56 protein-coding genes, 2 tRNA genes and 1 pseudogene (2 of these 59 only partly in view) are annotated in these 56,754 nt (G+C 74.0%); 29 read left to right on the plus strand and 30 right to left on the minus strand.

Annotated features, from left to right (window positions below; genetic code table 11):
• On the minus strand, window positions 1-522 hold the 5' portion of the coding sequence (locus tag AB1207_RS00785) for an aldo/keto reductase (RefSeq protein ID WP_367635870.1). The gene continues 375 nt to the left of window position 1, outside the view; the window shows 522 of its 897 coding nt (coding positions 1-522); it begins with the start codon at window positions 520-522; its stop codon lies off the left edge, out of view.
• 75 nt (window positions 523-597) lie between these two features.
• Here AB1207_RS00785 and AB1207_RS00790 point away from each other — a divergent pair, with 75 nt between their 5' ends.
• On the plus strand, window positions 598-1,527 hold the full coding sequence (locus tag AB1207_RS00790) for a LysR family transcriptional regulator (RefSeq protein WP_367635871.1): 930 nt from the start codon (window positions 598-600) through the stop codon (window positions 1,525-1,527).
• Here AB1207_RS00790 and AB1207_RS00795 read toward each other — a convergent pair.
• From AB1207_RS00795 to AB1207_RS00825, 7 genes are all read right to left on the minus strand, one after another.
• Complete coding sequence (locus AB1207_RS00795; RefSeq protein ID WP_367635872.1) at window positions 1,470-2,243, minus strand: trans-aconitate 2-methyltransferase; 774 nt, start codon at window positions 2,241-2,243, stop codon at window positions 1,470-1,472. The two genes, AB1207_RS00790 and AB1207_RS00795, sit on opposite strands and share 58 nt — an antisense overlap.
• Before the next feature lie 10 nt (window positions 2,244-2,253).
• Complete coding sequence (locus AB1207_RS00800; RefSeq protein ID WP_367636138.1) at window positions 2,254-3,531, minus strand: enolase C-terminal domain-like protein; 1,278 nt, start codon at window positions 3,529-3,531, stop codon at window positions 2,254-2,256.
• A 69-nt stretch (window positions 3,532-3,600) separates the two neighbouring features.
• A complete protein-coding gene (kdgD, locus tag AB1207_RS00805) occupies window positions 3,601-4,524 on the minus strand; it encodes a 5-dehydro-4-deoxyglucarate dehydratase (RefSeq protein ID WP_367635873.1) in 924 nt (307 codons plus the stop codon).
• Window positions 4,525-4,606: 82 nt separating this feature from the next.
• Complete coding sequence (locus AB1207_RS00810; RefSeq protein WP_367635874.1) at window positions 4,607-5,560, minus strand: alpha/beta fold hydrolase; 954 nt, start codon at window positions 5,558-5,560, stop codon at window positions 4,607-4,609.
• An 86-nt stretch (window positions 5,561-5,646) separates the two neighbouring features.
• Window positions 5,647-6,933 (minus strand): glucarate dehydratase family protein, encoded by a 1,287-nt coding sequence (locus tag AB1207_RS00815; protein WP_367635875.1) that lies wholly within the window; start codon window positions 6,931-6,933, stop codon window positions 5,647-5,649.
• Window positions 6,934-7,006: 73 nt separating this feature from the next.
• Window positions 7,007-8,239 carry a type II toxin-antitoxin system HipA family toxin gene (locus AB1207_RS00820; protein WP_367635876.1) on the minus strand — a complete coding sequence of 411 codons (1,233 nt, stop codon included), beginning with the start codon at window positions 8,237-8,239 and terminating at the stop codon, window positions 7,007-7,009.
• Window positions 8,236-8,469 (minus strand): helix-turn-helix domain-containing protein, encoded by a 234-nt coding sequence (locus tag AB1207_RS00825; protein WP_367635877.1) that lies wholly within the window; start codon window positions 8,467-8,469, stop codon window positions 8,236-8,238. The genes AB1207_RS00820 and AB1207_RS00825 overlap by 4 nt, the downstream gene beginning before the upstream one ends.
• 229 nt (window positions 8,470-8,698) lie before the next feature.
• Here AB1207_RS00825 and leuA point away from each other — a divergent pair, with 229 nt between their 5' ends.
• The 5 genes from leuA (at window position 8,699) to AB1207_RS00850 (ending at window position 14,083) form a co-directional block, all read left to right on the plus strand.
• Window positions 8,699-10,426: a 2-isopropylmalate synthase gene (leuA, locus tag AB1207_RS00830; RefSeq protein WP_367635878.1), complete on the plus strand. Its 1,728-nt coding sequence runs from the start codon at window positions 8,699-8,701 to the stop codon at window positions 10,424-10,426.
• A gap of 117 nt (window positions 10,427-10,543) precedes the next feature.
• Complete coding sequence (locus tag AB1207_RS00835; RefSeq protein ID WP_367635879.1) at window positions 10,544-12,106, plus strand: diguanylate cyclase; 1,563 nt, start codon at window positions 10,544-10,546, stop codon at window positions 12,104-12,106.
• Between the two features lie 35 nt (window positions 12,107-12,141).
• Window positions 12,142-12,942 (plus strand): DNA repair protein RecO, encoded by an 801-nt coding sequence (gene recO / locus AB1207_RS00840; protein WP_367635880.1) that lies wholly within the window; start codon window positions 12,142-12,144, stop codon window positions 12,940-12,942.
• A complete protein-coding gene (locus AB1207_RS00845; protein WP_367635881.1) occupies window positions 12,939-13,319 on the plus strand; it encodes a serine hydrolase in 381 nt (126 codons plus the stop codon). The genes recO and AB1207_RS00845 overlap by 4 nt, the downstream gene beginning before the upstream one ends.
• Window positions 13,316-14,083, plus strand: a complete 768-nt coding sequence (locus tag AB1207_RS00850; RefSeq protein WP_367635882.1) for a serine hydrolase domain-containing protein — start codon at window positions 13,316-13,318, stop codon at window positions 14,081-14,083. Before AB1207_RS00845 ends, AB1207_RS00850 begins: the two co-directional genes overlap by 4 nt.
• 3 nt (window positions 14,084-14,086) lie before the next feature.
• Here the strand turns inward: AB1207_RS00850 and AB1207_RS00855 are convergent, their stop codons facing one another.
• Window positions 14,087-14,677 (minus strand): histidine phosphatase family protein, encoded by a 591-nt coding sequence (locus tag AB1207_RS00855; RefSeq protein WP_367635883.1) that lies wholly within the window; start codon window positions 14,675-14,677, stop codon window positions 14,087-14,089.
• A 39-nt stretch (window positions 14,678-14,716) separates the two neighbouring features.
• On the opposite strand from AB1207_RS00855, the gene AB1207_RS00860 reads away from it, so the two are divergent.
• The gene (locus AB1207_RS00860) at window positions 14,717-15,595 is read left to right on the plus strand and encodes an isoprenyl transferase (RefSeq protein ID WP_367636139.1); all 879 of its coding nucleotides are present in this window, start codon (window positions 14,717-14,719) and stop codon (window positions 15,593-15,595) included.
• Window positions 15,596-15,623: 28 nt separating this feature from the next.
• On the opposite strand, the gene ppc is transcribed toward AB1207_RS00860, so the two are convergent.
• A complete protein-coding gene (gene ppc, locus AB1207_RS00865; protein WP_367635884.1) occupies window positions 15,624-18,470 on the minus strand; it encodes a phosphoenolpyruvate carboxylase in 2,847 nt (948 codons plus the stop codon).
• 150 nt (window positions 18,471-18,620) lie between these two features.
• Window positions 18,621-18,899, minus strand: coding sequence for an HU family DNA-binding protein (locus AB1207_RS00870; protein ID WP_366172103.1), 279 nt, complete (start codon window positions 18,897-18,899; stop codon window positions 18,621-18,623).
• A gap of 150 nt (window positions 18,900-19,049) precedes the next feature.
• On the opposite strand from AB1207_RS00870, the gene AB1207_RS00875 reads away from it, so the two are divergent.
• Entirely contained in the window at window positions 19,050-20,120 is a 1,071-nt protein-coding gene (locus AB1207_RS00875) for a GTP-binding protein (RefSeq protein WP_367635885.1), read from the plus strand.
• Window positions 20,121-20,254: 134 nt separating this feature from the next.
• Here the strand turns inward: AB1207_RS00875 and AB1207_RS00880 are convergent, their stop codons facing one another.
• Window positions 20,255-20,656, minus strand: coding sequence for a Fur family transcriptional regulator (locus tag AB1207_RS00880; protein ID WP_367635886.1), 402 nt, complete (start codon window positions 20,654-20,656; stop codon window positions 20,255-20,257).
• Between the two features lie 191 nt (window positions 20,657-20,847).
• Between AB1207_RS00880 and AB1207_RS00885 the strand changes: the two genes are divergently transcribed.
• The 6 genes from AB1207_RS00885 to AB1207_RS00910 all read left to right on the plus strand — a co-directional run bounded on the left by AB1207_RS00885 (window position 20,848) and on the right by AB1207_RS00910 (window position 26,963).
• Window positions 20,848-22,230: a glycine--tRNA ligase gene (locus AB1207_RS00885; RefSeq protein ID WP_367635887.1), complete on the plus strand. Its 1,383-nt coding sequence runs from the start codon at window positions 20,848-20,850 to the stop codon at window positions 22,228-22,230.
• Between the two features lie 8 nt (window positions 22,231-22,238).
• Entirely contained in the window at window positions 22,239-23,414 is a 1,176-nt protein-coding gene (locus AB1207_RS00890; protein ID WP_367635888.1) for a benzoate/H(+) symporter BenE family transporter, read from the plus strand.
• A gap of 69 nt (window positions 23,415-23,483) precedes the next feature.
• A complete protein-coding gene (locus tag AB1207_RS00895; protein ID WP_367635889.1) occupies window positions 23,484-24,434 on the plus strand; it encodes an ABC transporter ATP-binding protein in 951 nt (316 codons plus the stop codon).
• Entirely contained in the window at window positions 24,431-25,198 is a 768-nt protein-coding gene (locus AB1207_RS00900; RefSeq protein WP_367635890.1) for an ABC transporter permease, read from the plus strand. Before AB1207_RS00895 ends, AB1207_RS00900 begins: the two co-directional genes overlap by 4 nt.
• 47 nt (window positions 25,199-25,245) lie before the next feature.
• Window positions 25,246-26,361 carry a sensor histidine kinase gene (locus AB1207_RS00905; RefSeq protein ID WP_367635891.1) on the plus strand — a complete coding sequence of 372 codons (1,116 nt, stop codon included), beginning with the start codon at window positions 25,246-25,248 and terminating at the stop codon, window positions 26,359-26,361.
• Complete coding sequence (locus AB1207_RS00910) at window positions 26,358-26,963, plus strand: response regulator transcription factor (RefSeq protein WP_367635892.1); 606 nt, start codon at window positions 26,358-26,360, stop codon at window positions 26,961-26,963. The genes AB1207_RS00905 and AB1207_RS00910 overlap by 4 nt, the downstream gene beginning before the upstream one ends.
• Window positions 26,964-27,074: 111 nt before the next feature.
• On the opposite strand, the gene AB1207_RS00915 is transcribed toward AB1207_RS00910, so the two are convergent.
• Window positions 27,075-28,040, minus strand: a complete 966-nt coding sequence (locus AB1207_RS00915; protein ID WP_367635893.1) for a hypothetical protein — start codon at window positions 28,038-28,040, stop codon at window positions 27,075-27,077.
• Window positions 28,041-28,265: 225 nt separating this feature from the next.
• Between AB1207_RS00915 and dusB the strand changes: the two genes are divergently transcribed.
• On the plus strand, window positions 28,266-29,432 hold the full coding sequence (gene dusB / locus AB1207_RS00920; protein ID WP_367635894.1) for a tRNA dihydrouridine synthase DusB: 1,167 nt from the start codon (window positions 28,266-28,268) through the stop codon (window positions 29,430-29,432).
• Window positions 29,429-30,703, plus strand: a complete 1,275-nt coding sequence (locus AB1207_RS00925; RefSeq protein WP_367635895.1) for a deoxyguanosinetriphosphate triphosphohydrolase — start codon at window positions 29,429-29,431, stop codon at window positions 30,701-30,703. The genes dusB and AB1207_RS00925 overlap by 4 nt, the downstream gene beginning before the upstream one ends.
• On the opposite strand, the gene AB1207_RS00930 is transcribed toward AB1207_RS00925, so the two are convergent.
• The 3 genes from AB1207_RS00930 to AB1207_RS00940 all read right to left on the minus strand — a co-directional run bounded on the left by AB1207_RS00930 (window position 30,689) and on the right by AB1207_RS00940 (window position 33,172).
• On the minus strand, window positions 30,689-31,189 hold the full coding sequence (locus AB1207_RS00930; RefSeq protein ID WP_367635896.1) for a hypothetical protein: 501 nt from the start codon (window positions 31,187-31,189) through the stop codon (window positions 30,689-30,691). The two genes, AB1207_RS00925 and AB1207_RS00930, sit on opposite strands and share 15 nt — an antisense overlap.
• A gap of 85 nt (window positions 31,190-31,274) precedes the next feature.
• Window positions 31,275-31,862 carry a CoA-binding protein gene (locus AB1207_RS00935; protein WP_437178837.1) on the minus strand — a complete coding sequence of 196 codons (588 nt, stop codon included), beginning with the start codon at window positions 31,860-31,862 and terminating at the stop codon, window positions 31,275-31,277.
• Window positions 31,859-33,172, minus strand: coding sequence for an O-acetylhomoserine aminocarboxypropyltransferase/cysteine synthase family protein (locus tag AB1207_RS00940; protein WP_367635897.1), 1,314 nt, complete (start codon window positions 33,170-33,172; stop codon window positions 31,859-31,861). Before AB1207_RS00940 ends, AB1207_RS00935 begins: the two co-directional genes overlap by 4 nt.
• Window positions 33,173-33,233: 61 nt before the next feature.
• On the opposite strand from AB1207_RS00940, the gene dnaG reads away from it, so the two are divergent.
• From dnaG to AB1207_RS00965, 5 genes are all read left to right on the plus strand, one after another.
• On the plus strand, window positions 33,234-35,120 hold the full coding sequence (gene dnaG, locus AB1207_RS00945) for a DNA primase (RefSeq protein WP_367635898.1): 1,887 nt from the start codon (window positions 33,234-33,236) through the stop codon (window positions 35,118-35,120).
• Between the two features lie 101 nt (window positions 35,121-35,221).
• Window positions 35,222-35,294, plus strand: a tRNA-Asn gene (locus AB1207_RS00950).
• Window positions 35,295-35,418: 124 nt separating this feature from the next.
• Window positions 35,419-36,096: a HemK2/MTQ2 family protein methyltransferase gene (locus AB1207_RS00955; RefSeq protein WP_367635899.1), complete on the plus strand. Its 678-nt coding sequence runs from the start codon at window positions 35,419-35,421 to the stop codon at window positions 36,094-36,096.
• A complete protein-coding gene (locus AB1207_RS00960) occupies window positions 36,086-36,304 on the plus strand; it encodes a CDGSH iron-sulfur domain-containing protein (RefSeq protein WP_367635900.1) in 219 nt (72 codons plus the stop codon). Before AB1207_RS00955 ends, AB1207_RS00960 begins: the two co-directional genes overlap by 11 nt.
• Window positions 36,301-37,350, plus strand: coding sequence for an iron-containing redox enzyme family protein (locus AB1207_RS00965; RefSeq protein WP_367635901.1), 1,050 nt, complete (start codon window positions 36,301-36,303; stop codon window positions 37,348-37,350). The genes AB1207_RS00960 and AB1207_RS00965 overlap by 4 nt, the downstream gene beginning before the upstream one ends.
• An 84-nt stretch (window positions 37,351-37,434) precedes the next feature.
• Here AB1207_RS00965 and AB1207_RS00970 read toward each other — a convergent pair.
• A pseudogene (locus AB1207_RS00970) lies at window positions 37,435-37,551 on the minus strand (cyclic-phosphate processing receiver domain-containing protein); the annotation flags it as partial.
• Window positions 37,552-37,715: 164 nt separating this feature from the next.
• Here AB1207_RS00970 and AB1207_RS00975 point away from each other — a divergent pair.
• A tRNA-Ile gene (locus tag AB1207_RS00975) sits at window positions 37,716-37,789 on the plus strand.
• Window positions 37,790-38,204: 415 nt separating this feature from the next.
• On the opposite strand, the gene AB1207_RS00980 is transcribed toward AB1207_RS00975, so the two are convergent.
• The 3 genes from AB1207_RS00980 to ilvA all read right to left on the minus strand — a co-directional run bounded on the left by AB1207_RS00980 (window position 38,205) and on the right by ilvA (window position 40,065).
• Entirely contained in the window at window positions 38,205-38,357 is a 153-nt protein-coding gene (locus tag AB1207_RS00980; RefSeq protein ID WP_367635902.1) for a hypothetical protein, read from the minus strand.
• A gap of 74 nt (window positions 38,358-38,431) precedes the next feature.
• On the minus strand, window positions 38,432-38,710 hold the full coding sequence (locus tag AB1207_RS00985) for a thioredoxin family protein (protein ID WP_367635903.1): 279 nt from the start codon (window positions 38,708-38,710) through the stop codon (window positions 38,432-38,434).
• 38 nt (window positions 38,711-38,748) lie between these two features.
• A complete protein-coding gene (gene ilvA, locus AB1207_RS00990) occupies window positions 38,749-40,065 on the minus strand; it encodes a threonine ammonia-lyase IlvA (RefSeq protein ID WP_367635904.1) in 1,317 nt (438 codons plus the stop codon).
• A gap of 213 nt (window positions 40,066-40,278) precedes the next feature.
• Here ilvA and efeU point away from each other — a divergent pair, with 213 nt between their 5' ends.
• From efeU to efeB, 3 genes are read left to right on the plus strand one after another with little or no spacing between them, the layout of a single operon-like run.
• Window positions 40,279-41,109, plus strand: a complete 831-nt coding sequence (gene efeU / locus AB1207_RS00995) for an iron uptake transporter permease EfeU (RefSeq protein ID WP_367635905.1) — start codon at window positions 40,279-40,281, stop codon at window positions 41,107-41,109.
• Window positions 41,110-41,135: 26 nt separating this feature from the next.
• Window positions 41,136-42,287 (plus strand): iron uptake system protein EfeO, encoded by a 1,152-nt coding sequence (gene efeO / locus AB1207_RS01000; protein ID WP_367635906.1) that lies wholly within the window; start codon window positions 41,136-41,138, stop codon window positions 42,285-42,287.
• A gap of 10 nt (window positions 42,288-42,297) precedes the next feature.
• On the plus strand, window positions 42,298-43,557 hold the full coding sequence (gene efeB / locus AB1207_RS01005) for an iron uptake transporter deferrochelatase/peroxidase subunit (RefSeq protein WP_367635907.1): 1,260 nt from the start codon (window positions 42,298-42,300) through the stop codon (window positions 43,555-43,557).
• A 131-nt stretch (window positions 43,558-43,688) separates the two neighbouring features.
• Here efeB and AB1207_RS01010 read toward each other — a convergent pair whose 3' ends face one another.
• Complete coding sequence (locus AB1207_RS01010) at window positions 43,689-44,342, minus strand: hypothetical protein (RefSeq protein ID WP_367635908.1); 654 nt, start codon at window positions 44,340-44,342, stop codon at window positions 43,689-43,691.
• A 33-nt stretch (window positions 44,343-44,375) separates the two neighbouring features.
• Window positions 44,376-44,801, minus strand: coding sequence for a hypothetical protein (locus AB1207_RS01015; protein WP_367635909.1), 426 nt, complete (start codon window positions 44,799-44,801; stop codon window positions 44,376-44,378).
• Window positions 44,802-45,049: 248 nt separating this feature from the next.
• Here AB1207_RS01015 and AB1207_RS01020 point away from each other — a divergent pair, with 248 nt between their 5' ends.
• Window positions 45,050-45,556, plus strand: a complete 507-nt coding sequence (locus AB1207_RS01020; RefSeq protein ID WP_367635910.1) for a DUF3145 domain-containing protein — start codon at window positions 45,050-45,052, stop codon at window positions 45,554-45,556.
• Window positions 45,557-45,621: 65 nt separating this feature from the next.
• On the opposite strand, the gene fabF is transcribed toward AB1207_RS01020, so the two are convergent.
• From fabF to AB1207_RS01045, 5 genes are all read right to left on the minus strand, one after another.
• On the minus strand, window positions 45,622-46,902 hold the full coding sequence (gene fabF, locus AB1207_RS01025; RefSeq protein ID WP_367635911.1) for a beta-ketoacyl-ACP synthase II: 1,281 nt from the start codon (window positions 46,900-46,902) through the stop codon (window positions 45,622-45,624).
• Between the two features lie 98 nt (window positions 46,903-47,000).
• The gene (locus AB1207_RS01030) at window positions 47,001-47,246 is read right to left on the minus strand and encodes an acyl carrier protein (protein WP_366172058.1); all 246 of its coding nucleotides are present in this window, start codon (window positions 47,244-47,246) and stop codon (window positions 47,001-47,003) included.
• Between the two features lie 87 nt (window positions 47,247-47,333).
• A complete protein-coding gene (locus AB1207_RS01035; protein WP_367635912.1) occupies window positions 47,334-48,380 on the minus strand; it encodes a beta-ketoacyl-ACP synthase III in 1,047 nt (348 codons plus the stop codon).
• Window positions 48,377-49,342: an ACP S-malonyltransferase gene (locus tag AB1207_RS01040; protein ID WP_367635913.1), complete on the minus strand. Its 966-nt coding sequence runs from the start codon at window positions 49,340-49,342 to the stop codon at window positions 48,377-48,379. Before AB1207_RS01040 ends, AB1207_RS01035 begins: the two co-directional genes overlap by 4 nt.
• A 145-nt stretch (window positions 49,343-49,487) precedes the next feature.
• Window positions 49,488-50,702 (minus strand): PucR family transcriptional regulator, encoded by a 1,215-nt coding sequence (locus AB1207_RS01045; protein ID WP_367635914.1) that lies wholly within the window; start codon window positions 50,700-50,702, stop codon window positions 49,488-49,490.
• A 150-nt stretch (window positions 50,703-50,852) separates the two neighbouring features.
• Here AB1207_RS01045 and AB1207_RS01050 point away from each other — a divergent pair, with 150 nt between their 5' ends.
• Window positions 50,853-51,530 carry a hypothetical protein gene (locus tag AB1207_RS01050; protein ID WP_367635915.1) on the plus strand — a complete coding sequence of 226 codons (678 nt, stop codon included), beginning with the start codon at window positions 50,853-50,855 and terminating at the stop codon, window positions 51,528-51,530.
• A 20-nt stretch (window positions 51,531-51,550) separates the two neighbouring features.
• On the opposite strand, the gene AB1207_RS01055 is transcribed toward AB1207_RS01050, so the two are convergent.
• From AB1207_RS01055 to fdhD, 3 genes are all read right to left on the minus strand, one after another.
• Entirely contained in the window at window positions 51,551-51,988 is a 438-nt protein-coding gene (locus AB1207_RS01055) for a hypothetical protein (protein ID WP_367635916.1), read from the minus strand.
• Window position 51,989: 1 nt separating this feature from the next.
• A complete protein-coding gene (gene aceE, locus AB1207_RS01060) occupies window positions 51,990-54,743 on the minus strand; it encodes a pyruvate dehydrogenase (acetyl-transferring), homodimeric type (protein WP_367635917.1) in 2,754 nt (917 codons plus the stop codon).
• 87 nt (window positions 54,744-54,830) lie between these two features.
• Window positions 54,831-55,727 (minus strand): formate dehydrogenase accessory sulfurtransferase FdhD, encoded by an 897-nt coding sequence (gene fdhD, locus AB1207_RS01065; RefSeq protein ID WP_367635918.1) that lies wholly within the window; start codon window positions 55,725-55,727, stop codon window positions 54,831-54,833.
• A 184-nt stretch (window positions 55,728-55,911) separates the two neighbouring features.
• Here fdhD and AB1207_RS01070 point away from each other — a divergent pair, with 184 nt between their 5' ends.
• Both AB1207_RS01070 and AB1207_RS01075 read left to right on the plus strand, forming a co-directional pair.
• Window positions 55,912-56,340, plus strand: a complete 429-nt coding sequence (locus tag AB1207_RS01070; RefSeq protein ID WP_367635919.1) for a DUF3052 domain-containing protein — start codon at window positions 55,912-55,914, stop codon at window positions 56,338-56,340.
• On the plus strand, window positions 56,286-56,754 hold the 5' portion of the coding sequence (locus AB1207_RS01075; protein ID WP_367635920.1) for a redoxin domain-containing protein. 53 nt of this gene lie beyond the right edge of the window; only the first 469 of its 522 coding nucleotides appear in the window; its start codon is at window positions 56,286-56,288; the stop codon falls past the right edge of the window. The genes AB1207_RS01070 and AB1207_RS01075 overlap by 55 nt, the downstream gene beginning before the upstream one ends.

Consider the following 56,754-nt stretch of genomic DNA (forward strand, 5'->3'; position numbering starts at 1 on the left):
CGCCTCCTCGATCTGGTCGACGTCGGCGTTGGAGATGCCGGCGCGGACGATGACGCCCTCGTCGAGGAGTTCGGCCAGCGCACCGACGGAGTCGGCGTACGGGACGTCCGGGTCGGGACGGTGGAACTGGTACAGGCCGATGGCCTCCACGCCGAGGCGGCGGGCCGAGGCGCGCGCGGCCTCCTTGAGGTACGCGGGGTCGCCGTTCTTCGTCCAGGAGCCGTCACCGGGGCGCAGGTGGCCGCCCTTGGTGGCGACGACGACGTCGTCGGTGGAGGAGCCGTACTCGCGCAGGGCGCGGGCGATGAGCTCCTCGTTGTGGCCGACCTCGTCCGCGTCGCGGTGGTAGGCGTCGGCGGTGTCGATGAGGGTGACGCCCGCGTCCAGCGCGGCGTGCACGGTGGCGATGGCGCGGTCGGTGTCGGGCCGGCCCTCGATGCTCAGCGGCATGGCGCCGAGGCCGATGGCGGAGACCTGTCGGGTGGTGGGGGCGCCGGGGCGCCCGAGGCTGCGCTGCTTCACGCGGCGAGCCTAGGAACCGCGGTGCCAGAAGTCCAACAACTGGGAGTCATCGGATCCATGAGTAGCATTTCTGCCATGGACCTCCGGCAGATGCAGTACGTCGTGGCGCTGGCCGACGAGCGGCAGTTCACCCGCGCCGCGGCCCTCAGCGGTGTCTCGCAGTCTGGCCTCTCCGCCGCGATCCGCACCCTGGAGGACGAGCTGGGCACCGCGCTGTTCGACCGCACCCCGCGCCTCGTGCAGCCGACGGACGCGGGCCTGGCCCTGCTGCCGTTCGCGCGGAGCATGCTCGCGCAGGCCACGGCCGCCCGCGACGCCGTCGTCCAGGCCACCCGGCGGTTGTCCGGGACGCTGCGGGTGGGGGCCGAGCAGTGCCTCGGCGTCGTCGACGTCTCGACGTTGCTGGAGCGGTTCCACCGCCGGTTCCCGCAGGTCGAGGTGCACTTCGAGCAGGCCGGCTCGCACGACCTCGTCGGCCGCGTGCGCGAGGGCGAGCTCGACCTCGCCTTCGTCGCCACCACCGAGCACCTCGGTTCCCTCGCCGCGACGGAGCTCGGCCGCGAACCCCTCGTCCTGCTCGTGAAGCCGGACCACCCGCTGGCCGGTCGCGCCGGCGTCGACTGGGCGGACCTGCCCGCCTCCGCGTTCATCGACTTCGTCCCGTCGTGGGGCGTGCGACCGCTGACCGACGCGGCCTGCGCCGCCCGCGGGGTGCACCGCCGCGTCCGGTTCTCGGTCGGCGACGTCCACGCGCTGCTCGACCTCGTGAACCGGGGCCTGGGGACCGCGATCGTCCCGCGGCACGTCGCCGCCAAACCCGAGGCGGCGGGGTTGGCCGTGCTGGCCATGCCGGCCGACGCGCCCGAGTGGGTCGTCTCGGTCGTCACGTCGGCGGGCAGTTCTCCCGCCCCGCACCTGCTGGAACTGCTGGAACTGGACCCGCCGGGTCAGCCGGGCAGCGTCGAGACCGCGAACGTTCGGCGGAACGGGAACGGCGTCCCGTAGTCGTGCGTCGGGTACGCCGTGCGCAGGAGCGACGCGTACTCGCGTTCGAACTCGGCCGCGCTCGCCGCGTCCAGCGCCTGCAGGACGGGGCGCAACCCCGTGCCGCGCACCCACTCCAGCACCGGGTCCTCGCCGGGCAGCACGTGCAGGTACTCGGTCTGCCACACGTCGGCGAGCAGTCCGGCGCCGGCGAGCAGGTCGAGGTACTCGCCGGGTGCGGCGACCGACTCCGTGCCGCGCAGGACGCCCGCCAGACGGTGCCGCCACGGCGGGGAGGCGGCGAGTTCCCGCATGAGCACGTGTGAGGGTGCGTCGAAGTTCGCGGGCACCTGGAACGCGAGCCAGGCGCCGGGGGAGAGCTGGCAGGCCCAGCGGCGCAGCAGCTCCCGGTGGGTCGGGACCCACTGCAGGACGGCGTTCGACACCACGACGTCGACGCCGGTCGCGTCGAACTCCTCGGCCGTCGCGACGGCGAACTCGACACCGGCCTCCGCGGGTGCGGCCGCGACCATCTCGGGGGAGGAGTCCACCCCGCGGACTCGGGCCTGCGGCCACCGCCGTGCCAGCTCCACCGTGAGGTTGCCCGGCCCGCAGCCGACGTCCACGACGGTGCGCGGGGCGGTCGCGCCCACGTGGGAGAGGAGGTCGTGGAAGGGCCGGGACCGGGGGGAGGCGAACCGGCCGTACTGCGCCGGGTCCCACGTCGGGGAGGTCACGGGACCGACCCTACGCACGGGTGCGGTCGAGCGCCGGGCGCTTGGGGTCGAACGTCCACCCGGGGACGAGGAACTGCATGGCCGCCGCGTCGTCGCGCGCGCCGAGCCCGTGGTCCAGGTACAGCTGGTGGGCCGCAGCGAGCCGGTCCTCGTCGAGGTCCACCCCGAGGCCGGGCGCCGACGGCACGTCGAGGAACCCGTCGCGGATCCGCAGGGGTTCGCGGGTGAGGCGTTGCCCGTCCTGCCAGATCCAGTGCGTGTCGACCGCGGTGACCCGTCCGGGCGCGGCGGCGGCGACGTGCGTCGTCATGGCGAGGGAGACGTCGAAGTGGTTGTTGGAGTGCGACCCCCACGTCAGCCCCCACGCCTCGCACAGCTGCGCGACGCGGACGGACCCGGCCATCGTCCAGAAGTGCGGGTCGGCCAGGGGGATGTCGACGGCGTGCGCCTGGACCGCGTGGGCGAGCTGCCGCCAGTCGGTGGCGACCATGTTCGTCGCCGTCGGCAGCCCGGTCGCCCGTCGGAACTCCGCCATCGTCTCCCGGCCGGAGTACCCGCCCTCGGCGCCGCACGGGTCCTCGGCGTAGGCGAGCACGTCGCGCAACCGCCGGCCCAGGGCCACGGCCTCGGCCAGCGACCACGCGCCGTTGGGGTCCAGGGTGATCCGCGCGTCCGGGAACCGCCGGGCCAGGGCCGTGACGACCTGGGCCTCCTGGCCGCCCGGCAGCACCCCGCCCTTGAGCTTGAAGTCCGCGAACCCGTAGCGGGCGTGGGCTGCCTCGGCGAGGGCGACGACGGCGCCGGCGTCCAGCGCCGGTTCGTCCCGGAGCCGCTCCCAGTCGTCCCGGGGGTGGGCCGCGCTGCGGTACGGCAGGTCCGTGGCCCGCCGGTCCCCGACGAAGAACAGGTACCCCAGGACCGGGACGCGGTCGCGCTGCCGGCCCTCGCCGAGCAGGTCGGCCACGGGCAGGCCCAGGAACTGCCCGTGCAGGTCGAGCAGCGCCGACTCCAGGGCGGTGACGACGTGGACGGTGGTGCGCAGGTCGAACGTCTGCAGCCCCCGACCGGCGACGTCCCGTGCGGCGAACGCCTGCCCGACCTCGCGCAGGAGGTTGCGGTGGTCGCCGACGATCCTGCCGCGCAGCAGGTCCGCGGACGCCTCGAGCGTCGCCCGGATCGCCTCCCCGCCGGGCACCTCGCCGACGCCCGTGCGGCCGTCGGTGTCGGTCAGCACGACGACGTTCCGCGTGAAGAACGGCGCGTGCGCCCCGGAGAGGTTGAGCAGCATCGAGTCGTGGCCGGCCACGGGCACGACACGCAGGTCGGCGACGCGGGGAGCCACGCTGGAGGTCACCGCTCAGAGCACCTTCTGGACGAGGGGGATCAGCTCGGCGAGTTCGGCCTCGGTGAGGTCGGTGAGCGGCGGCCGGACCGCCCCGGCGGTGCGGCCGGCGGCCGTCATCCCGGCCTTGACGATCGAGACGGCGTACCCCGCGCTGCGGTCGCGGATCTCGAGGTAGGGCAGGACGAACTCGGCCAGCCGCGCCTGCACGCCCGCGCGGTCCCCGGCGCGCACCCGGTCGTAGAACTCCTTCGCCCAGCGCGGTGCGAAGTTGAAGATGGCGCTGGAGTACGTCGTCGCGCCGAGGTCGAGGTACGGCAGCGCGTAGGTCTCGGCTGTGGGCAACCCGCCGACGAGCAGCAACCGGTCGCCGTGCCGGGCGTTCAGGGTGGCGAGCAGGTCGATGTCGCAGACGCCGTCCTTGAACCCGACGAGGTTGTCGAACTCGGCGACGAGGCGGTCGACCGTGCGGGCCGTGAACCGGGCGTTCGCGCGGTGGTACACGACGACCCCGAGACGCGTCGCCCGGCACACGGCGGCGACGTGCTGGTAGAGACCTTCCTGCGTCACCTCGTTGAGGTAGGGCGGCAGCACGAACACCCCGTCCGCGCCCGCCGCCTCGACCTCGCGGGCCATCGCCACGGCCGTCGCCGTCCCGTACCCGACCGGGCCCACGACGGGGCTGCGCCCGGCGTTCGCCTCGACCGTGGCGCGGACCACGGTGGACACCTCGGCCTGGGTCAGGGCCGGGAACTCCCCGGTCCCGCCCGCGGCGAACAGCCCGCTCGCACCGAACCCCGACAGGTGGGCGACGTGCTCGCGGTAGCCGTCCTCGTCGAAGGACAGGTCGGCGTGCGTGTGCGTCACGGGGAAGGACAGCAGCCCCGCGCCGAGGGTGCGGCGCAGGTCGTCGGGGGACAGGTCGCTGGGGCGGGACACGGGCGCTCCTCGGGTCGTCGGCACGGCCGAGGCTACCAGCGTTCCGCGTCAGTGGACTGTGTCCACATCCGTGGACACCGGGTCAGCGGTCGCAGACGCGCGCCACGAACTCCACGAGTTCGCGCTCGAACTCTGCGCGTGTCGGGGGTTCGTTGTGCACCTCGTGCCGCACGCCGGGGAACACCCGGGTGCGGACGTCGGGGTGCCCGCTGCGGTGCAGCCGGTTCGCGACGTGGTACGCGCCCTCGCCGTAGTTCGCCACGGGGTCCTGGTCCCCGGCGACCACGAGCACCGGCAGGTCCGCCGGGACGGCCGCGTACCAGTCGTCCCCGCTCACCCGGTCGTACAGGTCGGCGAACCCCTGCAGGAACCGGTTGCTCAGCGGAGCCCCGAAGTTGTTGAGCGGGTCACGTCCGTGGTCGGCCACGACGTCCTCGTCGAGGGCGACCCACGCGGTCGGGCCGGCGCCCTCGCCGAACCGTTCGAGGAACCCCGCGAAGAACTGGCCCACGAGTTCCGGCGGCGACGGCTGTGCCGCCTGCTCGCCCTCGGCCAGGGCCCGCAGGGCCTGCCGGTCGATGCCGGACTCGAAACCCCGCATCTGCGCGACGATGCCGCCGAGGGCCAGGCCGCTGAGCCGTGCCGCGGGGTCGACGGCCACGGCCCGCGCGATGAGCGAACCCCAGCTGTGCCCGAACAGGACGTACGGCAGGTCCGGGACCGCCGGCAGGAGTTCCCGGGCGTGCCGCTGGAGCGTCAGCTCGTCCTCGACGACGACGCGGGCGGCGTCCGCGCCGGCGTCGGCCCACGTGCCCTGCAGGACCGCGGTGCGGCCGTGGCCGGCGTGGTCGTCGGCGACGACGGCGAACCCCGCGTCGAGCAGCGTCGAGGTCAGGTGCAGGTACCGGCGCGAGTGCTCCCCGAGGCCGTGGACGACCTGGACCACCCCGCGCACCGTCCCCGGCGGGCGGTACAACCACCCCTGGACGGTGTCGCGGCCGTTGGCCGAACGGAACTCGATCTCGTGCAGGGACATGCGGTCCGCCTCCCAGTCGTCGCGCCGGGGTCCTCGGTGACCGCCGGGCCCGCCGAACCTACACGCGCCGGGTCAGGGTGGAACCGTCACCAGGCTGCGCGGTGCGGGACGAACCCCGGGTCGACCGTCCGCATGTACGTCGTGTCGTCGCGGGCGCGCAGCCCGCACCGCTCGAACTGCTCGTGCAGCCGCGCGAGCGCGTCCCGGTCCAGTTCCACCCCCAGTCCGGGCCCCGTGGGCACCCGGACGGCGCCGCCGGAGAACTCCAGGACGCCGGGCACCACGACGTCCTCGTCGGCGCGCTTCCACGGCCAGTGCGTGTCGCACGCGTAGTCGAGGTTCGGCGTGGCGGCCGCGAGGTGGGTCATGGCCGCCAGGCTGATCCCGAGGTGGGAGTTGGAGTGCATCGACAGGCCCAGGCCGAACACCTCGCAGATCCGGCCGAGGTCCTGCGTCCGGCGCAGCCCGCCCCAGTAGTGGTGGTCGGACAGGACGACCTGGACGGCGTCCTGCGCCACGGCGGGCGGCAGGTCCTCGAAGGCGACGACGCACATGTTGGTGGCCAGCGGCATCCGGCCCTCGAGCCGCCGCGACACCTCCGCCATCCCGGGGATGCCGGGCGTGGGGTCCTCCAGGTACTCCAGCACCCCGTCGAGTTCCTCGGCCACCCGCACGGACGTGTCCGGTGTCCACGCCCCGTTCGGGTCCAACCGCAGGGGGAGGTCGGGGAACTCGGCGCGCAGCGCGCGGACGGCCTCGACCTCCTCCTGGGGAGGGAACACCCCGCCCTTGAGCTTGACGGCCGTGAACCCGTGCTCGTCGACCATGCGCCGCACCTGGGTCACGATCCCGGCCGGGTCGAGGGCGGCGCCCCACCCGTCCTCCTCGCCGCCGGGGTGGGCGGCCCACTTGTAGAACGCGTAGGCGCTGTAGGCGACCTCGTCGCGCACGGCGCCGCCGAGCAGGTCGCTCACGGGGCGGCCGGTGAGCTTGCCCTGCGCGTCCAGGCAGGCCACCTCGAACGGGCTGAGCACGCGGTCGGCGGCGTCCTGCACGACCTGGCCCAGCAGGTCGCCGGCCCGGGACGCAGCCCCGCCCAGCGACGCGGCGACGGCACGGCCCACGGCGTGCAGGTCGAAGACGTCGACGCCGAGCAGGTGGGGGACCGCGCGGTGCAGCCGCTGCAGGTGCTCGGTGTCGCCGTAGCTCTCGCCGAGGCCGACGACGCCGTCGCCCGTGCGGACCTCCACGACGCTGCGCAGCGCGAACGGCTCGTGGACGCCGACGTTGTTGAGCAGGGCGGGGTCGTGGAAGGCGACGGGCGTGATGGTCACGTCCAGGACCGGGCTCGTGGAGCGGGTGCTGCCGGGCATGTCTGTCCTCCAGCGCGAGGTGCGGGTGTCCAGCATTGTGGGCTGCGTCCACGTCCGCGGACAAGGGACGTCATCACGCCAGCAGGCGTTCGAGGTGCTCCCGCACCCAGACGATCGCCGCCTCCGACGCGGGGTGGACGCCGTCCGCGGCGTCGCGCACCTCGCCGAGCCACGCGCGGAACCGCTCGACGACGTCCTCGACCGTCGCCCGTGCCGGTCGGGCCGGCATCCGCCACGACCGCGCCTCCGCGACGAGGTCGTCGAGCCCGACCCCGGCGAGGGAGAACCGCCCGTTCACGCTGAGCGCCAGCCGGTCCCGACCGAGCTGGGCGTGCGGGGAGACGTCGTACACCGGGGCGAGGTCGACCCGGCCGTCCGGGCGGTGGGTGACCGCGACGTTCTTGGCGTGTCCGTCGGTGTTGCCCAGCAGGACGTTGAGCGTCGCCCAGCGCAGCAGTCCGGTCCGGTCTCCGCCGTTGTCTGCGAGTGCGCCGGCCAGTGCGCGGAGGTTCGCGGCCGGCCGGTGCCACCCGAACTTCGCCTCGATCTCGTCGCTCGTCAGACCGAGGACCGCTGCGCCGTCCTCCTGGTGCGACCGGGACACCTGACCCGTCGCGGGGTGGACGTGCCGGTCGAAGCGGGGGACCACGAGAGCGGGGAACCCGTCGAACTCGACGACGCGGGACACGGCGCTGCGCAACCCCACCGCCTCCGCCGCCCGCGAGCTCAGCGCCTCGTCGTGCAGCAGCGCAGGCCGGTCGGGGAGTTCGGGTTTGAGGATGTGGGTGCTGGCCGACCCGGCGCGGGGGACGTGCCACCGCTCGCCGACGAGGGTCAGCGCCGTCTTGGGCTGCACCCCGGGCAGGGAGGAGTCACCGTCGCCGAGCCGCTCGTCGTCACGCGCACGTTCCAGGTGCCGTCGGACGGCGACGTCGTCGGCCAGGGGGTCGAGCCACCCCGGTGCCGGGGGTGAGCCGGCGGCGGTGAACCGTGCCGCGCCGGCGACGTCACCCCCGACGACAGCCAGCAGGCCCAGGACGTCGTCGCTGGAGGTACCCGCGCGCCGGGCCAGCTGTGACCGGGGGCTCGTCGAGACCTCCGGCAGCAGGCCGCCGAGGTAGGCCCGGACCAGCGCGGACGGGGGTCGGACGCTGGGCGGTTGTGCGGCCAGGCGGACCGACAGGACCGGGGAGCCGGCCGGGACGTGCTCGAGGAGGTCCTCGGCCCAGCTGAGGACGAGGCGGCCGGCCTCGTCGGTGACGCCTGCGACCCTCCGCCCGTGCAGCCAGACGTCGAGGGTCGTCACGAGGGACCCTCCGCCGGGCCACTGCCGCTGAGGGTGGCTCCGAGGGCCTCGGTCAGCAGGAGCAGCCGGGACAGCGTGAGGTCGCTCTTGCCGCGCTCGAGCTCGGAGATGTACCGCTGCGAGACGCCGGTCCGTTGCGACAGCTGCGTCTGCGTCAGCCCGGCCTGCCGGCGCAGTCCGTGCAGCCAGCGACCCACCTGGGCGCCCGTGGTGAACGTGACGGTCGGCACGGTGGGTCCTCCGGGCGTATGACGATGCCAGATAGCGGCGATTATCCACCAGGGTAGTGCGACCAGCGTCGGGCGCGCTCGGGGAGCAAAGGGGTACGGTGGTGCCGTGGCTCGTCTGGAGAACCTCCTCCTTCGTCGCCGCGGCGGGGCCAGCTAGGCCGGTCTCCCCGTCGCGGGACCTCGTCGTGCGCGCCGGCCGCCACACCGCCCGCAATGAGGAGATGACGACGTGCAGAACACCCAGACGCCGAGCCCGATGCCGTTCCACAAGTACCAGCCGTTCCACGAGCAGATCACCGTCCACCTGCCCGACCGCACCTGGCCGACCAAGCGCATCACCCAGGCACCGCGCTGGTGCGCCGTCGACCTGCGCGACGGGAACCAGGCGCTCATCGACCCCATGAACTCCGAGCGCAAGCTGCGCATGTTCCAGCTGCTCGTCGCCATGGGCTACAAGGACATCGAGGTCGGGTTCCCCTCCGCCTCGCAGACCGACTTCGACTTCGTCCGGACGCTGGTCGAGAACGACCTGATCCCCGACGACGTCCGCATCCAGGTGCTGACGCAGGCGCGCGAACACCTCATCGAACGCACCTACGAGTCGCTGCGCGGCGCCAAGCAGGCGATCGTCCACCTCTACAACTCGACGTCGGTGCTGCAGCGGCGCGTCGTCTTCGGGTCCGACGAGGACGGCATCGTCGACCTGGCCCTGCAGGGCGCCCGCCTGTGCCGGAAGTTCGAGGAGACCATCCCCGAGACGACCGTCTACTACGAGTACTCCCCGGAGTCCTACACCGGCACCGAGCTGGAGTTCGCCGCGCGCATCTGCAACGCGGTCGTCGAGGTGTTCGAGCCGACGCCGGACCGCAAGGTCATCGTCAACCTGCCCGCCACCGTCGAGATGGCCACCCCCAACGTCTACGCCGACTCGATCGAGTGGATGTCGCGCCACCTGCACCACCGCGAGAACGTCATCCTGTCGCTGCATCCGCACAACGACCGCGGGACGGGCGTGGCCGCGGCCGAGCTCGGGTACCTGGCCGGGGCGGACCGCATCGAGGGGTGCCTGTTCGGCAACGGTGAGCGGACCGGGAACGTCGACCTCGTCACGCTGGGCATGAACCTGTTCAGCCAGGGCATCGACCCGCAGATCGACTTCTCCGACATCGACCACGTCCGCCGCACGGTCGAGCACTGCAACCAGCTGCCCGTCGGCGAGCGCGTCCCCTACGGCGGAGACCTCGTCTTCACGGCCTTCTCCGGCTCCCACCAGGACGCCATCAAGAAGGGCCTGGAGGCGATGGAGCGCGACGCGGCCGCCGCCGGCAAGACCGTCGACGAGATCCCGTGGGCGGTGCCGTACCTGCCGATCGACCCCAAGGACGTGGGCCGCTCCTACGAGGCCGTCATCCGCGTGAACTCCCAGTCCGGCAAGGGCGGGGTGGCGTACCTGCTGAAGGCCGAGCACCAGCTGGACCTGCCGCGCCGCCTGCAGATCGAGTTCTCCCGGGTCATCCAGGAACGCACCGACGCCCAGGGTGGCGAGGTGTCCTCGCGCCAGATCCACGAGGTGTTCACCGACGAGTACCTGCCCTCGCCCACGGGCACGCCCGAGTGGGGCCGGTTCGCCCTGCGGGGCACCCGGTCGGTGAGCGTCGTCGACGGGGCGGACACCCTGGAGGTCGACCTCTGGGACGGCGGCACCGTGAGCACGGTGCAGGGCACCGGCAACGGGCCCATCGCCGCGTTCTGCGCCGCCCTGGGTGAGCAGGGAGTCGACGTCCGCGTCCTCGACTACGCCGAGCACGCGCTGTCGGCCGGCGGGGACGCGCGCGCCGCGGCCTACGTCGAGTGCGCCGTCGACGGCCGCGTCCTGTGGGGTGTGGGCGTCGACCACAACATCACGACGGCCTCGCTCAAGGCGATCGTCTCGGCGGTCAACCGCGCCCTGCGCTGATCGGCTCCGCGCGTCCGCGCCGTCCGGGGTTCGACTCCCCCCGGACGGCGCGGACCGTTAAGATCAGTCACCACCTGTGACGCGCGGTCACCGGCGGCGACACGGGGAGGGGGCGGCGTGGGCACCGAGCTCGAACCCGTCAGCCCGTTCGGACCGTTCGACACCCTCGCCGAGTGGGCGCACAAGCTCTACCTCGACGGCTACGGCGAGCGGGCCATCGCCGCCAGCCGCGAGGCCCTGGCCTTCTGCGAGGCCGCCGGGGACGAGCGCACGGCCCGCTACCTGCAGTTCATCTGCGGCGTCGCCCTGCACCAGCTCGGCCGCGCGGCCGAGGCCAGCGAGGAGGCCGGGCACCTGCTGCGCCGCCTCGGCGCCGGCGCGGACCCCGTCTGGCGGGCCAAGGCCCTCGCGCTGCTTGCGGAGTCCCGCGTCGACCTGGGCATGACGGCCCTGGCCATGGACCACCTCGCCGAGGGCAAGCTCATCGTCTCGGCCCAGCCCATCCGCACCTACGACCACCTCTCGGCGACGATGTCCGTCGCCCTCGCGCTCAACGCGCTCGCGCTCTTCGAGCCCGCCGACGAGCTCATGGTCCAGATGCTGGCCCTCACGTTCCCGCCCGCACGGGTGCGGCTCAACGTCGCCCAGGAGGCCGCGGTCCTCCGGGTCGCCTGGGGCTCGATGCTCGAGGTCGCAGGCCGCGCCCAGGAGGCGTGGCCGCACTACACCGAGGCGCTCGCGCGGGCGGCCCGGATGCGCCAGCTCGCCGCCGAGGCCGACTACCCCGAGATGCTCGCCCGGGCCGAGGCCGTCGAGGCGTTCGTCCTGCAGCGCACCGGAGAGACCGACCTCGCCCAGGCCCGCCTGCGGCCGGCGATGGAGGCCTTCCGGCTGCGCGAGGAACTCGCCGAGACCCAGATCGCGCGCATCGCGCTGGCCATGGTCGCCTCCGACGCGGGCGACCGCGCCGCGGCCACGGACCTCCTCGCCGCCGTCCAGCGCGTCTCCTCGGCCACCCAGCTCGACGTCTGGGGGCTCACGGCGCTCGCCGTCCGGGCGCGCAACGCCGTGCTGCACGACGGGCGCAGCGAGGCCGCCGACGCGCTCGAGCTCCTGGCCCAGGTCTCGCTCACGCGGCTCTGGGAGGACCGCGAGAGCCGGTTCGAGGCGCTGCAGGACCGCATGCGCCAGCGCGAGATGGCCGAGCAGCACGAACGCCTCGGCCGGGCCTCGCTCGTGGACCCCATGACGGGCCTGGGCAACCGCCGCCGCCTGCAGCAGGTCCTCGAACGCCCCGACCAGCGCTTCAGCGCCGTCCTGCTCGACGTCGACCGGTTCCGCGCCGTCAACGACGAGCACGGCCACGAGGCCGGCGACGCGGTCCTGCGCCGCATCGCGGACCTGGTGCAGCGCAACGTGGGCGACGACGACATCGTCGTCCGCTACGGCGCCGACGAGTTCGTCGTCCTCGTGCCCGGCGGGCGCGGTGCGGAGCAGACGGCCGAGCGGCTGCTGGAGGTCGTCCGCAAGGAACCCTGGCTGGAGATCTCCCTCGGCCTGCGCGTCACCGTCTCGGCCGGGGTGGCCGGGCCGGCGTCGGCGGCCGAGGCCCTCGCGGCCGCCGACCGTGCGGTCCTCGACGCCAAGCGTTCGGGGCGCGACCGGCTCGTCACGGGCTGACGGGCTCTGTCCGAGCGTCGACCTACAGTGGTCGCGTGGCGGGCAGGAGCAGCAGGGGTTCCAGCATCGGCGGGGCGAAGAGCTACCGCGACGAGGCCGTCGTCCTGCGCACCACCAAGCTCGGCGAGGCCGACCGGATCGTGACCCTCCTCACCCGGCACCACGGCCGCGTGCGCGCCGTGGCCAAGGGCGTGCGGCGCACGTCGTCCCGCTTCGGGGCGCGGCTGGAACCCTTCACCTGCGTCGACGTGCAGCTGCACCGCGGCCGCTCGCTCGACACCGTCACCCAGGTCGACGTCCTCGCCCCCTACGGGCAGGTGCTCGCGGCCGACTACGGCCTCTACACGGTGGGGCACGCCCTGGTGGAGACGGCCGAGCGGTTCACCGAGGTCGAGCGCGAGAACGCGACCCAGCAGTACCTGCTCCTCGTCGGCGCGCTGCGGACGCTGTCGCGCCGCGAGCACGCCGCCCCGCTCGTCCTCGACGCGTTCCTGCTGCGCTCGCTCGCCGTCGCCGGGTACGCCGCGAGCTTCGCCGACTGCGCCCGCTGCGGCGAACCCGGTCCGCACACGGCGTTCAACGTCGCCGCCGGGGGAGCGGTCTGCGGCGCCTGCCGGCCGCCGGGCTCGGCCGCACCGGATCCCCGGACGCTGGACCTGCTCGCGGCGCTGCTCAGCGGGGAGTGGGCGGTCGCCGAGGACACCGAGGAACGCTGCCGCCGCGAGGGCAGCGGGCTCGTCGCCGCCTTCCTGCAGTGGCACCTCGAACGCGGCATCCGCTCGCTGCGGCACGTGGAGCGGCCCGTGGAACAGCCCGACGAGGCCACCGTCCGATGAGTTCCGGCGGTGGCAGCGGTCGGGGGGACGTGGAACGGGAGCTGGCACCGCTGCTGCAGCGCTGGGTGGACGAGGGGCTCGTGGCGGGGGCCGTCGCCCTGGTGGACCGGCCGGCGGACGGTGCCGGGGGGCCGGTGGTGGTCTGCGCCGGAGTCGCCGACGTCGCGACGGGCCGGCCGGTGACGCCGGGCACGGTGTTCCGGTGGGCATCGACCACCAAACCCCTCACGTCCGCCGCGGCGCTGACGTTCGTGCAGGACGGTGCGTTCGGCCTGGACGACGCCGTGACGCCATGGCTGCCGGAACTGGCGGAACTGCGCGTGCTGCGGACGCCCACCGCTGACTCGACGACACCGTCCCCGCCGACCGTGCCGTGACCGTCCGGGACCTGCTGACGTCGACGTGCGGCTGGGGTTTCCCGTCGTCCTTCGACGGGCCCTGGGTGCAGGCGTTGTCCCGGTGGCAGAACGGGCTGGAGGTCGCCGAGGTCCCGCCGCCGCGGGACTGGCTGGAGGGGCTGGCCACCCTCCCGCTGCGGTACCAGCCCGGCGAGCAGTTCCTGTACAACGACTCCTACGACGTCCTCGGGGTGCTGCTGGCCCGGGTCGCCGGGCGGCCGTTCCCGGACGTCGTGCGCGACCGGATCGCCACGCCGCTCGGCCTGCGGGACACCGGGTTCGCCGTCCGGGCCGACCAGCGGGACCGTGCGTGCGCGGCCTACCGGGCGACCGACGGAGGCCTCGTGGAGTTCGACGGCACCGACGGCCGGTGGAGCGCCGAACCCGCGTTCGCGTCCGGGGCGGGCGGGCTCGTCGGGACGGTGGCGGACTGGCACGCCTTCGCGCGTGAACTCCTGCACCCCGGTCGCGTGCTGAGCGCGGAGTCGGTGCGGCTCGTGACCACCGACCAGCTGGGCCCGGGCCGCGACGTGGAGGCCGGGCTGTTCCTGGACGGCGCCGGGTGGGGCTGCGGCGGGTCCGTCGACCCCGCCACCGGACGGTACGGCTGGGTCGGCGGGACGGGCACGAGCGCGCACGTCCTGCCGTCCGACGGTTCCGTGGCCGTCCTCATGACCCAGACGCTGGTCGACTCCCCGCGGCCGCCGGTGTTCCTGCAGGAGTTCTGGTCGGTCGCCTGGTAGGGCTCAGGCCCGCTGCGGCGCGCGGGCCAGCCGCCAGTCCTGCCCGGCGCCCTCGACGACGACGGACGTCGCGTTCGCCATGCGCGCCAGCTCGACACCGGCCAGGCCCTCCACCGTCGCGCGCAGCAGCGTCCCGTGGGCCACGACGACGAGCGGGACGTCGCCGTGCTCGGCGCGCAGCCGGCGCAGGGCACCTGCCCCGCGCGCGACGAGGTCCTCCCACGGTTCCTGGCCCGGCCGTTCGCCGTTCGGGTACCGGGCCGTCAGCTCGGCGAGGTTCCCGCCCTCGGCCTCGCCGAAGTGCCGCTCGACGAGGTCGTCGTGCGGCGCCAGCAACTCCAGGCCGAGGCGGTCGGCGATGATCTGCGCCGTCTCGCGGGCGCGGGACAGCGGCGAGGACGTGACCGCGGCCCAGGGGGTGTCGCCCAGCGGGTCGGCGAGCTGCTCGGCCAGGGCCCGCGCCTGTGCGCGACCGGTGTCGTTGAGCGGGATGTCCGTGCGGCCCTGGAGGCGCCCGTCGCGGTTCCAGTCGGTCTCGCCGTGGCGCACGAGGGCGGTCCGGGCAGGGGTGGGGGAGGTCACGTGGTCGGGCACGTGCCCCATGGTCCCACCTGGCACCCTGGTGCCGTGCCCGTGACCGGACCCCGACGACGCCGTTCCGCCCCGACCCCCGCGCGCGCGGCGCGACCCGTCGTCGCCCCGCCGCCGCACCCGTCGGGCGCCCGGCCGCCGCAGCTGCCGGCCGAGCTCGTGCCCAAGCACGTCGCGATCGTCATGGACGGCAACGGCCGCTGGGCGAACCAGCGGGGCCTGTCGCGCATCGAGGGCCACAAGATGGGGGAGGCGTCCCTGCTGGACGTCGTCGCTGGCGCGGTCGAGATCGGCGTCACCCACGTCTCGGCGTACGCGTTCTCGACGGAGAACTGGCGGCGCAGCCCCGAGGAGGTCAAGTTCCTCATGGGGTTCAACCGCGACGTCATCCGGCGGCGCCGGGACGTCATGGACTCCTGGGGCGTCCGCGTCCGCTGGGCCGGGCGGCGTCCCCGGCTGTGGCGCAGCGTCATCAGCGAGCTCGAGACGGCCGAGGAGATGACGCGGGAGAACACCGTCTGCACGTTGACGATGTGCGTGAACTACGGCGGCCGCGCCGAGATCGCCGACGCCGCACGGGCTCTGGCCCAGGACGTCGCGGCCGGGGTCGTGAACCCCGACCGGATCGACGAGCGCACGTTCGCCCGCTACCTCGACGAACCCGACATGCCGGACGTCGACCTGTTCTGGCGTTCGTCGGGGGAGCAGCGGACGTCGGGGTTCCTGCCGTGGCAGTCGACCTACGCCGAGATGGTGTTCTCCGACGTGCTGTGGCCCGACGTGGACCGCCGCGCCCTGTGGGCCGCGATCGAGACGTACGCGACCCGCAACCGCCGCTACGGCGGGGCGGCGGACGCCCCGGACCCGACGGACGCCGCGGACCCCACGAACGAGACGGCGGCGGTCACCCCGCAGGAGTGACCGCCGCCGCAGAGTGCCTCGGTCGGTGTCAGCCGGTGTTGCGCATCCCCGCGGCGATCCCGTTGATCGTCAGCAGGAGGGCGCGGCGCAGGGCGGGGTCGACCTCGTCGCCGCTCGCGCGGGAACGGGCGAGCAGCGTCACCTGCAGGGCGTGCAGCGGGGCGAGGTAGGCGTCGCGCAGTTCCAGGGTGCGACGCAGGACCGGGGCGGACTCGAGGAGCTCGTCCTGGCCCGTCAGCCACAGGACCTGCTCCAGCGTCGTGGCGTGCTCGGCGCGGATCGTCTCGAAGGCCCCGCGCGCGTCGGCGCCGACGAGTTCCTCGACGTAGTGCGCGGCGATGCCGAGGTCGGTCTTGGCCAGCGTCATCTGGACGTTGGAGACGAAGCTGCGGAAGAACGCCCAGTCGGCGTACATCGCGCGCAGGTCGTCCTCGTGGCCGGCCTCGCGAGCCGCGCGCAGGCCGGACCCGACCCCGAACCACCCCGGCACGTTGATGCGGCTCTGCGTCCACCCGAACACCCACGGGATCGCCCGCAGGTCCTCCAGGCCACCGGTGCCGCCGGGGCGGCGCGAGGGACGGGACCCGATGTTGAGGTTCCCGAGCTCCTCGACCGGCGTCGCGGACAGGAAGAACGGCACGAGACCGGGGTCGCGGACGAGCGCGCGGTAGGCCTGCTGGCCCGCGGCGGCCACGGCGGACATCGTCTCGTCCCACCCGTCGAGGACCTCGCGCGGCTGCAACGGCGTGCGGTGCAACGTGGACGCCTCGAGCGCGGCCGACAGGGCGACCTCGAGGTTGTGGCGGGCCAGGCGCGGCTGGACGTACTTGTCCGAGATGACCTCGCCCTGCTCGGTGACCTTGATGGGGCCGTCGAGCGTGCCGTAGGGCTGGGCCAGGATCGCCTCGCCGGTCGGACCGCCCCCGCGGCCGACGGACCCGCCGCGGCCGTGGAACAGCCGCAGGGTCACGCCGTGGCGCAGGGCCACGTCGCGCAGCGCGCGCTGGGCGCGGTGGATCTGCCAGCGGGAGGCGGCGATCCCGGCGTCCTTGGAGGAGTCGGAGTAGCCGAGCATGATCTCCTGCACGTCCCCGCGGGCGGCGACGACGCGGCGGTAGGAGGGGTCGGACAGCAGCCCCTCGAGGAGTTCCTCGGCGTTCTCGAGCTCGGTGACCGTCTCGAACAGCGGCGCGAACCCGATGCGCGCCACGTCGTTCGCACCCGGCGTCTCCGCGAGGTCGACGAGCCCGACCTCCCGGGCCAGGACGACGACGGCGAAGATGTCGTCGATCCCCTTGGTCATGGAGACGATGTACGTCTCGATGACGTCGTCGCCGTAGCGGTCCAGCGAGGTGCGGATCGTGGAGAACAGCTGCAGCACGCGGGCCGGGGTGTCGGTGAGGGTGCGGGCGGCGGAACCGATGAGGGGGCGGTGCCCCGTGAGCTCCTTCGACAGCAGCTTCGTTCGCGCCGTGCGGTCCAGGTCGGCGTACGGCGTGATGAGCTCGCCGAGACGGTCGTAGATCGCGGCGAGGGCGGTGTGGTGCTTGCCGGCGTCCTCGCGGACGTCGAGGGTGGCCAGGCCGAACCCGACGGCGCGGGCCACCCGCAGGAGGCGGGCGACGGCCCCGTCGGCGACGAGGTCACCGTCGTTGGCGCGCAACGAGTCCTGCAGCATCTGGATCTCGGCGGTGTACTCCTCGATGCCGGCGTAGTCACGGCCCGGGACGTGCTCGGCGCCGCTGTGCAGGCGGGCGCGGGTGCCCTCCAGCCGGGCCAGGACGTACGACAGCTTGAACCGGTACGGCTCCTCGCCGTTCAGGTGCTCGCGGGCGGCCCGCACCCGGGGCAGGGCCTGGGCGTCCGCCTCGAGGGAGGCCAGCAGCTCGTCGGAGAACCCGACGATCTGGGTCGAGGCCGCGAGTTCGGTCATGAGGTCGCGCGTGGCGGCGGCCAGGACGTCGAGCGCGGCGTCGTGCTGCATGCCGAGGACCTCGGCCGTCACCTCGGGGGTGACGTTCGGGTTGCCGTCGCGGTCACCGCCGACCCAGTTGCCGAAGCGCAGCGGCTGGGCCCGCTCGGGCAGTTCCAGGCCGAGTTCGGCGAGCCCGACGGCCAGGTCCTCGAGCAGGTCCGGCAGCACGGTGGAGGTGAGGTTGCGCAGGTAGTGCAGCGCCGAGCGGGCCTCGTCGGCCGGGCGCGGGCGCAGGACCCGCAGCTCGTCCGTCTGCCACAGCTCGTCGACGAGCTCGGCGAGGCGGCGCTGGCCCCGGCGGGCCTCCAGCGGGCGCTGCGAGCCGTCCTCGGACGCCTCGACGATCGTCGTGATGCGCAGCAGCAGGTCCAGCACGGACCGGCGGCTGGACTCGGTGGGGTGGGCCGTGAACACCGGGCGCAGCTGCAGCCGGCCGAGGATCTCCTGGGCCGTGCCCTGGTCCAGGTCCCCCGACCGCAGGGCCTCGCCCAGCCGCTCGAGGGTGCCGTCCAGGCCGCCGGCCGAGGCGCGGGAGAGCTCCAGGCCGCGGTGCAGCTGCTCGGAGGCGTTGGCGAGCTGGAAGTAGGCGGTGAAGGCGCGGGCGAGGTTGATCGCGGTGGCGTCGTCGACGCCGGACAGCAGCGCGGCGAGGTCGGCGACGTCGTCGGGACGGCGGGCCAGCTTCCGGACCTGCTCGACGAGGTCGAGCAGTTCGCGGCCCTCGTGCCGGGTGAGGGACTCCCCGAGGAGTTCACCGAGCTTGCGGACCGACGCCCGCAGCGCGGCGTGCCCCTCGTCGGAGGAGACCCCGTCGACCGTGAGCACGTCGCGTGACGTGCGGGTGGTCCCGGGCGGGGTCTGCAGGTCGGGCTGCAGTCCTTCGTCCGTCGGTGCGCTCATGCGACGCCTCGCCTCCCTGCCGAGTGCTCGGAGGTCGACGCTGACTCCTGTGCACGTGCTGACTGCTTCTCGCGGGGCAGTCTGGCCTGTCGCCCCCCGGAAGCGAAACCGAGGGGGTGCTCCGGCAGGGAGCCGAGGCGGCGCGGGGGCTCAGCTGCCGTTCGCGGCGGCCTTGAGCTTGGAGCCGGCGGTCAGCTTGGCGCCGTAGGAGGCGGCGATCTCCATGGTCTCGCCCGTGCGCGGGTTGCGGCCGGTGCGGGCGGCGCGCTCGACGCGCTCGACGGTGAGCAGGCCCGGCAGCTTGACGGGCTCGCCCTTGCCGACGGCCTCGACGAGGACGTCGCCGAGCGCGTTGATGACGGAGTCGGTGTCGGACTGCGTCAGGCCGGCGCGCTGGGCGACGGCGGTGACGAGCTCGGAGCGGTTCACGGGTACTCCCGGTGGGTGTCGACAACGGTGGTTGCAGGGCGACGTTACCGGGGGTCACCGCCCGTGCTCAGCACGTGGGAGGGCGTGGGGCGCGTCGGGGTGTCTGCTACCGTCGCTCTTCTTGAGAACGGATCTCATCAAGGAGTGCCCGTGGGACTGCCCGTGACCCTGCTGACCTCGATGGACCCGGTGCTGCGCGACAGCGCGACCGCTGCCGCCCTGTGGGGCGGGCCCGGGACCGTGCTGCTGCGCTACGACCTCGCCCCGGACCGGCTGCACCGCCTGGCCGCCGAGTTCGACCGCGTGCTGGAGGACGTGGAGGTGCCGCTCGAGCACGCCTGCCTCGGCTGCGCCCTGCGCGAGGACGTCCTGCCGACCGTCGCCGCGATCGCCCGCGCCGGGCGGGCCGAGCGCCTCGTGCTCGCCCTGCCCGTGACGGCCGAACCGCTCGCGGTGCTGCAGGCCCTCACCCTCGGCACGGACGGTGCGGACGACCTCGCCGACCTCGTCACGGTGGCCGGCGTGGTCTCCGTCGTCCACGGTCCCGGCCTGCTCGACGACCTGCTCGGCGACGAGCTCGTCACCGACGGCGACGGGCAGGAGACCGACCGCGCGGTGGGGGAGGTGCTGGCCCACCAGCTCGACGAGGCGGACCTCGTGCTCGTCGACGATGAGCTGCCCGCCCGGTCCTCGGTGCTGCTCGACCACGTCACCGCGCCCGGCTGCGTCGTCGCCGATCTGCTCGCCGCCGACGCCCCCGACCTGCTGGCGCCCCGCCGCCTCGCCACAGCCGCTCCCGCGGAACCGTTGCGCCGCAGCGATCTGCGGGCTGCCCGACCCAGCGGCGCCGACGACCGTCTGGGCGTGTTCACCCTCGACCTGCGCACCCCCGCCGCCTTCCACCCCGGTCGGCTCCTGGAGGAGATCGAGGCCGTCGGCGCGGGCCGCCTGCGCGCCCGCGGGTTCTTCTGGGTGCCGTCGCGCCCCGACGTCGTCTGCGCGTGGGACGGTGCCGGCGGGCAGTTGAGCATCGGCACCATCGGGACCTGGGACGCGCGCCGCGGGGAGCGCCCCCGCACGCGCCTGGTCGTCACCGGTGTCGACGAGGGCGACGCCGAACGCGTCAGCGCGGCCTTCGAGCGCATCCTCGCCACCCCCGCCGAGAGCGCTGCGTGGACGGCGCCGGAGGACGGCCTGGAGCCCTGGCTCGGGGACCGCTGACACCCCGGCGCACGACCCCGGGCCCGCGTGGAAAACACACTTTCCGCCCTCAGAACACGCTTTCCGAGGGCGGAAAGTGTGTTTTCCGCCCCCAGGCGGGGCGCGTCGCAGCGGGAGGGTGAGGTCGAGCGGGCTCAGTCGCGGGCGCTGCAGGCGGCGCAGACGCCGAAGACCTCGACGACGTGCTGGACGGCCGTGAAGCCGTGCTCGGCGCCGATGCGGCGGGCCCAGGCCTCGACCTGCGGGCCCTCCACCTCGACGGTCGCGCCGCAGCGGCGGCAGACGAGGTGGTGGTGGTGGCCGGTGCTGCACCGGCGGTACACGGCCTCGCCGCCGTCGTCGGTGCGCAGGACGTCGACGTCCCCGTCCTCGGCGAGCACCTGCAGCGCGCGGTAGACGGTGGCCAGGCCGACGTTCTCCCCGCGCTCGCGCAGCCGGGCGTGCAGGTCCTGGGCCGACATGAACGCGTCCGCCTCGTCGAGGACCGCCGACACGGCCGACCGCTGCTTCGTGGACCGACGGGCGGGCGCCGACACCGTTCCTCGCACTCCTCAGGTCGGGCCCGGTGCGGCCCGGGCGGGTCGGCTCAGCCTACGTCGGCTGGGCCGTCCGGGCCGAACGCCCGCGACCCGTCGGCACCGGTGCTCGCTCAGCGCGTAACCTCACAGAGGTCCGCGCCGCCAGTGCGCGGACGCCGCCGACACCCAGCCGGACAGGAGACCCCAGCGTGGCCGCATCCCGCCTCGACGCCGTCATCAACCTCGCCAAGCGGCGGGGCTTCGTGTTCCCGTCGGGGGAGATCTACGGCGGTACCCGCTCGGCCTGGGACTACGGACCCCTCGGCGTGGAGCTGAAGGAGAACATCAAGCGCCAGTGGTGGCGCCGGATGGTCACGACCCGCGAGGACGTCGTGGGCCTGGACTCCTCGGTCATCCTGCCGCGCCGCGTGTGGGAGGCCTCCGGTCACGTCGCCGTCTTCACCGACCCCCTCGTGGAGTCCCTGCAGACCCACAAGCGCTACCGCGCCGACCACCTCCTCGAGGCGTACGAGGCCAAGCACGGCCACCCGCCGGAGAACGGCCTGGCCGACGTGCCCGACCCCGACACCGGGGTGCGGGGGCAGTGGACCGAACCGCGCGACTTCTCCGGCCTCATGAAGACCTACCTCGGCGCCGTCGACAACGAGGAGGGCCTGCACTACCTGCGGCCCGAGACGGCCCAGGGCATCTTCGTGAACTTCGCCAACGTCATGGGCTCGGCGCGCAAGAAGCCGCCGTTCGGCATCGGCCAGATCGGCAAGAGCTTCCGCAACGAGATCACGCCGGGGAACTTCATCTTCCGCACGCGCGAGTTCGAGCAGATGGAGATGGAGTTCTTCGTCGAACCCGGCACGGACGAGGAGTGGCACCAGTACTGGCTCGACGAGCGCATGTCCTGGTACACGGGCCTGGGCATCGACGCCGGCAACCTGCGCTTCTACGAGCACGCGCAGGAGAAGCTGTCGCACTACTCCAAGCGCACCGTGGACATCGAGTACCGGTTCGGGTTCCAGGGTTCGGAGTGGGGGGAGCTGGAGGGCATCGCCAACCGCACCGACTACGACCTCACGACGCACGGCAAGGAGTCCGGCGTCGACCTGTCGTACTTCGACCAGACCAAGGGCGAGCGCTGGGTGCCCTACGTCATCGAGCCCGCAGCGGGTCTGACCCGGTCGCTCATGGCGTTCCTCGTCGACGCGTACACCGAGGACGAGGCCCCGAACACCAAGGGCGGCGTGGACAAGCGCACGGTCCTGCGCCTGGACCACCGCCTCGCCCCCGTCAAGGCGGCCGTCTTCCCGCTCTCGCGCAACGAACAGCTCTCGCCCAAGGCCAAGGACCTCGCCGCGGAGCTGCGCACGTACTGGAACGTCGAGTTCGACGACGCCGGCGCCATCGGCCGCCGGTACCGCCGCCACGACGAGGTCGGTACGCCGTACTGCATCACCGTGGACTTCGACACCCTCGAGGACCAGGCCGTGACGATCCGCGAACGCGACACCATGGCCCAGGAGCGCGTCGGGCTCGGCCAGGTGGCCGACTGGCTGGGGGCCCGTCTCCTCGGCGCCTGACGACCCCGGTGGGTGAGACCACGCCCGGCCCGCTCAGCCAGCCGCTGACGGCCGGGGCGGTCGCCTCCGTCACCGGCTTCGCGTCCTCGTTCGTGCTCGTCCTCGCCGGCCTCGCGGCCGTCGGGGCGAGCCCGGCGCAGGCCGCGTCCGGGCTGCTGGCGCTGTGCCTGGCGCAATTCGTCCTCGCCGCGCTCCTGTCGTGGCGCACGAGACTGCCGCTGTCCTTCGTCTGGTCGACCCCGGGCGCCGCGCTCCTCGTGGCCGCCCAGGGGCGCACCGGTTCGCTCGCGGCGGCCGTCGGCGCGTTCCTGCTGTGCGCGCTGCTGGTCGTCGTCACCGGCGCCTGGCCCGCCCTGGCCCGGTGGGTGCGCCGCGTGCCGACCCCCGTGGCGGGCGCGCTGCTGGCCGGGGTGCTGTTCCCGCTGTGCCTGGCGCCGGTGACGGCGGTGCGCCGCACGCCCGTCGTCGCCCTGCTCGTCGTCCTCGTGTGGCTCGCGCTGCGGCGCTGGCGACCGGTGCTCGCCGTGCCCGCGGCGATGGTCGTCGCGCTCGCCGCGACCGTCGCGGACCTGCCGAGCAGCGCTGCGCTGCACTGGGTCCCGACGCTGACCCCCGTCCTGCCGCAGTTCGAGCCCTACGTCCTCGTCTCCCTCGGCGTGCCGCTGTACGTGGTGACGATGGCCGGCCAGAACATCCCCGGGTTCACGATCCTCGAGCAGCTCGGGTACCGGGACGTGCCGACCGGGCGCGTCCTCGTCGGCGCGGGTCTGGGCACCGGAGCGGCCGCCCTCTTCGGCGGGCACAGCGTCAACCTCTCGGCGCTCGCGGCCGGCATCATCGCCGGGCCCGGAGCCGACCGGGACCCCGGCCGCCGCTGGGTCGCCGCCGTCGCCGGGGGGAGCGGCTACCTCGTGCTCGGGCTGCTCGCCGCCCCCATCGCGGGGCTCGTGGGCGGCACCGACCCCGTGCTCGTCGAGGCCGTCGCGGGTCTGGCGCTGCTGGACTCCTTCGTCGGCGGCCTCGTCTCGGCCCTCGCGGACACCGCGCACCGCGTGACGGCCGGCGCGACCTTCGCCGTCGTGGCCTCGGGGCTGACGTTCGCCGGGATCGGCAGCGCGTTCTGGGGGCTGCTGGCCGGGCTGGTCGTGTTCGCCGCGCTCCACCGGCCCCGCGCGCGGGCATGACATCCGTCACCCCCGGGGGGTGACGCGGGGTCGAGGTCCCCCTCCCGCGTCCCCGCCACGGTGGTGGGCATGGAGATCAGCACCCCGGCAGCGCCGGCCCGGTCCACCGCTCCCGCGGTGACCACGCCCGCGATCGCCATCGAGTCCCTGCACAAGCGCTTCGGCCAGGTGGAGGCCGTCGACGGGCTGGACCTCGTCGTCCGGCCCGGCGAGGTCGTCGCGTTCCTCGGCCCCAACGGGGCGGGCAAGACGTCGACCATCGACGTGGTGCTGGGCCTGTCCCAGCCGACCTCGGGGACGGTGAGCGTCTACGGCACGAGCCCGCGCGACGCCGTCGCGCACGGCTGGGTGTCCGCCGTCATGCAGAGCGGCGGGCTCCTCAAGGACCTCACCGTCCGCGAGACCGTGCAGATGACGGCCTCGCTCTTCGCCCGGACCCAGCCCGTCGACGTGGTCCTCGAGCGGGCCGGCATCACCGCCATCGCCGGCCGGCGCGTCGGGAAGTGCTCCGGCGGTGAGCAGCAGCGGCTGCGCTTCGCCATGGCCCTGCTGCCCGACCCGCGCCTCCTCGTGCTCGACGAACCCACCACCGGGATGGACGTCGAGGGCCGCCGGGCGTTCTGGGGCGCCATCCGCGACGACGCCCGCCGGGGGCGGACCGTCGTGTTCGCCACCCACTACCTCGAGGAGGCGGACACCTACGCCGACCGCATCGTCCTCGTGGCGCACGGGAAGGTGGTCGCCGACGGGACGCCGTCGCAGATCAAGGCCCTGTCCGCGGGCCGACTCGTCCGGGCCACGTGGCCCGGCGCCCGCCTGGCCGACCTCGAGGGCCTGCCGGGCGTCGACGAGCTCGAGCTCAACGGCGACCAGGTCCTCGTGCACGCCAACGACTCCGACGCCGTCGCACGGTTCCTGCTGACCAGCACCCCGGCCACGGACCTCGAGATCACCGCGCGCGGGCTCGAGGACGCGTTCGTCTCCCTCACCAGCGCCACCACCCCGGAGGTCTCCCGATGAGCACGCTGTCCCTCGCCCCCAGCACCGCCCCCGAGGTCCCGCGGGGCCTGGTCAACCCGCTCTACGTCCAGCTCGACATCCGCCGCGTGCTGCGCAACCGGCGGACGCTGGTCTTCACGCTCGTCATGCCCGTCGTCTTCTACTTCTCCTTCGGCGCCTCGCAGGCCGGGGCCGACGCCAAGGCCTACGTGATGCTCAGCTTCGCCGTGTACGGGGCGATGGTCGCCGCCACGAGCGTCGGGGCGTCGGTCGCCGTCGAACGCGCGAGCGGGTGGAGCCGGCAGCTGCGGCTGACCCCCATGCGCCCGGCGACCTACGTCGCCAGCAAGGTCATCGCAGCAGCGAGCATCGCCGTCATCCCCGTCGCGGTGGAACTGCTCATCGGTGCCGTGACGGGCGCACGGATGCGCGCCTCGGCCTGGGTCGTCGGCGGGCTCGTGGCCTGGATCGGCTCGCTCGTCTTCGCCGCGCTCGGCCTGGCCATCGGCTACCTCGTGCCGTCGGAGAACGCCATGCAGGTCATGGGCCCGGTATTGGCGCTGCTCGCCCTGCTCGGCGGCCTGTTCGTGCCGCTGAACATCTTCAGCCACACCCTGCAGACGGTCGCCTCCTTCACCCCCGCCTACGGGGTCGGTGTGCTGGCCCACTGGCAGCTCGCCCACGACGGGTCGTTCGTCGGGGCGGTCGTCAACCTCGTCGTGTGGACGGCGGTCTTCGCGACGGGCGCAGCGCTGCTGTTCCGCCGGGACACCGGGCGCGTGTGAACCTGCGGACGAGGACCACGGGCGCGGCGGCGTGGGAGGGTGCTCCCGTGCCGTCGCGCGACCCGTTGCCGCCCATGGCGGTCCCGCGGATGCGGGGTTCGGGGTACCTCTTCGCCGGGGTCTGGCTGCTCATCCTCGTCCAGACCGTCGAGGACGCGTGGGGCAACCCCGACCGCCGTCTCGGGACGCTCTCGATCGTCGCCACCGTCGGCTTCGGCGTCCTGTACTTCCTCCTGCTGTCCCGCGGCTGGGGCCGGATGCGGGTCGCCGGCCGCCTCGAGGTCGCCCACCGCGAGGCCGTGCTCGGCCTGGTCGCGCTGAGCCTCCTGACGGTGCTCATGGTCCCCGGGGCGGGCACCAGCGGGTTCAACAGCGTCTTCTTCGTCTGCGCCTACGCCGCCTTCGCCCTGCCCTTCCGGCAGGCGGTGGCCGTGGCCGTCGCCCTCATCCTCGCGGTGGCGCTGCTCGGGCGGCTCGTGCCGGGCTGGGACGGGCTCGAGGGCACGGCCATCGGGGCCTTCTTCGCCACGGCGGCGACGCTCGGGACCACCCGGCTCGTCGCCCGCGGGCACCAGCTCGCGGTGGCCCAGCAGGACCTGGCCCGGCTCGCCGTCGCCGAGGAGCGCAGCAGGTTCTCCCGGGACCTGCACGACCTGCTCGGGCACTCCCTCACGGTCATCACGCTCAAGGCCGAGCTCGCGGGTCGTCTCCTGGACGCCGATCCCGACCGCGCCCGCGCCGAGGTGGCCGACGTGGAGCGGTTGGCGCGCACCGCGCTGAGCGACGTCCGCGCTGCGCTCGAGGGGTTCCGCGACGTCTCCCTGGGCACCGAGCTGGCGGGCGCCCGGCAGGCCCTGGCCGCCGCCGGGATCACCGCCCACCTGCCGCGCTCCGTCGACGAGGTGGACCCCGAGCTGCAGGAGCTGTTCGGCTGGGTCGTCCGCGAGGGCGTGACGAACGTGGTGCGGCACTCCGGCGCCCGCACCTGCTGGGTGCACGTCGAGCCCGGCGAGGTCGTCGTCGCCGACGACGGGACCGGACCCCGGCCGGGGGAGCGGGGCTCGGGGCTCGCCGGGTTGTCGGCCCGCGCGCAGGCCGTCGGCGGGGCCGTCACGGTGGGGCGTTCCAAGCACGGCGGCTTCGAACTGGCAGTGCGCGTGTGATCCGGCTGCTGCTCGCCGACGACCAGGCGCTCGTGCGCGGAGCCCTCGCCGCCCTGCTCTCGCTCGAGGGCGACCTGGAGGTCGTGGGGGAGGTCTCCCGCGGCGACGAGGTCGCCGAGGCGTGCCGGACCCTGCGCCCTGACGTCGTGCTCATGGACATCGAGATGCCCGGGCTGGACGGGATCGCGGCCACCGCCGCCGTCCGCCGCGCCGTCCCCGGCACCCGCGTGCTCGTCGTCACCACCTTCGGGCGCCCGGGGTACCTGCGCCGGGCCATGGAGGCGGGCGCCGCGGGCTTCGTCGTCAAGGACACCCCGGCTCGCGAGCTCGCCGACGTCGTCCGCCGGGTCGCCGCCGGGCTGCGGGTCGTCGACCCGGCGCTCGCGGCCGAGTCCCTCGCCGCGGGCCTCACGCCCCTCACCGACCGGGAGACGGAGGTCCTGCGCGCGGCCCGCGACGGCGGCACGGTCGCCGACCTCGCCGCGACCCTGCACCTGTCCGAGGGCACGGTGCGCAACCACCTGTCCGCGGCCATCGGCAAGACGGGGGCGCGCACGCGCGCCGAAGCCGTGCGGCTGGCGGACACGAACGGCTGGCTCTGAGGTCAGCGCCGGGGACGGGTGCGCTGGGTCGGGCGGGGGTTTGGGCGCGGGGTCACCCGGTGCGCGGTGATCGGGTGAGGGGTCACCCCGTGCGCGCTGGTGGGGTACCGATCACAGCGCGCCGGTCGGCAAGCCCTGGGCTGCGACGCGTCGAGACGCCCGCTCGAGCGTCGCTCGGACGAGTTCGAGGAAGGCCTCGGGGTCGCGCAGGATGTCCTGCGGCGTCACCGACAGCACCAGCAGACCCGCTGCGGCGTAGCGACGCTGCTTCTCCTGGGTCCTCCGGATGTCCGCCGGAGTGGAGTGCCACCGCAGCCCGTCGATCTCCAGCACGACCCCGAGATCCGGCCACCACGCGTCGCCCGTGCCGATCCACCGCCCGTCGACGAGCACCTCCTCGTTCCACAGCGGCTGCGGGAGGTCGGAGCGCCCGATGAGGACGAAGGCCCGTCCCTCGGCGGCGCTGCGGGAACCGCCGTCGACCTCCCGCAGCACCTGGCGCGCCGCCGCCGTCCGTTGCCGCGGCCCGGTCAGCACCTCCCGGCGCAGTTCCTCCGGTGTGCCGCGGTTCTGCTGCAGGACGGCGCCGAAGATCTCCCGCACCTGGTCGAGGTCCACTCCGGCCTGCCGAGCGGCGTCGGCCGCCGCGCGCACGGGAGAGGCGACCGGCAACCCGCCCCGTCGGCGGGCCGTCGGCATCCGCCTGGTGCGCTCGACCACCACGAAGTCCGCTGAGGTCCGCTGTTCCGAGTGCGGGACGAGCAGCAGCACCGTGGGGTCGAGGGCGAGGCGAGTCCCCAGGAGGTCGTGGAGCGCCAGCGCGTGCGTACCGGTGATCACCGCGGACGGACCCGCGAAGGTGATCGCCGCGAGCCGGCGCTCCCTGGTGCTCGGGGCGGCTCGGTGGTGGAGCACGACGCCGGGCAGGATGCGCTGCCACGGGCCGTGCTGGGCCCACCGGACGATCGTCGAACGCGACAGACCCAGGTGCAGGAGGTCGGCGTGCGTCGCCACCCCACCCCGGGCTCGGAGGTAGGCGTCGACGGCTGCGGAGTCGAACTGGCGAGGGCGAGGCACGCTGGCAGCCTGGTGGGCGGAGGCGCCGCGGCGGCCCGGGGCGCCCGCTGGCTGTGGACGGCGAGGCCCACGGGGAGCCTGTGGAGCCCGGTCCGACCTCGAGCGGCGTCATCCCCGGGGGTCGCGGTTCGGGCGCGGGGTCACCCCGTGCGCGGTGATGGGGTGCGGGGTCACCCCGTGCCCGCCTCGGCCCGGTCCGGCCGCGTCACGGGTCACAATGGGTGCGTGAGTGCACCCACGTCGACCGCCGTCCGGCCGCTGAGGATCGGGTCCCTCGTCTCGGCGACCCCGGTCGTCCTGGCGCCGATGGCCGGCATCACCAACACCGCCTACCGCCAGCTGTGCCGTGAGCAGGGCGAGGGCTTCTACGTCAGCGAGATGATCACGTCGCGCGCGCTCGTCGAGCGCACGCCGGAGACGATGCGGCTCATCTCCTTCACCCCGGCCGAGCGGCCCCGCAGCCTGCAGCTGTACGGCGTGGACCCGCTCACCGTCTCCAAGGCCGTCGAGATGATCGTCGCCGAGGACCTGGCCGACCACGTCGACCTGAACTTCGGCTGCCCCGTGCCGAAGGTGACCCGCAAGGGCGGTGGGTCGGCGCTGCCGTGGAAGGCGGACCTGTTCCGCGACATCGTCCGCGGCGCCGTCACCACGGCGTCCAGGGGCGGCATCCCGGTGACGGTGAAGATGCGCAAGGGCATCGACGACGACCACCTGACGTACCTGCAGGCCGGTCGCACGGCCGAGCAGGAGGGCGTCGCGGCGGTCGCGCTGCACGGGCGGACCGCCTCGCAGCACTACTCCGGGCACGCCGACTGGGAGGCCATCGCGCGTCTGCGCGACACCGTCACCTCCATCCCGGTCCTCGGCAACGGCGACATCTGGAGCGCGGAGGACGCACTGGACATGGTGCAGCGCACCGGGGTCGACGGGGTCGTCGTCGGCCGCGGCTGCCTCGGCCGGCCGTGGTTGTTCGCCGACCTCGAGGCCGGGTTCGCCGGCCGTCCCGAGCGGGTGCGGCCCGGGCTGCGCCAGGTGACGCAGGTCCTGCGCCGGCACGCCGAGCTGCTCTGCGAGTTCTACGAGGACGAGCTGCGGGGCTGCCGCGACATCCGCAAGCACATCTCCTGGTACTTCAAGGGGTACGCCGTCGGCGGGGACATGCGGGCCCGGCTCGGTCTCGTCGACACCCTCGAGGCGCTCGACGAGCTCATCGCCGACCTCGACCTCGACCAGCCGTACCCCGGCGCCGCGGCCGAGGGGTCGCGGGGGCGGGCCGGGTCACCGCAGGCGCGGGTCGCGCTGCCGGAGGGCTGGCTGGACTCCCAGGAGCTCACCGGCGCGGCCGCGGAGATGATCCGCCAGGCCGAGCTGTCGGTGTCCGGCGGATGAGCGGCTACGGCCCGGCGGACGTCGAGCGGTGGGCGACCGAACCCCCGAAGACCCACGGCCGCAGCGCGTTCATGCGCGACCGCGCCCGCGTCCTGCACTCCTCGGCGCTGCGCCGCCTCGCGGCCAAGACGCAGGTCGTCGGCCCCGGGACGGACGACTTCGTGCGCAACCGGCTGACGCACTCCCTCGAGGTCGCGCAGGTCGGGCGTGAACTGGGCGCCGCCCTGGGCTGCGACCCCGACGTCGTCGACACCGCGTGCCTGGCCCACGACCTCGGTCACCCGCCCTTCGGGCACAACGGGGAACGCGCCCTGGCCGAGGCCGCCGCCGGCATCGGGGGTTTCGAGGGCAACGCCCAGACGCTGCGCATCCTCACCCGCCTGGAACCCAAGTCGGTCGCCGCGGACGGCTCCCCGGTGGGGCTGAACCTCACCCGGGCCAGCCTCGACGCCGCGACGAAGTACCCGTGGCTGCACGGCAAGGCACCCCGGGCGACGTCGAAGTTCGGCGCCTACGCCGACGACGCCGAGGTGTTCGCCTGGCTGCGCGGCGGTGAGCCGGGGGCGCCGGAGAACCGGCCGTGCGTGGAGGCGCAGGTCATGGACTTCGCCGACGACGTGGCCTACTCCGTCCACGACGTCGAGGACGCCGTCGTGGCGGGGCACGTCCGCCTCGACTGGCTCGAGCAGGCCGAGATCCGTGCTCGCGTGGCCGCGCAGGTCCGGGACTGGTACGTCCCGGACGCCTCCGACGACGCGGTCGACGCTGCGCTGCAACGGCTCTCCTCCTCCGGTTTCTGGGCCGCCGAGCGGCCCGGCGAGGTGTTCGGCGGACGGCGGCACCTCGCGGCGCTCAAGGACATGACCTCCCAGCTCATCGGCCGGTTCGCGAACGCGACCGAGCGGGCGACGCGGGAACGGCACGGCGACGGCCGGCTCACCCGGTACGCGGCCGACGTCGTGGTGCCCCAGGAGACGGCCCTCGAGGTCGCCGTCCTGAAGGGCGTGGCAGCGACGTTCGTCATGAGCGCGCAGGAACGGCAGCCGTTCTACGCCCGGCAGCGTGAACTGCTGCACGAACTGCTCGACGCCCTCGTCGCCGGCGGGCCGGACGTGCTCGAACCCCCGTTCCGCGAGGACCACGCCCTCGCCGCCGACGACGCCGCGAGGCTGCGCGTCGTCGTGGACCAGGTCGCCTCGCTGACCGACGTGTCCGCGTTGGCCTGGCACGAGAAGCTCGCCGTCTCGTCCGCGCGCTCACTCGAACGGTAGGGGCGGGGACGGCGGACGCAGGTCGCCCGCGGTCAGGGAGCCCACCAGCGGGACGCGCCGGGGTGCGACGAGGAGGCACGTCACGCGGTCGTCCTGCCGGGCGACCTCCGCGGAGGGGTACAGCGAGGCGTAGGTGAACAGCGCCGGCCGCAGGTCGGCGGCGAGGACGGTCACGGTGCGGGCGCACACGGCGTCCGCCGCCCAGCGCCGCAGGTCCTCGGTGGGCACGCTCCCGGGGTCGGTGATCGCCACGACCTCGGCGTCGTGCCCGTCGGCGCACGGGGCTGCCCGGTCCTCGCGCAGGCAGGTGCCCACGGGCCAGGGCGGCGGTGAGTCCAGCTCCCGCGCCACCGGTGGGTTCACGGTCGTCTCGTGGTCGTCGCCGTCGGTCGCGACGGCGTGGGCGACGAGCCCGAGCCCGGCGGCGCACTGCACGGCGATGACGCCGCCGGCGCCGAGCGCCACCCAGGGGAGTCGTCTGATCATGCCCGGGACGCTAGGCGGCCTCGCCGGACGTCGGGCGGGCCCGCGAACCGGCTGTGGACGACGCGGGCCTGTGGAGCCCGCGTCGTCAGCGGGACCGGCGTCGCGCGGAGATCACCCCGGTGTCGAACCCGGCGAGGTGCAGCCCGCCGTGGAACCGGGCGTGCTCGATCTTCAGGCAGCGGTTCATGACGACGGTGACTCCGTGCTCGGCGCCGCGCCGGGCGACGGCCTCGTCGGCCAGCCCGAGCTGCATCCACATCACGGGCGAACCGACGGCGATCACGTCGTCGAGGACGGCGTCGAGTTCGCTCGGCCGGCGGAACACGTCGACGAGGTCCGGAACCCCGGGCAGTTCCGCGAGCGAGGGGTAGGCCGGGCGGCCCAGGACCTCGGTCTCGTTCGGGTTGACGAACCAGAGTTCGAAGTCGGAGTCGGCCAGCAGGTACGTCTCGACGAAGTAGGACGCGCGGGACGGCTTGTTGGACGCCCCGAGGATCGCGACGGTCTTGGTGCGGCGCAGGATGCGCAGCCGTTCCCCGGCCGAGGGGGCCTTCCACGTCGTGGCGGGAGCGTCCTTCGACCCGGTCGCCGCGGGCTGTTCCCGCAGGTTCTCCGGGCACGCCACCGTGCCGGTGTCGGAGGCGCTCGTCGTCGTGGTCTGCGGGTCGGTCACGAGTTCCCCTTCACGGCCGCGGCGAGGGCCTGGTCGAGGTCCCACAGGACGTCCTCGACGTCCTCGAGGCCGACGCTGATGCGGATGAGGTCTGCGGGAACCCCCGCGGCCTGGAGCTGGTCGGCGGACAGCTGCTGGTGCGTCGTGGACGCGGGGTGCAGCACGAGCGTGCGCGCGTCGCCGATGTTCGCCAGGTGCGAGCACAACTGGACCGAGTCGATGAAGCGTTCTCCTGCAGCGCGTCCGCCGGCGACGCCGAAGGAGAACACGGCGCCGGGCCCCTCGGGCAGGTACTGCTGGGCGAGGGCGTGGTGGGAGTGCGACGGCAGGCCGGAGTACCGCACCCAGGACACCCGCTCGTCGGCCTCGAGCCACGCCGCGACGCGCTGGGCGTTGGCGACGTGCTCGCGCATCCGCTGCGGCAGCGTCTCCACGCCCATGAGCAGCAGGAACGCCGAGTGCGGGGAGAGGGTCGCGCCGATGTCGCGCAGCTGCTCGCTGCGCAGCTTGGTGAGGAACCCGTACTCCGCGAAGTTCCCCCACCACGACAGGCCGCCGTAGGAGGCGACCGGTTCGGTCATGGCCGGAAACTTCCCGTTGTCCCAGGGGAAGGTGCCCGCGTCCACGACGACGCCCCCCAGGGTCGTCCCGTGCCCGCCGAGGAACTTGGTGGCGGAGTGGATGACGATGTCCGCGCCGTGCTCGATCGGCCGGCACAGGTAGGGCGTCGCGGTGGTGGCGTCGACGATGAGCGGGATCCCGGCCTCGTGCGCCACGTCGGCCAGACCGCGGACGTCCGCCACGACGGTGGAGGGGTTCGCGACGAGCTCGGTGAAGACGAAGCGGGTCTTCTCGGTGATGGCGGCGCGGACCGACTCCGGGGTCGGGTCGACGAAGACGGTGTCGACACCGAAGCGGCGCATGGTCACGTCGAGCTGGGTGACGGTGCCGCCGTACAGGTTGTTGGACGCCACGACGTGGTCGCCGGCACCCGCGAGGGCCGCGAACGTCAGGAACTCCGCGGACTGCCCGCTGGCGCAGGCCAGGGCCCCGAGCCCGCCCTCGAGGGAGGCGATGCGCTCCTCGAACGCGGCGACGGTCGGGTTGGAGATGCGCGAGTAGATGTTGCCGTACTTCTGCAGCGCGAAGAGGTTCGCGGCGTCGGCGGCGTCCTCGAAGACGAAGCTCGTCGTCTGGAAGATCGGGACGGCCCGGGCCCCGGTGGTGGGCTCGGGGACGGCGCCCGCGTGCACGGCGCGGGTGCGGAAGCCCCAGGTGCGGTCGTCGCCGCTGCTCTGCTCGCTGCTCACGGGGCGATCCTGCCACCCGCCGCCCGCGGGACGCGTCGGCACCGGCGCCTACACTCCACCCGTGGCCGGGCGCATCCATCCAGACGACCTCCAGGCCGTCAAGGAGCGCGTCCGCCTCGACGAGGTCGTGGGCGAGCAGGTGACGCTGCGCTCCGGTGGCGTCGGCTCCTTCAAGGGCCTGTGCCCCTTCCACGACGAGCGCACGCCGAGCTTCACCGTCCGGCCCGCGACGGGTCGCTGGCGGTGCTTCGGGTGCGGGGAGTCCGGCGACGCCATCGAGTTCGTCATGAAGATCGACGGCCTCGGTTTCGCCGACGCCGTCGAGCGCCTGGCCCAGCGCGCCGGCATCCAGCTGCGCTACGTCGACGACGGCGGTCGCACCGCCCAGCGCCCGGCGGGCAACGCCGGTCAGCGCCAGCGGCTGCTGCAGATGCACGAGGTGGCGGAGGAGTTCTACGCCCGCCAGCTCGAGGCGCCCGGCCCGGCCGAGACGGCCCGGCAGTTCCTGGCCGCCCGGGGTTTCAGCCGTGAGGACGCGGCGCGCTTCGGCGTGGGGTTCGCCCCGAACACGGGCGACGCGCTGCTGCGGCAGTTGCGCGCCAAGGGGTTCGGCGAGGAGGACCTCGTGACCTCGGGGTTGGCGGGGCAGAGCCAGCGCGGGCTGTACGACCGGTTCCGCGGGCGGTTGGTCTGGCCGATCCGTGACGTCAGCGGGCACACGGTCGCCTTCGGGGCGCGACGCCTCTTCGACGACGACCGCATCGAGGCGAAGTACCTCAACTCACCCGAGACCCCCGTCTACAAGAAGTCGCAGGCCCTCTACGGCCTCGACCTGGCCAAGCGGGAGATCTCCCGCACCAAGCGCGTCGTCGTCGTCGAGGGCTACACCGACGTCATGGCCTGCCACCTCGCCGGGGTGGGCACGGCCGTCGCGACGTGCGGGACCGCGTTCGGCGAGGAGCACGCCCGGATCGCGCAGCGGATGCTCGGTGGCGCCGACGTCGCGGCCGAGGTCGTCTTCACCTTCGACGGGGACGCCGCCGGTCAGAAGGCCGCGATGAAGGCCTACGAGCTCGACCAGCGGTTCAGCGCGCAGACCTACGTCGCGGTCGCCCCGGGCGGGCAGGACCCGTGCGAGCTGCGGCTGTCGGCGGGGGACGAGGCGGTGCGTCAGCTCGTCGACGGCCGCGTGCCGCTGTTCGAGTTCGCCATCCGCTCCACGATCGAGCGGTACGACCTGGACTCCGAGAGCGGCCGGCTCGCCGCGCTCGACGCCGCCGCCCCGATCATCGGGGCGATCCGCGACCGCGGGTTGCAGCAGCGGTACGCGATCAACCTCGACCGGTGGACCGGGTTCCTCGACGAGCGCTTCGTCCTGGACCGCGTGCGACGGCACTCCGGCGGACCGGGCCCGGGCGCCCCCCGACCGCAGGCCGCACCGCCACCGCCACCGCCGCGTCCCTCCGTCGACCTCAACGACCCCGTCGCCCAGCTGGAGCGCCGCGTGCTCTCGTGCGCGCTGCAGGCGCCCTGGTCGGTGGCCGAGGTGTTCGACGCCCTCGAGGCGGACGCCTTCGGGGCGCCGGGGCACCGCGCCGTGCACGACGCCGTCGTCGCCGCCGGGGGACCGGCCGAGGCACCGCAGGGTCCGGCCTGGCTGACGCGGGTGCTCGACTACGCCGACGGCCCCGTGGCCTCGCTCGTGGACGAGCTCGCGGCCGTCGACCTGCCCGTCTCCAGCGAGGAGGAGCTCGAGCGGTGGGGGCGCTCGCTCGTGGCGGCCCTCGCCGGCCAGGCCGCGACGCGGGCCGTCGCCGACGCCCGGCGTGCGCTCATGCGCCTGGACCCCTCGAGCCAGGCCGAGGAGTACCAGGCCGCCTCCGCCGAGCTGTTCCGCCTCGAGCAGGCCCGCCGGACCTGGCAGGAACGGGCCCAGGGCGGGGCGTGATCGGACGGTCGCGGGCGTCCACGGGTGTGCGCGAGGACGCCTGAGGGGCTGGTACGGTTGGACAGTCGTCACGGCGGGTTCACCGCTATGACGTGGAGTGGTCCCGCATAGCTCAATTGGCAGAGCAGCCGGCTGTTAACCGGCAGGTTGTTGGTTCGAGTCCAACTGCGGGAGCTTTCCTTCGAAGGGCGCGCCGGCTCGGGTGCGCCCTTCGGCGTTCCGGGGGTGGCTCGTCGTTGCGGGACGGGCCACCGATTTTCACCGAGCGGTGCTGCCGGGCCCGACCCACGATGAGAGCGTGCTCCTGCGACTGCCCGGCACGTACCCCGCTCAGGGCGACACCCGGCTCCTCACCCGCACCCTGGTGGACCTCGACCTCGCCGACGGGCGCGACGTGCTGGACGTGTGCACCGGTGGTGGCGCCCTCGCGCTCGCCGCGGCGCGGGCCGGCGCCCGCAGCGTCACCGCCGTCGACCTGTCCTTCCGGTCGGTGCTGACGGCCCGCGCCAACGCGGTGCTGGCGGGGGTACCGGTCGACGTGCGGCGCGGCGACCTCTTCGCGCCGGTCCGAGGACGCCGTTTCGACCTCGTCCTCGCCAACCCGCCGTACGTGCCCGCGGCGACCGACCGCCTGCCCCGGCACGGTCCCGGCCGGTCGTGGGACGCGGGCCTCGACGGCCGGGCGGTGCTGGACCGGATCTGCGACGACGTGCACCGGGTGCTGGCGCCCGGGGGGCAGCTGCTGCTGACGCAGTCCGTCCTCGCCGACGCCGACCGGACCGTGGAGCGGATGGGCGCAGCGGGTCTGCAGGCCCGCGTCGTGGCCCGCGCGCCGGAACCGTTCGGCCCCGTCATGCGCCGGCGCGCCGAGCTCCTGCGGTCCCGGGGCCTGCTGCTGCCGGACCAGGACCACGAGGAACTCGTCGTCGTCCGCGCGGAACTGCCCGACGCGGCGGAGGTGCGTCGTGTCGCCTGACGACCCGGCCCAGCGCGTCGTCGTCACCGGCGACGGTCCGTTGCTGGTGGAGGGTCCCGTCGAGGTCGACCTGCCCGACGGGACGACGGTGAGGTCCGAGCGGCCGGTCGTCGCGCTGTGCGTCTGCCGGCGCAGTTCCATCCAGCCCTGGTGCGACACAAGCCACCGCCGTCGCGCCCGCAGGAAACCCCCGGAGGAGACCCCGTGAGCACCTCGACCACCGACACGACCCAGGAGTCCGTCCGCACCCGTCCCGCCCTGCCGGGGTCCCGTGGTCCCCTGAGCACGGCCGTGCTGGCGAGGTTGCACGGCGATGCCCTGCCGGCCGTGGACGTCGCGGCCGCCGACCCCTGGGGCGAGGACCTGCAGCTCGCGCTGTACCTCTGCTACGAGTTGCACTACCGGGGTTTCGCCGACGTGGACGACGACCTCGAGTGGGACCCGGCGCTGCTCGCGCTGCGGGGCGAGCTGGAGCGGTCCTTCTGCGCCGCAGTCCGTTCCGTCGTGGCCGGCGGTGACGACCTCGACGGTGAGATCGCCGGTCTCCTCGTCGCGAGCGACGGCGAGGGCGGGACCTCGCACTTCCTGCGCGAGCAGGGGGAGGTCGAGCAGTTCCGCGAGTACATCGCCCTGCGCTCGGTCTACCACCTGAAGGAGGCCGACCCGCAGGCGTGGGCGATCCCGCGGTTGGAGGGCGCCGCGAAGGCCGCACTCGTCACGGTCGAGCACGACGAGTACGGCGCCGGACGCGGCGACCGCATGCACGCCGGGTTGTTCGCGGCCATGATGCGCGAACTCGGGCTGAGCGACGCCTACGGCGAGTTCCTCGACGTCGCGCCCGCCGAGGTCCTGGCCGAGGTGAACCTCATGTCCCTGTTCGGCCTGCACCGCAGCCTGCGGGGCGCCCTGGTCGGGCAGTTCGCCGTGGTGGAACTCACCTCGTCACCGGGGTCGCAACGCCTCGTCGACGCCGCGCAGCGGCTGGGGTGCGGGCCCGCGACGGAACACTTCTACGCCGAGCACGTCGAGGCCGACGCCGTGCACGAACAACTCGTCCGGCACGGTGTCATCGCCCCGCTCGTCGCGTCCGACCCCGCGATGGCCGCGGACGTCGTGTTCGGGATCCAGGCCGCCGTCGCCCTCGACGAGCGGCTGGGGCGGCACGTCCTCGGGGCGTGGACGCAGGGCCGCTCGGCGCTGGCCGGCGGGTCGGGGCTCGGTCCGCGAGGTGCGCGACCTGCCGGGAACCGCTGAGCGCCCGGACCCGTGGCCCCAGCGGGCCAGCACCCGGACGACGGCGGGCGCGCCCGGTGGGTTCGAGGAGTGGACGACGACGCAGCCGATCTCGTACGGCACGCCGTCGAACGCGGCCCGCTCCAGCACCTCGACGACCGACCAGATCGTGTCGTCCCCACCGAGGTCGTGGTCCAACCACAGGTCGTCGATGCGTTCCACCCGGTGGGCGGTGCCGCGTCCCGCACGGCGCCTGCGTCGCGCTCGTCGTTCCCCGGGAGGGGTTCGCGCGACCGGACGTGGACGCTCGCCGGGTGCCGAACGGGCCCAGGTAGGCTCCCGGGCGAGGGGACCGGCGGGCGTCGACTCGCCTGCCGGCCTCGTCGGGGGCGGTAGCTCAGTCGGTCAGAGCAGGGAACTCATAATTCCTCGGTCGTGGGTTCGAGCCCCACCCGCCCCACCTGCTGTTCGGAGTCCGGCCCGACGCTGGCGTCGACCACGCGGCCGACGAGCCGTTGGGCGAGCTGCGGCGGGAGGGCCAGCAGGCGTTCCTGCACGGACCCGTGGGTGCGGAGCAGGGCCACGAGGGCGTCGAGGCTGAGGCCGTCGCCCTGGACGACGAGACCGTCGTCGCGGCCGTGCTCGTCGTCGCTGTGGACGGCATCGGTCATGACGGTCTGGACCGGGTCGGCCGACGGGGGGAGTTCGTCACCCCACATCTCCTCCAGCGAGGTCACGACGTGCCGGGCGCGGCGCGCGGCGGAGGTCACGTCGGCGACCGAGGGGATCCGTTCCACGGGGGTCACATCGACCGTGGTGCCCGGAACTCGAGGAGAACGGTCCCCCCTCTTCCGGGGGACGGTCCCTGAAACCTCTCAGACGGACGGCTTCGCCTGCAGCACCGCCAGCATCCGCCCGCGAGGGGACCGGCGACCCGCCGGGCGCACGACGTCGGTGGCCGGGCGCGAGGCGACCGGGGTGCGGCGGGCCGGGGTGGTGCTGCTCGACGGGGCGGGACGTGCGGGCATGCGGCGGGACTCCTCGAGCGCGGTGGGGTGTCCCAGAGACGTCGGCCGCGCACCGGCCGGTGCCGAGCCGCTGTTCAGGTGACACCCGTCCGGGGGAGCGCCCCGGCGACGGCGGCCAGCAGGTGCGGCAGGGTCGGCGCGCCCGTGGCGCGGAAGACCTCGCGGCCGTCGTCGTCGCGCAGCACCACCGTGGGTGTCCCCGCGATGCCTTCCGCCGCAGTCCGTTCCACGTCGTCGGCCACGTCGACCTCCACCGTGCGCAGGTCCGGCACGAGGTCGGCCGCCCGCTGCACGACGCGCCGCGCGCTCCGGCACGGCGCGCAGAACGCCGACGTCCACAGTTCGACCACCACGAGAGGGACAACGCCGGGAGGAGGCCCCGGCTTCCGCGTCAGAGCAGGTAGCGGTACAGCGGGTCGTCCGCGGTGATCTTGTCGAAGGTCGGGGGAGCGGCGTCCATCCGCGCGAGCAGCCCCGGGAGGTCCTCCTTGGTGGGGATCTCGATGCCCACCAGGGCCGGGCCGAACTCGCGGTTGCTGCGCTTGACGTACTCGAAGAGCGTGATGTCGTCGTCCGGGCCGAGCACCTCGTCGAGGAACCGCCGCAGCGCACCGGGTTCCTGCGGGAACTCCACGAGGAAGTAGTGCTTGCGGCCCTCGTGCACGAGGGCGCGCTCGATGATCTCGGCGTACCGGGAGATGTCGTTGTTGCCGCCGGAGACGATGGCGACGACGCTCTGGCCGGGCTCCACCCGCACGTACCCGGCGAGCGCAGCGGTCGCCAGCGCACCGGCGGGCTCGGCGATGATCCCGTCGGTCTGGTACATCGCCAGCATCTCGACGCAGATCGCCCCCTCCGGGACCGCGACCAGCTCCACCGGGTGCTGCTCCACGACGGCGTGCGTCACGTCCCCGACGCGGCGGACGGAGGCGCCGTCGACGAACGTGTCGAGGTCGCCGAGGCGGACCGGTCGTCCCGCGGCGAGGGCGGCGGCCATCGAGGAGGCACCCGCCGGCTCGACCCCGACGACCCGCACGTGCGGGTGCCGTTCGCGCACCCACGTGAGGACGCCGGCGAGCAGTCCGCCGCCGCCGACGGGGACGACGAGCACGTCCGGGGGAATCTCGCCGAGGGCGGCCAGCTGCTCGACGACCTCCACGGCCACCGTGCCCTGGCCGCAGACGGTGCGGACGTCGTCGAACGCGGGCACCATCGTGGCGCCGGTCCGCGCGGCGTCCTGCGCGGCCGCGGCGGCGGCGTCGTCGTAGGTGTCGCCGAGCACGATGGTCTCGACGAACTCCTGGCCGAGGGCGGCGATGCGGTCGCGCTTCTGCCGCGGCGTCGTCCGGGGGACGTAGATCCGTCCGCGCACGCGCAGGGCGGCGCACGCGTACGCCAGGCCCTGCGCGTGGTTCCCGGCGCTCGCGGTGACGACCCCGTGACCCCGCTGCTCGGCGTCGAGCTGGGCGACGAGGTTGTAGGCGCCGCGCAGCTTGTAGGACCGGACGGCCTGCAGGTCCTCCCGCTTGACCCGCACGTGGGCGTCGAGCTCGGCGGACCAGCGGCTGTTGGTCGCCAGTGGGGTGCGCGTGACGACCTTCGCCAGGCGCGCGGCCGCGTCCTCGACGTCGGCGGCCGTGGGCAGGGCGATCGGCTCCCGCTCCGGCTCGCGCGCGGACTCCAGGGACGGCACGGCGTCGATCGACATGGGCACGATCCTCCACCGCGCGCGGACCGCGTGGCCACCAGGGTCGTGCACAGGAGGGTCTCAACGTGGGGCCCGGTACCGAGTTCCCGACGCGGATGTGAAGTGAGACACATGTGGCGGCCGCGGCGGTTCCGGTCAGGTGAGGCGGCGCTATCTTCGGCGAGGCTCACCTCACCGGAGGAGCCGTGGACCATCGCGTGGAGGAGGTGCGCCGTGCTCGCGACGTTCGTCATCGGGCTGCGGGAAGGCCTGGAGGCGTCGCTGATCGTCGGCATCGTCTCGGCCTTCCTCGTCCAGCGCGGGGAGCGGCGCGCGCTGCGGTTCGTCTGGGTGGGGGTGGTGGCCGCCGTGGTGCTGTGCGTCGGCGTGGCCGCCGCGCTGCAGGCGGCGACGCAGTCCCTGCCCCAGCGCGAGCAGGAGCAGCTGGAGACCGTGCTCGCCCTCGTGGCCGTCGCGATGGTCACGTGGATGGTCGTCTGGACCACCCGGAACGCCCGGACCCTGCGCACCGACCTGGAGACCTCGGTCTCCTCGGCGCTCGCGCGGGGTTCCTCGTGGGCCCTGGTCGCCATGGCCTTCCTCGCCGTCCTGCGCGAGGGGCTCGAGACCTCGGTCTTCCTGCTGGCGACCTACCAGGCCTCCGGCAGCAGCGCCACGGGCGCTCTCGGGGCGACCCTGGGCATCGCGCTGGCGGTCGTCCTCGGCTACCTCCTCTACCGCGGCGGGGTGCGCATCGACCTCGCCCGGCTCTTCCGCGTCACCGGCGTCGTGCTCGTCCTCGTCGCCGCGGGCCTGGTGATGTCCGCCGCGCACACCGCCTACGAGGCGGGCTGGCTCCTCGCCGGCCAGGAGAAGGTCCTCGACCTCACCGCCGTCGTCGCCCCCGGCACCGTCCGCTCGGCGCTGCTCACCGGGGTCCTCGGCTGGCAGCCCCGGCCCACGAAGGCCGAGCTCGTCGGCTGGCTCGTCTACCTCGTCCCCATGCTCGTCGTCGTCCTGCGGCCCCGGACGCGCAGCGCCGCCCCGCAACGCGTCGCCGCCTGAGTCCCCTGCACCCCCGAGAGGTCCCCGTGATCCGCACGTCCCGCCCCCTGCTCGCGCTCGCCGCGGCCCCGCTGCTCCTCCTGGTCGCCTGCAGCGGCGGTTCCACCGCGGCCGACGACTCCGCCTCGGGCGGCGCGGCGAGCGGGGCCGTCAAGGTCACGCTCACCGACGACGGGTGCACCGCGGAACCGAACTCGGTCCCGGCCGGCGCCGCCTCGTTCGAGGTCGTCAACTCCGGCGCGAGCGCCGTGACCGAGGCCGAGCTGGTGAACTCCGGCGGCCGGATCCTCGGGGAGCGGGAGAACCTGACCCCGGGCCTGAGGGGGAAGTTCTCGCTGAAGCTCGAGGCGGGGGAGTACACGATCCAGTGCCCCAACGCCGCCACCGAGACCTCGACGTTCACGGTGACCGGCTCGGCGCCGAGCAGCACCGAGGACCCGTTGTTCGCCGCCGCCACCAGCGGCTACCAGACCTACGTCAAGCAGCAGGTCGCCGACCTCGTCACGGCCACGGGCGCCTTCGCCGCGGCCGTCGAGGCCGGGGACGTCGCCAAGGCCAAGGAGCTCTACGGTCCGGCGCGCGCCCCCTACGAGCGCATCGAACCCGTGGCCGAGAGCTTCGGCGACCTCGACCCGAAGATCGACGTGCGCATCGCCGACGTGGCCGACCCCTCGACCTGGACGGGTTTCCACCGCATCGAGCAGGCGCTGTTCGAGAAGGGCACCACGGAGGGGATGGCCCCGGTCGCCCAGCAGCTCGTCGCCGACGTCGGGCAGCTGAACACGCTCGTGCAGACGACGACGTACCAGCCGGCCGACCTCGCCAACGGCGCCTCCGGCCTGCTCGACGAGGTCGCCAAGTCCAAGGTCACGGGGGAGGAGGAGGCCTACTCCCACCTCGACCTGCTCGACTTCGCGGCGAACGTCGAGGGGTCGCGGAAGGCGTTCGACCTGCTCACCCCGGCCCTGCAGGTCACCGACGCCGACCTCGTCACGACGATCCAGGGCCGCTTCGACGACGTGCAGACGGCCCTGCAGCCGTACCGCCGCGGCGACGGGTACGCCCTCTACACCGAGCTGACGCCGGACCAGGTCAAGGACCTCGCCACGGCCGTCGACGCCCTCGCCGAACCCCTCTCCCAGGTGTCCGGCAAGGTCGTCGGCGCCGCGAACCAGTGAGGTCCCGTCCGTGAGCGCGGTCCGTCCCAGCCGTCGTGGCGTCCTGACGAGCGCCGCGGTCGTGGGTGCCGCCGGGATCGGCGCGGGCGTCAGTGCCGTCGCGTCCCGACCGGCCGCCGCCGGCTCGCCCACCGCGTCGCGCACCGTCCCGTTCCACGGAACCCGCCAGGCCGGCGTCACCACACCGGCGCAGGACTCCCTCGTCTTCGCCGCCCTCGACGTCACGACGAAGCGGGCGGGTGACCTCGCCGACGTGCTGCAGCGCTGGAGCGCCGCCGCCGCGACGATGACGACGGGCGTCCCCGTCGGCGGGCCGGGCGGCCTCGGCGGGGCGGGCGACGAACCGCCGCAGGACACCGGCGAGGCCCACGAACTGCCGGCCGCGAACCTCACCGTGACCCTCGGGTACGGGCCGTCCCTGTTCGACGAGCGGTTCGGCCTGGCCGACCGCCGGCCCGCGGCGCTGGAGGAGCTGCCGGCCCTGCCGGGGGAGCAGCTCGACCCGACCAAGGTGGGCGGGGACCTGTGCCTGCAGGCGTGCGCGGACGACCCGCAGGTGGCGTTCCACGCCGTCCGCAACCTCGTCCGCATCGGCCGCGGGACCGTCCGCGTGCGCTGGATGCAGCTCGGTTTCGGACGCACCTCGACGACCTCGACCACGCAGTCCACCCCCCGCAACCTCATGGGCTTCAAGGACGGCACCGCCAACCTGCGCGCCGAGGACACCGCGGACCTCGAGAAGTTCGTGTGGGTCGGCGGACAGGGCGCTCCCGCGGCGGACCAGGACTGGATGCGCGGCGGGACCTACCTCGTGGCGCGCCGCATCCGGATGCTCATCGAGTCCTGGGACCGCGCCTCCCTCGGGGAGCAGGAGCGCGTCATCGGCCGCGCCAAGGAGTCCGGTGCGCCGCTGTCGGGGACGCAGGAGTTCGACGCCCTCGACCTGGACAAGACCGTCCACGGCAAGCCCGCCATCGACGTCGCGGCACACGTCCGCCTCGCGGCCCCGGACACCAACGGCGGCGTCAAGATGCTGCGACGCGGGTACTCCTACACCGATGGCCTCGACGTCGCGACGGGCCAGCTCGACGCCGGCCTGTTCTTCATCGTGTTCGGCAACGACCCGCACCAGCAGTTCGTCCCGGTGCAGCGCAGGCTCGGCACGCACGACGCCCTGACCGAGTACCTCAAGCACACCGGGTCGGGGATCTTCGCCTGCCCGCCCGGCGTGCAGCGGGACGGCGCCTGGGGCGAGGGGTTGTTCATCTGAAGGTGCGCCGGACCGGGAAGCGCCTCACGGCGCACGGCCGCTCGTAGCGGCTTCAATTTGGGACCCGGGGCTACCGCGGCCCGACGCCCCTCCATTGTAACGACGGGTCCGCGCCCGGTGCAGCCCCCGGGTCAGCCGAGTTCGCCGGCCCGCCACCGGACGGCGACGTGCTCGAGCTGCTCCGCGGTCCGCACGAGCCGTGCGGCGGAACGGGTCAGGGCCGCTCCCGCGTCGTCGGCGGCGTGCTCGGAGTCGGTCCAGCCCGCGTCGGCGTGGTGGGCCCGGCCGATCGCGAGGATCCGGCAGAACGCCGCGGCCCGTTCCAGCGTCACGGCGAAGTCGCCCTCGGCCACCCCCCGCAGGACCTGGTCGACGACGGTCGCGACCTCCTGCGGGCCCGGCGGGTCGGCGACCCCGGCCACGACCTCCAGGACCGGGGCGTGGCGACGGCCCTCGGCGAACTGGCGGGACACGGCGACGGGCTGGCGGTGCACCCAGGTCCGCAGCACGTAGAGGCGCCACAGGGCACCGGCGAGGGAGTCGGCCGGGGCGTCGGCCCACAGGTCCGCGATGACCTCCAGGCCCTCGTCCTGGGCGAGCCGGACGACGCGGCGCGTGACCTCGGCGTCCTGGGCGCTGCGGGCGCCGTGGACGAGGGCGCTGGCGGCGGCGTGCGCGGCCTCCTGGACGGCGGAGGGGTCGACGCCCCCGGCGAGGCTGACGATCGCCTCGTCACCGGGCAGAGCGGGTCGGTGGTGCCGGCGGGGTGGGACGGGATCGGGCACCAGGAGATGGTGCCACCGCTCGCAGCGGTCCGCTCAGCCCCGGAAGGGCGGCGGAGGCGTCGACATCGTCGCGCGCGGGCAGTCCCGCAGGCGCAGGCCGCCGTGGCCCAGCGCCTCGTCGCAGAGCGACTCCACGCTCCAGCCGAGCTGGCTGCCGAAGAGCGTCACGGTGACGCGGTAGATCGTGATCTCGTACTTCGTGGGGGTGCCGTAGGCGACGTGGATGCGCCCGATGAGCTCGGCGCCCGCGGCGTTGTCCGGGCCGTGCCAGGGGCGGTCGAAGCGGCTCCACAGCGAGGGACCGGCCTGCCAGACACCACCGTTCTGCACGTCGCGCAGGGCCAGCTCGACGAGGACCGAGCGGGCGGCCTCCTCGGGGACGATCGCCGCGGGCCGGATGACCTCGGAGATCTCGCCCGCGGCCGAGCGCGTCGCGGGCTGGGTGAGCTGGTCGTCCACGCGGGATCCCTCCGTCGTCTGCTGCCTCGGGCCGGCCGTTCTCCGACAGTGGTCCATCGACACCCGGGCGGGGGACTTGAGCGTGGAGGAGTTGTGGACACCGGTGGTCCCGGGCGTGATCCGTGGGGCATGATGGGCGCGTACGGAGCAGCACTACGTGTAGTCGAAGCATCACAGCCAGTCGTTCTGCGTGACGTGAGGTCGTAGGGGAAGACGTTCCTCACACCGACGCAGAAGGAGACAACGGCATGTCCGGTGCGACGACCCGCGGCGTGCTCTTCGTGCACTCCGCACCGCGAGCGCTCGTCCCGCACATCGAGTGGGCAGCCGGCGGTGTCCTCGGCGTGCGCGCGTCCTTCGACTGGACGAGCCAGCCGATCGCTCCCGGCTGCCTGCGCGCGGAGTACTCCTGGCAGGCGCCGCAGGGGACCGGGGCGCTGCTGGCCTCCGCCCTGCGCGGCTGGGCCCACCTCCGCTTCGAGGTCACCGAGGAACCGTCCCAGGGGTGCGACGGGGGCCGGTGGAGCCACACGCCCGCGCTCGGCATCTTCCACGCCGCCACGGACGTGCACGGCAACGTGCAGGTCCCCGAGGACCGCGTGCACGCCGCCATGGACCTGCTCAGCACCGGTGACGCCGCGGGGGCTCGTCGCGCCCTCTCCCTCGCCGTCGGGGAGGCCTGGGACTGCGAGCTCGAGGCTTTCCGCCACGCCGGCGACGACACCCCCGTCCGCTGGCTGCACCAGGTCGGCTGACGGCCCCGGGCCGGGGACGACGGAAGGCCCGCCGCGAACGACGGGCCTTCCGGGGACGGAACGGGTCAGCGCGAGGCGAACACCGCGCTGACGTTGTGGCCGCCGAAGCCGAACGCGTTGTTCAGGCCGTAGAGCGTGCCGGTCGCGGGCAGCGGCCGCGGGTCCTTGCGGACGACGTCCAGCGTCACCTCGGGGTCGAGGTCGTCGACGTTGATCGTCGGCGGGGCCATCCGGTCGCGCAGGGCCAGGATCGTGAAGATGCTCTCCACCGCGCCGGCCGCGCCGAGCAGGTGACCGGTCATCGACTTCGTCGCGGACACCGCGATCCCGTCGACGGCGTCGCCCAGGGCGAGCCGCAGCCCCTTGTCCTCGGCCACGTCGCCGACCGGGGTCGAGGTCGCGTGGGCGTTGACGTGGGCGATGTCGGAGGCCTGCAGCCCGGCCTGCTGCAACCCGTCGAGGATCGCGCGGCTGACGCCCGCACCCTCGGGCTCGGGGGCGGCGACGTGGTACGCGTCGGCCGACAGGCCCGTGCCCAGGACGTCGGCGTAGACGCGGGCACCGCGGGCCTGGGCGTGCTCCTCGGACTCCAGGACGAGGATGCCGGCGCCCTCGCCGAGGACGAAGCCGTCGCGGGCGGTGTCGAAGGGCCGCGAGGCGCGCTCGGGGTCCTCGTTCCGCTTGGACATGGCGTGCATCGAGGTGAAGGAGGCGATGGGCAGCGGGTGGATGGCCGCCTCGGTGCCGCCGCAGAGGACGATGTCGGCGCGGCCGGAACGGATCATCTCCGCGCCGTAGGCGATGGCCTCGGCGCCGGAGGCGCACGCGCTGACGGGGGTGTGCGCCCCGGCGCGGGCGGTGAACTCGATGCTGATGGCGGCCGTCGGGCCGTTGGCCATGAGCATGGGGACGGTGAGGGGCAGGACGCGGCGCGCACCCTTCTCCTTCAGCGTGTCGTACGCCGTCAGGAGGGTCCAGATGCCGCCGATGCCGGTGGCCACGACCGAGCCGAGGCGCAGCGGGTCCACCTCGGGGGAGCCGGCGTCGGCCCACGCCTCGCGGGCGGCGATGACGGCGAACTGCTGGGAGGGGTCGAGCCGCTTGATCTCGCGACGCTCCAGCACGCTGTCGGCGCGCACGGCGGCCGTGGCGGCGAACGTCACGGGCAGCTCGAACTCGTTGATCCAGTCGTCGGTGATGGGACGCGCCCCCGAGCGGCCGGCGAGCGCGGCCTCCCAGCTGGTGCGGACGTCGCCGCCGAGCGGTGTCGTGGCGCCCAGCCCGGTGACGACGACGCGGCGCGACGAGGTCGTCGCGGTCGACGGGGTCGACGGGGTCGTGGTCATGTCGGTCAGCTCCTCCTGGAACTCAGACGGCGTGCGAGGGTCCTGCGGGTGGCCGGCCCGCCGCGGCGGGCCGGCCGGGTGCTGCTGGTCGGGCGTGCTCAGCCCTGGGCCTGGGAGATGTAGGCGACGGCGTCGCCCACGGTCCGCAGGTTCTTGACGTCCTCGTCCGGGATCCGGACGCCGAACTTCTCCTCGGCGTTGACGACGATCGTCATCATCGACAGCGAGTCGATGTCGAGGTCGTCGGTGAACGACTTGTCCGCGAGGACGCTGTCGGTGGGCAGGCCCGTCTCCTCGTTGACGATCTCGGCGAGACCGCTGAGGATCTCCTGCTCACTGGCCATGCGTGGCTCCTCCATGTGCACGGTGGTCCGCCTGGACCACCGGAACGACCTGACCGCGGGGGTTCGCGACCAGGAGAACGCAGCCGGCTACGGGAGCCGGACGACCTGGGCGGCGTAGGACAGGCCTGCGCCGTAGCCGATCAGCAGCGCGAGGCCACCGGACGGGGCGTCCCCGTCGGCCATCGCGCGCTCGAGGGCGAGCGGGATCGAGGCGGCCGAGGTGTTGCCCATGTCGACGATGTCGCGGGCGACGTGGACGCTCTCGGGCAGCTTGAGCTGCTTGACCATCGCGTCGATGATGCGGGCGTTGGCCTGGTGCGGCACGAACACGTCGATGTCCTCGGCGCTCACCCCGGCGGCGTCGAGCGCGGCCTGCGCGACGGGTGCCATCTGCCACACGGCCCAGCGGAAGACCGACTGCCCCTGCTGCTCCAGGTAGGGCCAGCGCTCCACGTCGCCGACCTCGGCCGGGTCCTCGGCGACGAGGGCGGCGTCGGTCTGCTGGGCCGAGCGCAGCTCCAGCCAGGAGAACTTCGACTTGATGAGCTCGGCCTGCCCGCCGTCGGACCCCCACACCGTGGGGCCGACACCGGCTTCGTCGCCGACCCCGATGACCGCGGCGCCCGCGCCGTCGGCGAAGAGGAACGCGGTCGAGCGGTCGTGCTGGTCGGTGAAGTCCGACAGCTTCTCGGCCCCCACGACGAGGACGTTGCGCGCGGTCCCGCCGCGGACGAGGTCGGCGGCGACCGCGACCCCGTGGCAGAAGCCCGCGCAGCCCGCGGAGACGTCGAAGGCGGCGGCAGGCGTGGCGCCGAGGCGGTGCGCGACGACCGCGGCGGCAGCGGGTGTCTGGTAGGGGTGGGAGACGGTCGCCAGGAGGACGGCGTCGATGTCGGAGCCCGTCAGCCCGGCCTGCGCCAGCGCCTTCGCGGCGGCGTCCTCGCTCATGTCGACGACGGAGACGTCCGGGGCCGCCCAGCGGCGGGTCCGGATCCCGGTGCGCTGCTGGATCCACTCGTCGGAGGAGTCGATCCAGGTGCACACCTCCTCGTTGTCGATGACGCGCGGCGGGCGGTGGGCGCCCACGCCGAGCAGGCGCGCCTCGCGGGTCGGGGCGGTCTTGATCGCGGTCACAGGGCGGCCTCCGTGGTGGTCAGCGTCGCGGCCACGCCACCGTGCTCGGTGATCATGGTCCGGGCCTTGTCCAGGTCGTCCGGCGTCTTCAGGGCCAGGACGTCCACACCCTTCAGTGTGCGCTTGGCCAGGTTGGTCAACGTCCCCGCGGGGGGCACCTCGACCAGCCCGGTCACCCCGAGGCGGGCGAACGCCTCCGTCACGAGGTCCCAGCGCACCGGACGACTGACCTGCGCGACGAGCCGCTGCAGGAACTGCGCGCCGTCGGTGACCAGCTCACCGTCGGCGTTCGCCGCGATCGGCACGCTCGCCGTGCCCGGGTCGATCCCGGCGGCGAGCTGCTCCAGGGCGCCGACGGCGGGGGCCATGTGCTCGGTGTGGAAGGCGCCGGCGACCTGCAGCGGGATGACGCGCGCCTTGGCGGGCGGGTCGGCGGCGAGGGCGGCGAGGGCCTCGGTCGTGCCGGCGGCGACGGTCTGCCCGCCGCCGTTCGCGTTGGCGGGCGTCAAGTCGAGCGCGGCGAGCTTCGCGGCGACCTCGTCGGGGTCCCCGCCGAGGACGGCGCTCATGCCGGTGGGCCGGGCCGCGGCGGCCGCGGCCATGCCCCGGCCGCGCTCGCGGACCAGGACGAGGGCCTGCTCGGGGGTCAGCGCGCCGGTCGCCGCGGCGGCCGTCAGCTCACCCACGGAGTGACCCGCCACGGCCCCCGACACGGCGGCGAGGTCGGCGGGGGAGGCGACGAGCTCGCGCAGCCCCAGGAGGCCGGCGGCGACGATGAGCGGCTGCGCCACGGCGGTGTCGCGCAGGGTGTCGGCGTCCGAGACGGTGCCGTGCGCCACGAGGTCGTCCCCGACGACGGCGGAGGCCCAGCGCAGACGGTCCGCGACACCGGGCAGTTCGAGCCACGGAGCGAGGAAGCCGGGCGACTGTGAGCCCTGACCGGGGAAGACGAAGACGAGCACCGGCTCAGCCTGCCCGTCGGGACCCGCGGATCACGGTCACGACGCTCACCGACTTCGCGCCCGTGTCTTGTAGGGATCCTCCAAGTGGACCGCCGGAGGCCGGGGGACGTCCCGTGACCGGACGGGCACGCTGCGTCGATGCAGGTCAGCGCCCGCTGCCGGTCGACTCGGCGCGGGATGCCGCTCCCCCCTGCGACAACCGGCCCAACGCGAGGGCCGTCTGCAGCACGAACCGCTCCCGCGGCGCCGACGGCGTCCACCCTGACACCTCGGCCACCCGACGCAGCCGGTAGCGGACGGTGTTGGCGTGGACGTACAGCGAGCGCGCGCACGCCTCGAGGGACCCGCCGTGGGCGAGGTAGGCCGTGAGCGTCTCCAGCAGGGCCCCGCCCGCGTCGGCCAGCGGGGCGTACGCGCGGTCGACGAGGGCCCGTCGGGCCGTGGCGTCCCCCGACAGGGCGCGCTCGGGCAGCAGGTCGTCGGCCAGCACGGGCCGCGGCGCCTCCGGCCACGCCCGGGCGGCGACGATCCCCGCCTGCGCCGCGCGTGCCGATCGGGCGGCCACGGGCAGGCTGCCCACGGTCGGCCCGACGACGACGGGACCCGGCCCGAACTCCGTGCGCGCCAGCCGGTCCGCCGTCGCCCCGACGTCGAGGTCACCGGTCAGCAGGACGACCAGGCGGTCGCCCTGCACCCCGACGAGCGCCTCGCCGCCGGCCTCGCGGGCCAGGGAACGGACACGGGCGACCGCGCCGGCCGAGGCCTGCTCGCCCGAAGGTCCGATGACGACGGTCGTCGGCGCGTCGAGCGTCCAGCCCAGGGCCGCGGCGCGCGAGGCGATCGTGTCCTCGCCGTCCCCGCGCAGCACGGCGTCCACGACGAGGGCCTCCAGGCGGGCGTCCCAGGCGCCGCGGGACTCCGCCGCGCGGGCGTAGACGGCGGCGGCGGCGAAGGCCACCTCGCGGGAGTAGCGCAGCAACGCCTCGCGGGCCGCGACCTGCTCGCCCGGTTCGCCGTCGCCGACGACGGCGTCCAGCCCCTCCTCGACGACCGTGATCGCGGTCCGCACGAGCTCGACGGTCTGCTGCAGGGTCACCGAGCGCATCAGCTCGCGCGGGGCCGTCCCGAAGACCGCCGTGCCGGCGAGGACGTCGGGGTCCGGTTCGGACAGCCAGCGCAGGAAGTCGCCGAACCCGGCCTGCGCGACCAGGCCCACCCAGGACCGCTCGTCCGCCGGCAGCTGCGCGTACCAGGGGTGCGCGGAGTCCATCCGGGCCGTGATCGCGGAGGCGAAGGAGCCCTGTGCCTGCTCGAGCCGGTGGACCGTCGCGGGCGACAGCTCGGTCGGTTCCTTCGGCACTCCGGAAGCCTAGGGGGTGGTGCCGGTGCGGGCGTCGGACGGAGCAGCCGGCGACCGGGCCGACGTCGCCCGTCTGCACTAGGGTCGGCGACGGGTGACCCGCCGAAGATCCCGAGGAGTCGCCTCGGAGGGACGCGCGGAAGGGGACGCATGGGACTGCTCGACCGGTGGCGCAAACCGACGCCGGGGGGCGCCACGTCCGGGCCCGGGACCCGCCCGCCGGGGCGCCGGTCCCGTCGGCGCGCCCGACGCGCCGACCCCGTCGTCAACGAGGCCCAGCTGCGCGAGCAGCTGCGGGAGGATCCCAACGACCCGGCCGCCTTCGACGCCCTCGGTGAGCTGGTCCGGACCCGCGCCGCCCTCGCCCGCGAGGAGGACGCCGGCGGGACGCCCGACCCCGACGAGGTCCGCCGCGCGGCGGACAACGCCGAGTGGGCCCTGGCCGAGGAGATGGCGCAGAGCCCGCAGGCGTGGCGACCGCTGCTGGTCCTGGGGCGCCTGTCGCTGGCCGACGACCGGGAGGCCGCGCTGAGGCGCCTGGGCATCGCCGCCGAACGCGACGCGTCGGGCACCGGCCTGGCGGCCGCACTGGGCGTCCTGCGCGAGGCCGGCATGAACGACGAGGCCCTGTCGCTCGGGGTGGGGCACTGGCGTCCGCGGGAGCACGACCTGGAGGCTGGTCGGCACCTCGTCGCCGCCGCCATCGACGCCGGGCGGCTGTCCGAGGCCCGCCGCCACCTCAAGGCGCTGGGGATGCACCCCGACTCCGCCCGCGTGGACAGCCTGCGCGCCGAGCTGGAGCACCAGATCGCCCGCGCCTCCCGCTGAGGCGGGTCAGGGAGCGGCGTTCACCACACCGGGACGAGGTAGGGCGCGAGGCACCAGCGCACGGTGGCGCGGGCGGCCACGGCCGAGAGCGAGACGGCCGCCACGACCCCCGCGAACCCGAGGTCCGGCGGCAACGAGGAGCTCACCGCCAGCGCGACGGCCCCCGACCCCAGGACGGGCGGCAGGAGGGCCGTGCGCAGGACGGTGTCCCACTGCACCCTGCGGTGCACGACGTGCACCACCAGGGCGGTGACGGCCTGGGTCAGCAGGCCGGCGAGGAAACCGGTGAGCACACCGAGGTAGACGAACACGGCGTCCCACGACCCGAGCGTGCCGCCCGAGCCGAGGACCGCCCCGGTGGCGCCGCCGACGACGCCTCCGGCTGCGAGCCCCACGAGCAGCAGCCGCCCGAGGACGGTGACACCGACCTCCTCGGGCAGCAGCTGCCGCGGGCTCACGTCAGCTCTCGCCGCCCGCGTTCCCGCTGCGGCCCGCCCGCACGTCGTGGAGCTGGTACTTCTCGATCGCCTGACCCGGCGCGCGCCAGTCGACCTCGCCGCGACGGGCGAGCATCTCCAGGGCGCGGACCGCCACCGACGGACCGTCGATGTGGAAGTACCGGCGCGCCGCCGCACGGGTGTCGGACAGACCGAACCCGTCCGCGCCCAGGGAGGCGAACTCGCCCGGGACCCACTGCGCGATCTGGTCGGGGACCTGGCGCATCCAGTCGCTCACGGCCACGACCGGACCGGGGGCGTCCTTGAGCTTCTGCGCGACGTACGGGGTGCGCGCGTCCTCGCCCGGGTTGAGGAAGGCGTGCTCGTCGCAGGCCAGACCGTCGCGGCGCAGCTCGTTCCAGCTGGTCACCGACCACACGTCGGCCACGACCCCGAAGTCGTCCTTGAGGAGCTGCTGGGCCTCCAGGGCCCACGGCACCCCGACCCCGGAGGCGAGGAGCTGGGTCCGGGGACCGTCGCCCTCACCGACGGAGATGCGGTGCATCCCGCGCAGGATCCCCTCGACGTCGACGCCCTCGGGCTCGGCGGGCATGACCATCGGCTCGTTGTAGACCGTCAGGTAGTAGATGAGGTTCTCGGGGTCCTCGCCGTACATCCGGCGCAGACCGTCCTTGACGATGTGGCCGATCTCGTAGGCGTAGGCGGGGTCGTAGGAGACGACCGCCGGGTTCGTCGCCGCGAGCAGCAGCGAGTGCCCGTCCGCGTGCTGCAGACCCTCACCCGTCAGGGTCGTCCGGCCCGCGGTCGCACCGATCATGAACCCGCGCGCCATGGTGTCGGTGGCGGCCCAGATGTTGTCGCCCGTGCGCTGGAACCCGAACATCGAGTAGAAGACGTAGATCGGGACCATCGGCTGGCCGTGGGTCGCGTAGGACGACCCGGCCGCCGTGAAGGCCGCGATCGAACCGCCCTCGTTGATGCCCACGTGCAGGATCTGGCCGTCGGTGGCCTCCTTGTAGGCGAGCATCAGCTCGCGGTCCACCGACGTGTAGTTCTGCCCGTGCGGGTTGTAGATCTTGATCGTCGGGAAGAGCGAGTCCATCCCGAAGGTGCGGGCCTCGTCGGGGATGATCGGCACGACGCGGGCTCCGAACTCCTTGTCCCGCATGAGGTCCTTGAGCAGCCGGACGAACGCCATCGTCGTGGCGATCTCCTGCTTGCCCGAGCCCTTGGCCGCGATCTTGTACGACTCGTCGGCCGGCAGGTGCAGCGGCGCGTGCTGGACGCGGCGCTGGGGGACCGGCCCACCGAGGTCGGCGCGGCGCTTGCGCAGGTACTGGATCGCCTCGTCGCCGTCCCCGGGGTGGAAGTACGGCGGGCGGTACGGGTCCTTCTCCAGCTGCTCGTCGCTGATCGGGATCCGCAGGGAGTCGCGCAGGAGCTTGAGGTCCTCCAGCGTCAGCTTCTTCATCTGGTGCGTGGCGTTGCGCCCGGCGAAGTGCGGGCCCAGGCCGTAGCCCTTGATGGTCTTGGCCAGGATGACCGTCGGCTGCCCGGTGTGGTTCATCGCCGCCTGGTACGCCGCGAACACCTTGCGGTAGTCGTGGCCGCCGCGCTTGAGGTTCCAGACCTCGTCGTCGGACATGCCCTCGACGAGCTTGGCGGTCCGCGGGTCGCGGCCGAAGAAGTTCTCCTTGACGAAGGCGCCGTTCTCGGCCTTGAACGTCTGGTAGTCCCCGTCCGGGGTGGCGTTCATGAGGTTCACGAGCGCGCCCTGGTTGTCCTGGGCCAGCAGCGTGTCCCACTCCCGGCCCCACAGGACCTTGATGACGTTCCAGCCCGCACCGCGGAAGAACGCCTCGAGCTCCTGGACGATCTTGCCGTTGCCGCGCACCGGACCGTCGAGGCGCTGCAGGTTGCAGTTCACGACGAACGTGAGGTTGTCGAGCTCCTCGTACGCCGCGAGCTGGGCGAAGCCGCGCGACTCCGGCTCGTCCATCTCCCCGTCGCCGAGGAAGGCCCACACGTGCTGCTGCGAGGTGTCCTTGAACCCGCGGTTGTGCAGGTACTTGTTGAACTGAGCCTGGTAGATGGCGTTGGCCGGGCCCAGGCCCATCGACACCGTCGGGAACTCCCAGAAGTCCGGCATGAGCCGGGGGTGGGGGTAGGACGACAGCCCGTTGGGGGCCTTGGAGACCTCCTGGCGGAAGCCGTCGAGCTGCTCAGTGCTCAGGCGGCCCTCGAGGAAGGCGCGCGCGTAGACGCCGGGGGAGGCGTGGCCCTGGATGAAGACCTGGTCACCGCCGCCCGCGTGGTCCTTGCCGCGGAAGAAGTGGTTGAAGCCCACCTCGTACAGCGTCGCCGACGAGGCGTACGTCGAGATGTGACCGCCGACGCCGATGCCGGGCTGCTGGGCGCGGTGCACCATGACCGCGGCGTTCCAGCGGATCCACGCGCGGTAGCGGCGCTCGACCTCCTCGTCCCCGGGGAACCACGGTTCGGACTCGGGGCCGATGGTGTTGATGTAGTCGGTCGCGGTGAGGCTGGGGACGCCGACCTGGCGCTCGCGGGCCCGCTGCAGCAGCTGCAGCATGAGGTAGCGCGCGCGGTTCTGCCCGCGTTCGTCGACGATCCCGTCCAGGGAGGCCAGCCACTCGGCCGTCTCCTCGGGGTCGATGTCCGGCAACTGCGACGGCAGGCCGTTGAGGATGGGGCCCTTGCCGGCGGGCGCGCCCGCTTCATCGCGTCTGGCCACGGTGGTGGTCCTCCCGCATCGGTCGTGGGTCCGCGTCGCCCGGTCCGTGGTGTCGGACCGGTGGGCGCCGGGACCCGGCTGGTGGGATCAGGTTAGGACGGACGTCGGACACGGACCCACCCCGGTCCCTCCGGCGCCCCGCTGGTCCGTGCCGCCGACGTCCACGCGGTGGCCACCGGCGTAGACGTTGGCGCGGGGCGGGCGCACGAAGCCGAGCAGCGTCATGCCCACCTCGCGCGCGAGGGACACCGCGAGGGAGGACGGCGCCGAGACCGCGACGAGGACCGGGACGCCGGCCACCGCCGCCTTCTGCACGAGCTCGAAGGAGGCGCGGCCGGAGACGACGAGGACGGTGCCGCGCAACGGCAGCCGGCTCTCCCGGAGACCCCAGCCGACCACCTTGTCGACGGCGTTGTGGCGTCCGACGTCCTCGCGCACGCACAGCAGCTCGCCGTCGGCGGAGAACAGGCCCGCCGCGTGCAGGCCGCCCGTGCGGTCGAAGGTCGGCTGGGCGGCGCGCAGGGCGTCGGGCAGGCCGGCGAGCACGTCGGCCCGCACCCTGACGTCGTCGTCGTGCACCGGGTCCGGCACCCGTGCCACGACCTCCTCGACGCTCGCCGACCCGCAGACCCCGCACGCCGACGTCGTCGTGAACGGCCGCGCGACCCGGTCCCCGGCCAGCCGGCTGCCCGGGCGGGCGCTGATCCGCAGCAGGTTGTACGTGGGCTCCCCGTCCGGGCCGACGTCCGTGCAGTGCCGCATCGCCACGACGTCGCCGGCATCGCGGAGCAGGCCCTCGGCGTGCAGGAAGCCCAGCGCGAGCTCGACGTCGTGGCCCGGCGTGCGCATCGTGACCGTCAGCTGCTCCCCGTCCACCTCGAGCTGGAGGGGCTCCTCGACGGCCAGGGTGTCCGCGCGCTCCGTGGCCGACCCGGCGTCGAGGTCGAGGCGGGTCGTGCGCGTTCGGGTCGACGCGGTGGGCACCCCGGCAGCCTCTCACCCTTCCCCGGTGGGGGCTCCGTGGACGCCGCGCGCCGGCTCGTGGACGGTTCGTGACCGGTCCGTGGCGCGGTTCGTCTTGCGCAGGACACCGCTTCTCCGCTCCACTAGGAGGTCAGGACTGTCGTAGAGCCCCGCCTCCAGGGGTTTCGAGGAAGGTAGGACATCAGTGGGTGCGACCGCGGACCCTGCGGCGGATGTGGCTGCAGCGGCCAAGCTGGGCTTCAAGTCCGGGCAACTGGTCCAGGAGTACGGCTGGGACGAGCAGGTCGACGAGGACTTCCGGGAGGCGGTCGAGGAGCTCGTCGGCTCCGAGCTCCTGGACGAGGACGCCGACGACGTCGCGGACGTGGTGATCTGCTGGTACCGGGAGGGTGACGGGGACCTCGTCGACGCCCTGGTGGACGCCATCACCAACCTCGCCGACGGCGGGATCGTCTGGCTCCTGACGCCGAAGAAGGGGCGGCCCGGCCACGTGCCCGCCGCCGAGATCGACGAAGCGGCTCCCACCGCGGGTCTGCACGCCACCTCCAGCGTGAGCGCGTGCGCGAACTGGGCCGGGACCCGCATGACGACGCCGAAGAACGGCCGCCGCTGAGCCTGGAGGTCGGGCTGCAGGTCGGGGACGCCTTCCCGGCGCCCGACGCGGTCCTGCCCGACCAGCACGGGGAGCGGCTCCCGCTCCGCGAGCTGTGGGAGAACGGTCCCGCGCTCCTGGTCTGCGTCCCCGCCGCCTTCTCGACGCACTGCACCGCCGAGCTCGGGGCCCTGGCCTTCGAGGTCGACCGGTTCGACGCGGCGGGGGTCCAGCTCGCGGCGCTGTCCTGCGACCCGGTGCCCGCGCTGCGGGCCTGGGCCGACGACCGCGTCCTGCCGTTCCCGCTGCTGAGCGACTTCTGGCCCCACGGCGACGTCGCCCGCACCCTCGGGGCCTTCGACGAGGAGCTCGGGGTCGCCCAGCGGCTGTCGCTCGTCGTCGAGGACGGCCGGGTGCGGTGGCTGCTTCGCGGCG

The sequence above is a fragment of the Kineococcus endophyticus genome (genome assembly GCF_040796495.1).
Classification (GTDB): Bacteria; Actinomycetota; Actinomycetes; order Actinomycetales; family Kineococcaceae; genus Kineococcus; species Kineococcus endophyticus.

Coding starts and splice junctions, on each gene's coding strand:
- AB1207_RS00895 (WP_367635889.1), top strand. CDS start 23,484: ATGGAGATCAGCACCCCGGCAGCGCCGGCCCGGTCCACCGCTCCCGCG.
- AB1207_RS01030 (WP_366172058.1), bottom strand. CDS start 47,246: ATGGCCAGTGAGCAGGAGATCCTCAGCGGTCTCGCCGAGATCGTCAAC.
- AB1207_RS01050 (WP_367635915.1), top strand. CDS start 50,853: ATGGGACTGCTCGACCGGTGGCGCAAACCGACGCCGGGGGGCGCCACG.
- AB1207_RS00790 (WP_367635871.1), top strand. CDS start 598: ATGGACCTCCGGCAGATGCAGTACGTCGTGGCGCTGGCCGACGAGCGG.
- AB1207_RS01020 (WP_367635910.1), top strand. CDS start 45,050: ATGTCCGGTGCGACGACCCGCGGCGTGCTCTTCGTGCACTCCGCACCG.
- AB1207_RS00925 (WP_367635895.1), top strand. CDS start 29,429: ATGAGCGGCTACGGCCCGGCGGACGTCGAGCGGTGGGCGACCGAACCC.
- fabF (WP_367635911.1), bottom strand. CDS start 46,902: ATGACCACGACCCCGTCGACCCCGTCGACCGCGACGACCTCGTCGCGC.
- ppc (WP_367635884.1), bottom strand. CDS start 18,470: ATGAGCGCACCGACGGACGAAGGACTGCAGCCCGACCTGCAGACCCCG.
- AB1207_RS00845 (WP_367635881.1), top strand. CDS start 12,939: ATGAGTTCCGGCGGTGGCAGCGGTCGGGGGGACGTGGAACGGGAGCTG.
- AB1207_RS00815 (WP_367635875.1), bottom strand. CDS start 6,933: ATGCCCGGCAGCACCCGCTCCACGAGCCCGGTCCTGGACGTGACCATC.
- AB1207_RS00800 (WP_367636138.1), bottom strand. CDS start 3,531: ATGCTGCTCAACCTCTCCGGGGCGCACGCGCCGTTCTTCACGCGGAAC.
- AB1207_RS00930 (WP_367635896.1), bottom strand. CDS start 31,189: ATGATCAGACGACTCCCCTGGGTGGCGCTCGGCGCCGGCGGCGTCATC.
- ilvA (WP_367635904.1), bottom strand. CDS start 40,065: ATGTCGATCGACGCCGTGCCGTCCCTGGAGTCCGCGCGCGAGCCGGAG.
- AB1207_RS00900 (WP_367635890.1), top strand. CDS start 24,431: ATGAGCACGCTGTCCCTCGCCCCCAGCACCGCCCCCGAGGTCCCGCGG.
- AB1207_RS00810 (WP_367635874.1), bottom strand. CDS start 5,560: ATGTCCCTGCACGAGATCGAGTTCCGTTCGGCCAACGGCCGCGACACC.
- AB1207_RS00980 (WP_367635902.1), bottom strand. CDS start 38,357: ATGCCCGCACGTCCCGCCCCGTCGAGCAGCACCACCCCGGCCCGCCGC.